The sequence below is a fragment of the Mycobacterium sp. DHQP2018-32-09 genome, from assembly GCF_058148405.1.
Genome location: NZ_JBYVYK010000049.1, coordinates 1 through 45547, shown reverse-complemented (window position 1 = coordinate 45547; position 45547 = coordinate 1). Strand labels below are relative to the sequence as shown.

Below are 45547 nucleotides of genomic sequence, written 5' to 3'. Positions count from 1 at the left end.
TCCAGGGCGGCCAGCCCGAAGGTCTCAGAGGCGATGCACCGCCAGTTGCGATGCGGCGCCCCACCCTGGACGTGGCGCGGTGCGCCGGAAGCGACGGCGGGAGCACCCGGGCACACCGGCTGGTGAGTCCCGCCCTGGCGGGCAGAGGGACGCCGCGGGTGGCCGGAAGCACCCGGACGCACCGGCGGGTGAGTCCCCGCCCTGGCGGGCAGAGGGACGCCGCGCGTGACCGGGAGCACTCGAGTGCAGCTGCCGCGCATCCCGGTTCGCGCACCGGCACGCGCGAACCGGGGGTCATGCCGCCACGGCCCCGGGCGACGCGGCGTCGACGCACCTACGCGGCGCACCCCCAAGCCCCCACGGGACAGGGCTGTGCAGTGCGCGACCCTGGCGGATCGGCCGGGAGGCGCGGCGGGCAATGGCTGCGGTTGGTGCCGGCGAATGATGCCGGGGGAGTGGGTTGGTGCCGGCGAACGATGCGGGGGTTCAGGGGTGGTTCCGTCGGGTGGTGGCGGCGAGCAGCGCGCCGGCGGGTGGTGGCGGCGAGCAGAGGCGGAGGTGAGCATGGCGCCAGCCCGCCGCGGCGCCAGCCCGCATCAGCGGAACGTCAGCGGTACGTCAGCGGAACGTCAAGACGCGCAGCGAGTTCCGCATGACCGATCCCGTAGGTCTCGCGTACCGCGACACCGTCGCGACCGACGTCGAAGACGGCGAGATCGGTGTACACGCGCGCCACACAGCCCACGCCCGTCAGCGGATACGTGCACTCCGGCACCAGTTTCGGCGTGCCGTCCTTGGAGAACAACGTCATCATCACGAACACCTGCTTGGCTCCGATCGCCAGGTCCATCGCCCCGCCCACGGCGGGAATGGCATCCGCACTGCCGGTGTGCCAATTGGCCAGGTCGCCGCCACCCGACACCTGAAACGCCCCCAACACGCACACGTCCAGATGCCCGCCGCGCATCATCGCGAACGAGTCCGCGTGGTGGAAGTACGCGGCACCCGGCAACTCCGTCACCGGCACCTTGCCCGCGTTGATCAGATCCGGGTCCACCTCGTCGCCCAACGCCGCGGGGCCCATGTTCAACATCCCGTTCTCGGTGTGCAGCACCACCCCCGAACCGGCGGGCAGATGATCGGCCACCGTGGTCGGCAATCCGATGCCCAGATTGACGAACGAACCGTGCGGGATGTCCCCGGCCACCAACGCGGCCATCGCCTCCTTGGTCAGCGGTCCACCCACACCGTCGCCACCCACACCGTTGCCACTCACACCGTCACCACCCTGTCGACGTAGATGCTGGGCGTCACCACGGCCTCCGGGTCCAGCGTGCCCGTCGGCACCACCTCCCGCACCTGTACCACGGTGGTCCGCGCCGCCGTCGCCATCACCGGCCCGAAGTTGCGAGCCGTCTTGCGGTACACCAGGTTCCCCATCTCATCGGACCGGTACGCCCCGATCAGCGCCACGTCACCGGCCAACGGATACTCCAGCACGTACGTGCGTCCGTCGATCACGCGCTCCTCCTTGCCCTCGGCCAACGGCGTGCCTACCGCGGTGGGGCAGTAGAAGCCGCCGATGCCGGCGCCCGCGGCCCGCATCCGTTCGGCGAGCGTCCCCTGCGGCACCACCTCCAGTCGGACGTCACCCGCCCAATACAGGCCGTCGAACACCCACGAGTCGGACTGCCGGGGAAACGAGCAGATCACCTTGCGCACCCGGCGCGCCGCCAGCAGCGCCGCCAACCCGGTGTCGCCATTGCCCGCGTTGTTCGACACCACCGTCAGATCGGACGCGCCCTGATCGATGAGCGCCTCGATGAGCGCCACGGGCATGCCCGCCATGCCGAACCCGCCGATCAGCACCGTGCTGCCGTCGGCGATGCCGGCGACGGCCTCCGCGGTGGTCTCACACATCGTCACCATCAGTGCGCCCCCCGGACGTTTTCCAGCACCACGGCCAACGCCTGGCCCACACCGATGCAGATGGCCGCCACGCCCCAGCGCTGCCGCTCCTCCACCAGACGGTGCGCCAGGGTGCCGACGATCCGCGCCCCCGAGGCACCCAACGGATGCCCGATGGCGATCGCACCGCCCCTGGCGTTGACGATGTCCGGGTCGACGAGACCATCGGCGCGCCAGGCGTCGACGCAGGCCAGCGCCTGCACCGCGAAGGCCTCGTTGAGTTCGACCGCGGCCACGTCGGCCCAGCCGATCCCGGCCCGCTCGAGTGCCCGGTTGGCGGCCTCCACCGGGGCGAAGCCGAATTCCGGCGGCGCACCGGCATGTCCGGCCCGACCCGCGATCCGGGCCAGCGGATCGACGCCGACGGTTGCGTCCTCCGACCCCAGCAGCACCGCCGCGGCGCCGTCGTTGAGCGGCGATGCGTTGCCCGCCGTGATCGAGCCCGTCGGGCGGAACGCCGGCCGCAACCGCGCCAGCGCCTCGACGCTGGAATCCGGCCGGACGCCCTCGTCACGCTCCAGGCCCGGCAGCGGCACCACCAGGTCGTCGTAGAAGCCCGTCTCCCACGCCTGGTGCGCAAGCCGGTGCGACCGGGCGGCGAACTCGTCCTGGCGTTCCCGCGGGATCCCGAAACGGTCGGCGAGTTGCTCGTTGCACTCGCCGAGCGACACGGTCCACTCCGCAGGCATCCGCTCGTTCACCAGCCGCCAACCCAACGTCGTCGACACCGCGGTGACGTTGCCCGCCGGGAACGCCCGTGACGGCTTGGGGAGCACCCAGGGGGCCCGCGTCATGGATTCGACGCCGCCCGCCACCACGACGTCGGCGTCGCCGACGTCGATGGCACGCGACCCGATGATCGTGGCGTCCAGCGAGGAGCCGCACAACCGGTTGACGGTGGTGGCCGGCACGCCGACGGGCAGCCCCGCGAGCAGTACGGCCATCCTCCCGACGTTGCGATTGTCCTCACCCGCCTGGTTGGCGCATCCCCACACGACGTCGTCGATCGAGTCTGTTTGCAGCGCAGGGGCCTTGGTGAGCACCGCGGACATGGCCGCGGCCGCGAGGTCGTCGGGCCGGTGTTCTGCCAACGCGCCGCCGAACCGCCCGAAGGGCGTGCGGGCGGCCGCGTAGACGAAGGAGGATCGAGCCATGCGTCGACGGTAGGTCGGAGCACTCATCACGTCCAATATCCAATCCGCATGGATTGAGATGATCTGACGATACAATCGCGCGGTGGAGATCCGGACGATGCGGCTGTTCCTCGCCGTCGCCGAGGAGCGGCACTTCGGCCGGGCCGCCGCGCGCAACCACGTCGCGCAACCGGCACTCTCGCAACAGATCATCGCGCTGGAGCACGACCTGGGCGTCAGACTGTTCGAGCGATCCACGCGTCGCGTCGAGATCACGCAGGCCGGCCAGCGCCTCGTCGAGCACGTGCGGCGGATCCTCGAGGCGACCGACCTCGCGAGGCGCGACATGCAGGCGTTCGCCGCAGGCCACGCCGGGCGGGTGTCGGTGGGCTTCGTCGGCACGTCGACCTACGACGTGCTGCCCAAGCTCGCCCACCGCGTCCATGCCGAGTTACCCGACGTGGACCTGCGACTGCGCGGCGAACTGCTGACGCCGCAACTGCTGACCGGCCTCCGCGCCGGCGACTTCGACCTCGCGCTGGTGCGGCCGCAACCGGGCGCCGAGGCGATCGCCGATCTCGAGGTCGAGCCGTTGCGCACCGAGCAGTTGTTGGCGGTGCTGCCCACGTCGCATCCCGAGGCTGCGTCGCCGGCGGTCGACCTCGCCACCCTGGCCGGGGAGGTGTTCGTCACCCACCCCTCCGGCGCCCGCTCGGCGATGCACCGCACGGTGTTGGACGCCTGCGAGCGTGCCGGATTCGCGCCTCGGATGATCGAGGTGGGGGAGACCGCCACGCTGGCGGTGTCGGTGGCGGCGGGTCTGGGTGTCGCGCTGGCGCCCGAACCCGTGCGCAGCCTTCGGGTCGACGGCGTCGTCTACCGGCCGCTCGCCGTCCCGGAGACGGTGCGGCTGCTGCTGGCGCGGCGCCGCACCGACGCCGCGCCGGCAGTGGGTGCCGTGGCCGACCTCATCAGGGCGGTCGTCGGTCAGGTCAGGCGCCCCAGGGCGTCGCGGACGTAGCGCCCGAGCTCCTCGCCGTGGGACTCCGGGGCGACGCGGTCACGGTGGACCGCCCGCTCGCGGGGTCGCACACCGCTGGGCGTCGCGGTCGCCGGGAGTCCTTGCGTGGCGAAGTAGTTAGTGCATTGTCCTAAAATCCCGCGCGGCCTATTCTTGAGGCATTCGACCGTGCGTCATGCAGGCGTTGTGCGTGATTCAGGGTGCCGGATTGCACACCAGTAACTCCAGCAACACCTGCATCGCAGCAAACCCTCATGCGCTCGAGGAAGGGATGTTGACGATGAAGATGTTCACCGCACTCGCCGCCGGCGTACTGGCCGCGGGAGGCATCGCAGTGGGCGCGGCCGCACCGGCTCAGGCCGGTTGCCAGGGTGGGTGGACGCCCTGGGGCGGGGGTACCACGTGCGACGGCCCCATCAACCAGGACGGTTCGTTCCAGCGCTGCGTCACCGCGGGCGCCCTGGGGTTCAGCGGAACCAACTGCTACATCCTCAACGCCGGTGACGCGACGGCGCCGCCGTACGTCGGACCCTGACGACGGCACGGCCGGCAGCGGCTCGATTGAGGCGCCCGAGATCGGGTAACCGGCCGGCCATGGCGAAGATCGGATACTTCCTGTCCTGCGAGCAGTACGGCCCCAAGGAACTCATCGACCAGGCCAAGCGCGCCGAAGCCGCCGGCTTCGAGGCCCTGTGGATCTCGGACCACTTCCATCCCTGGAACGACGAGCAGGGCGAAAGCGCCTTCGTGTGGAACGTGATCGGGGCGCTGTCGCAGGTGACCTCGCTGCCCGTGACGACCGCGGTCACGTGCCCCACCGTGCGCATCCACCCCGCCATCATCGCCCAGGCCGCCGCCACGTCGGCCGTCCAGCTCGACGGCAGGTTCGTGCTCGGGGTGGGCAGTGGCGAGGCGCTCAACGAACACATCCTCGGCGACCCGTGGCCGTCGGTGGGCGTGCGCCTCGACATGCTCGAGGAGTCGGTGGACCTCATCCGAAAGCTGCACGAAGGCAAGGAGATCAGCTACCACGGGGAGCACTACGAGGTGCAGGAGGCCCGGATCTACACGCTGCCGGAGCAACCCGTACCCATCTACGTCTCCGGCTTCGGCCCCCAGGCTGCCGCGCTGGCGGGACGCATCGGCGACGGCCTCTGCACCACGATGGCCGATCCCGACCTCATCGCCGCGTTCCGCGACGCCGGAGGTGCGGGCAAACCCGTCCAGGCGGGCACCAAGGTCAGCTGGGACCAGGACGCCGACCGAGGACTGGAGGCCGCACATCGACTGTGGGCCAACGAATCCCTGCCGGGCCAACTGGCGCAGACGCTGCCCCGGCCCGGCGACTTCGCCGACGCCATGACGTTGGTGCCCAAGGAGAAGGTCGCCGAATCGGTCACGTGCGGAGCGGATCCCGACGCCCACGCCGCCCAGGTGCGCCGCTACGTCGACGCCGGCGTCGACGAGATCTACGTGCAGCAGATCGGTCCGGACGTCGCCGGCTTCTTCGACGCATGGTCCAGGGAGGTCCTACCGCAGTTCCGTTCCTGACCCGGCGTACGGGTCGACGGGGGGATAGCTACCGCTGGCGCGAAGGGCCTCGGTGATGGCCTCGACGCGCCGGTTGGCGGCCCGTAGTCCCTTCACCCGTTCGGTGGCCACCTCCTCGCGTCCGCGTTCGACGACGATCACCCACGGCACGCCGAGCAGCTTGGCGAGGAACCAGAACGGCCAGCCCAGCCAGAAGGGGAGCAGCACGACGAACAGGATGACGTCGAGGACGTCGTTGACCCCGAAGATGCTCGACGGGAACCACCACGTCTTGCGCCGAACCTCCCACACCACACCCTTTGGATCCTCGACATACGTCACCGACTCCCGCCCTCCCTAGCGTGCGTTCAGGGGATTCTCGCACTGGTCCGGGCCGCGGTGCGGGAGCGGCGCCGCGCGCCGGATTCACGCCGAGTCGATGTCTTCTGGCGGGCACGGTCGCCGAGCACACTGGCGAGCGCACGGCAGGAAGGGACAGGGAGGGACATGAAGGGAGAGCTGACCATGACCTCGTCGCACGCCTCGTCGCAGACCGAGCAGACCGGCGCGCCACGACCCATGCTCGAGGACTGGACGTGGCAGTTCAGCGGCAGTTGCCGCCGACTGCCCCCCGAGGTGTTCTTTCCCGAGGACTCCGGTCGCACGGGGCTGCGGGCGCGGGAAGAACGTGCCAAGCAGGTGTGCCGCACGTGCCCCGTCCTGGCGCGCTGCCGCGATCACGCGCTGGCGGTGCGCGAGACCCACGGAGTGTGGGGTGCACTGTCCGCCCGCGAACGGGCCAAGCTGTTGACCACGCGCGGGCGGTGAGCAGCGACCGAGGCGTCGGCCCCGCTCAGGCCGACCGCGCGCTCCACTCGGCGGTCCGCTCGGGAGACGCCTGCGTCAACGCCGACCGGGTGTTCGCGGCGTCGAAGTCCTTGCCGTACACCGGTGTTCCCGGCTGCTGACGCCACGACTCCGAGATGGGGCCGGCGTCGACGGGATCGAAGCCCAGTTCGTCGACGAGGCCATGGACCACCTCTCGCCCTGCCCCGTCGGCACCGGCCACGGGCAGCGCGATGCGGTCCGGCGTGCCGGCAGGGGAACCCTTCTCCAGCAGGTGCTTCCACCAGATCCCGTTGAACACCTTGTACACGGGCGCGTCGATCTGTTCGGACACCCAGACGCTCTCGACCTGGCCGTCCTCGATGGCGGCGATCTCGCCGTCGCGCTGCTGCGGGTAATAGTTGTTGGTCTCGATCACCGGCGCGTCCGGCCTGCGCGCGGCGACGATACCGTCCGCGAGGTCCGGCACGTTCTTCTGCGGGATGCTGACGATCACCAGGTCGGCGTCGGTCGCGGCGTCGGCCGCCCAGACGGCCGTCGCGCCGGTCTCGGCGGCCAGGTCGGCGAGCGTCTCCGGTGACCGCGAGTTGGCGACCGCCACGTCGTGTCCCAGAGCGCGCAGCCGCCGCGTCAGGGTGCCGCCGATCAATCCTGCTCCGATGATGCCGATCTTCACGAAGTGCCTCCGCTGTCGGGTGTGGTCCGGTATCCGAGCACAACACGCCCCGGGCGGACCGCATTCCGGCCGGGGGACCCGGCCTCAGGCACCCGCGAGCGCGCGATCGGCCAATGCGGCCAGTGCCGGGGCCAGTTGCAGGGAGTATTCGCGCGTGATGTGGCCGGCGTCGAAGTACACCAGCGTGTTCCCGACGATGGCGGGGCAACCCTCTGCGCCGCAGAACAATTCGGTGACGTCGGCGTACCGTCCACCGCCGGCCTCGGTAGCCGCGGCCTCGGCGCGGATGCCTTGATCGAACGCCGTGCCGCGGTGCACCACACACTGCGTCGCGTCGTCGGGATGGGCGGCGAGGCAACTCGGTGCGGGCATCGGCAGGTCGACGGTCGGACCGAGGATCAACACCTGCGCCCCGGTCGCCCGCAGATCGTGCGTCAGCTCGGTGAGGCCGCGCAACCACGCCGCGTCGAACATCTCCAGCCCCGGCACCATCGTGTGCGCACCGTTGGCGTCGTACGCGCGCGCCGAGCTGATCACCACCAGCTGCGCCGGCTCGGCCCGGAGCCGCTCCAGGACGCCGTTGCGCCAGTTCGCGCACTGCAGGAACCATTCGGCGAACCCGTTGAAGTGGCTGCTGACGGGCAGGTCCACGATGGGGCAGCCCGCCTTGGCCATCATCTGCAGTCGCCAGTGCCGGTCGGCGGCTGCGCGCTGGAAACCCGGGTTGAACATCGCCGCGCGCGAATCGCCGATGACGGCGACCTTGGTGGGCGCCGCCGCGTCGCCCACCACGCACTCGGGCTGGGTGGCGTCGAACGGCAGCACGCGCAGGCAGCCGTTGGTCAGCATGCTGAGCTGCTGCGAGGTCAGGTCGTCCAGGGCGGGCGTCAGATTCGACGGCACACCGCGGATCTGCGCGGAATCGGACACCGCGCGGCGCACCTCGGCGAACACGTTTCCGACGCCGGCGTCATAGGCCGCCAGGCTCGACCCGGCGGGCGTCGTCGTCGCCGTCAACAGCATGGGCGTCACCGCGGGACCGCGGCCGGGACCCGGCCCGGCCGGCGTCGGCGCGACGAGCAGGATCACCAGCCCCACGCACACCGTCACCGCGGTGACGCCGCCGCCGAGTCCGAGGCTGCCCCGCGCCGACGTGCGCACGCGCGGCGCGAACCGCAGCGGATTCTCGACGTAGCGCAACGTGAGCATCGCCAGACCCAGTGACAGCAGCACGGCGGCCAGCTTGACCGCGAGCCCGACCGGCTGCCCCAGCACCACCGGGACGAGGACCAGCACCGGCCAGTGCCACAGGTACCAGGAGTAGGACTGCCTGCCGATCCAGCCCATGGGGGCCAGGCCGAGCACGCGTCCGCAGCCCCGGGTGGGCGTGGCACACCCGGCGGCGATGACGAACACCGCGCCGGCCGTGGGCACCAGCGCGGCGTACCCCGGGTACGGCGTCGTAGGGCCGAGGAACACGCAGGCGCCGCCGACGAGCGCGAGGCCCGTCCAGCCGAGGGCGGCGGCGACGGGCGCGGGCAGCCGGCGCCACTGGGTGGCGGTCAGCGCGATCAGACCGCCGAGGGACAGCTGCCAGGCCCTGGTGGGCAGCGAGAAGAACGCCACCGGAGGGATGAGGAACGTGAGCATCAGCGCCAACGCGAACGACACCACCGCGATCACGGCCAGGATGACCGCGAACGGCCGCACCGACGGCGCGGCCTGCGCGGCGGGTCGTCGCCTGCGGATACGCCGGAGGATCCACGCCGTCCCGATGAGGAGCAGCGGCCAGACGAGGTAGAACTGCTCCTCCACACCGAGCGACCAGTAGTGCTGGAACGGCGACGGCACCAGCAGGCCGTCCTTGGCGAAGTAGTTCACGCCCGAGCCGATGAACCAGTAGTTGCTGACGTAGAGGGCGCTGGTGATGCCGTCCATCGTCACGGGTTTGACCTGGCCCGCGGGCAGCAGCAGGGCCGAGGCCACCAGCGTGACCACGCCGACGAACGCCGACGCCGGCAGCAACCGGCGGGCCCGCGCACCGTAGAAGTCGCGCAGCCGCACGGTGCCGCGCGTGCTCGCCTCACGCCACAGCATGCCCGTGATGAGGAACCCCGAGATGACGAAGAAGACGTCGACGCCGACGAAGCCGCCCGCCAACCCGGGGACGTCGGCGTGGAACAGCACCACGGCCAGTACCGCGACGGCGCGCAGGCCCTCGATGTCGGGCCGGAAGTCCCGGTGCCGCGCGGCGCGTGCGAGCGTCGCGGATTCTCGGCTGCCCACGGGCAATTCGGTCGTGCTCATGCCGCGGTGCCGTCCCCCGAAACGTCGATACCCCCACTCACGAGCGGCACGATATCTTCTCGCGCGACAATTTGCTATCCGAACGCGGAAGTAGGTCGGGATCGACCACGGGCCCGACGCTGCCGAGCGGCTGCGCAGTGCATCTGCGTGCAGATCCAGCAATTTCCTGGCATCGGCGGCAACGCGTGGCCGCCGCCGTGGGCCGGCCCGAGATGTCTTTGCCCTGGGAAAGTCTCGGAGATGCCGACGATCCCGGCACCCATGGGTACCGGGATCGTCTCGGGTGTCTCGGCGACGAGGCGCCGCGAACGGGTTCTCCTACAGTGCGGCGTCTCCCGCGTCGAGGGCGGCGTCCAGGATGTCCAGGCCCGTGCGGGCCTCGTCATCGCTGATGTTGCAGGCCGGCACCACGTGGATGCGGTTGAAATTGGCGAACGGCAGCAGACCGTTCTGCTTGCACGCCGCGACCACGCCGTTGACCGCGGGACTGCTGGAACCGTAGGGCGCCAACGGCTCCCGGGTCTGCTTGTCCTTGACCAGCTCGACGGCCCAGAACACGCCCGCGCCGCGCACCTCGCCGACGCACGCGTGCTTCTCGGCGATCTGCGCCAGCCGCGGTCCGATGACCTCGGCGCCCACGCGGGCGGCGTTCTCGACCATGCCCTCCTCGGCCATCGCATTGATGGTCGCCACCGCGGCGGCGGTCGCCAACGGATGACCCGAATAGGTCAGGCCGCCGGGGTAGGCGCGGTGGTCGAAGGTCTTGGCGATCTCGGGGTTGATCGCGACGCCGCCGAGCGGCACGTACCCCGAGTTGACGCCCTTGGCGAACGTCATCAGGTCCGGCACGACGTCGAAGTGGTCGACGGCGAACCACTTACCGCTGCGGCCCCAGCCCGACATGGTCTCGTCGGCGATGAACACGATGCCGTATTCGTCGCACAGCTCGCGCACGCCGGCCATGTACCCGGGCGGCGGGATCATGATGCCCGCGGTGCCGGGAATCGACTCCAGCACGATCGCGGCGATGGTGGACGGTCCCTCCATCTTGATCGTCTCGCGCAGGTGATCCAGCGCCCGCTGCGACTCCTGCGCCTCGTTCTCGGCGTAGAACCGCGACCGGTACAGGAAGGGGCCGAAGAAGTGCACGACACCGGCGTTGCCGTGGTCGTTGGGCCACCGCCGCGGGTCACCGGTGAGGTTGACCGCGGTCTCCGTGCCACCGTGGTAGGAGCGGTAGCGGCTGAGCACCTTGTAGCGGCCCGTGTGCAGGCGAGCCATGCGCACCGCGTGCTCGACGGCGTCGGCGCCACCGTTGGTGAAGAACACCTTGTTCAGGTCGCCGGGCGTGCGCTCGGCGACCAGGCGGGCAGCCTCGGACCGGGCGTCGTTGGCGTGCTGCGGCGCCACCGTGCACAGCTTGGCCGCCTGCGCCTGGATGGCCGCGACCACCTTGGGGTGCTGGTGACCGATGTTGGTGTTGACCAACATCGACGAGAAGTCGAGCAACTTGTTGCCGTCACCGTCCCAGACGTAGCTGCCCTGCGACGCGGTGATGGTCATGGGGGAGATCTCGGCCTGCGCCGACCACGAGTGGAACACGTGAGCGCGGTCCAGTTCGTAGGCGCGGGCGGCCTCTTCGCGGGCGGCGTCGACCGTCAGGCCGTTGGGCAGGGTCGGGGCCTCGTTGGTGATCGTCATTGGTCCTCTTCTGGTTGACGCCGAAAGTACGGTCGTCGACGCGCCCTCTCGGGAGATACGTGCGACAACCGTACTCTCGGCGACTGGCTAGGAGTTCTCGGGGAAGCCCAGGTTGATGCCACCGTGGCTGGGATCGAGCCAGCGCTGGGTGATGGCCTTCTGGCGGGTGAAGAAGTTCACGCCGTCCATGCCGTGGGCGTGGCTGTCGCCGAACAGCGAGGCCTTCCACCCGCCGAAGCTGTAGTACGCCATGGGCACCGGGATCGGCACGTTGATGCCGACCATGCCGACGGTGACCTCGTTCTGGTAGCGCCGGGCAGCGCCGCCGTCGTTGGTGAAGATGGCGGTGCCGTTGCCGTACGGGTTCGAGTTGACCAGTTCGAGTGCCTCGTCGTAGGTCTCGACGCGCACCACCGACAGCACCGGGCCGAAGATCTCGTCGGTGTAGACGCTCATCTCGGGCGTGACGTTGTCCAGCAGGGTGGGGCCGAGCCAGAAGCCCTCCTCGCCGCCGTCGGCGGTCACGGTGCGGCCGTCGACGACCACCTTGGCGCCCGCGGCCTCGCCGGCGTCGATGTAGGACGCCACCTTGTCCCGGTGGGCCTTGGTGACCAGGGGGCCCATGTCCGAGTCCTTGGTGCCGTCGCCGATCTTGAGGCCGACGGTGCGCTCGGTGATCTTCGCGACGAGGTCGTCGGCGATGGGGCCGACCGCCACGCAGGCGGAGATCGCCATGCAGCGCTCACCGGCCGAGCCGAAGCCGGCATTGACCATGGCGTCGGCCGCGAGGTCCAGGTCGGCGTCGGGGAGGATCACCGCGTGGTTCTTGGCGCCGCCCAGAGCCTGGACGCGCTTGCCGTTGGCCGTACCGGTCGCATACACGTACTGGGCGATCGGGGTGGAGCCGACGAAGCTGATCGAGGCGACCTTCGGGTTGCTCAGCAGCTCGTCGACGGCGGTCTTGTCACCCTGCAGGACGTTGAACACGCCGTCGGGCAGGCCGGCTTCCTTCCACAGGGCCGCGGTCCACAGCGAGGCGCTGGGATCCTTCTCCGAGGGCTTGATGACCACGGTGTTGCCGGTGGCGATGGCCACGGGGAAGAACCACATGGGCACCATGGCGGGGAAGTTGAACGGGGAGATGACCCCGACGACGCCCAGCGGCTGGCGGATGGAGTACGCGTCGACGTTGGTCGAGGCGTTCTCGGTGAAGCCGCCCTTGAGCAGATGCGGGATGCCGCAGGCGAACTCGACGACCTCCTGGCCGCGGCTGACCTCGCCGAGGGCGTCGGAGAGCACCTTGCCGTGCTCGGCGGTGATGATGGCCGCCAGCTCGCCCTTGCGCTCGTTGAGCAGCTCGCGGAAGCGGAACAGGATCTGGGTGCGCTTGGCCAGCGACGTGTCGCGCCAGGCGGGGAACGCCGCGGCGGCGGCGTCGATCACGGTGCGGGCGTCCTCGACGCTGGCCAGCGCCACCTGTCCGGTGACGGCCCCGGTCGCCGGGTTGGTCACGGGCGCGGTGGCCCCGGACGAGCCCTCGAACGTCGCGTTGTTGAACCAGTGGTTGATCGTGGTCATGTAGCCGCCTCTCTTGCGGATGGTGAGGTCTGACCAGCCGCGGTGCTGGCAGTGACGTCTTCGAGTATGGATCGGCGACGTGACCCGGGACGCTGACGAACCGTCATCGTTATCGACCGATTGTTTACACTCTGTAAATGCCCCTGACCGTCGCCGACGTCGTCGCGCTGCCCGTCGTCCAGCGCGGCGCGCCGCAGGTGCTCAGCGACCACCGGTTCGGCGACGAGATCCGATGGGTGCACGTCGGCGACGTCGCCGACCTCTCGGGACTGCTGCAGGGAGGCGAACTGCTGCTCACCACCGGGGCCGCCCTGCGCGACGCCGCGCGACCGTTCCTGCAGGGGCTCGCCGACGCCGGCGCGGTGGGCGTGATCGTCGAACTCGGCGCCTCCCTGCCCGCCGTCCCCGACGGCCTCGCCGCACTGGCCGTCGAGGTGGATCTCGCGCTGGTGGTGCTGCACCGCGAGATCAAGTTCGTCGAGGTCACCGAGGCCGTCCACCGGCGCATCGTCGCCGAACAGTACGACGAGGTGGCGTTCGACCGCCGCGTACACGAGGTGTTCACCGAGCTGAGCATGAAGCGCGCCTCGGTCCGCGGGATCGTCGACGCCGCCGCCCAGATCCTCGACGAACCCGTGGTGCTGGAAGACCTGGCCCACCAGGCGCTGGCCGCGTCGGTCAGCGGCCCGCACGCCGCGGAGCTGCTCGACGACTGGGAGCGCCGCTCGCGGCTGGTCTCCGACGGCAGGGGAGAGGACTGGGTGGTCACGTCCGTCGGCCCCCGCGCCGAGGAGTGGGGCCGGCTGATCGTGCCGCGGCGCCCCGCCGACGTCGCGCGGACTCGACGGGTCCTCGAACGCGCCGCCGCGGCGCTGGCCCTGCACCGCATGATCGAACGCGACCGGACCGGGATGCGGCAGCAGGCGCAGAGCGGGCTCATCGACGACGTGGTGCGCGGCCGCATCACCGACGAGCAGGAGGCCACCGCCCGCGCCCACGCCCTCGGATTGCGAAGGGCGACGAGCTATCTGCCCGTCACCGTGCGCGTCGAGGGCGACTTCGGCGGCGCCGATCCCGTGGCCACGCAGCGACGCAACGTAGACCTGCTCGACACGGTGGCCCACACCGTGAACGCGGCCGGGCACACCGGTCTGTTCGCCACGCGCCGCGACGGCGAGGTGGCAGCCGTGCTCGCGCTGCGGCCCACGCGCGACGGGGCGGCGGCCCTCACCGCGCTCGGCGAGACGCTGCGACGGGAGGTGCGGCGCGTGCACGGCGCCGCCGCCGTGGTGGCGGTGGGTCCCCCCGGCGGCGACGTCATCGACGCCGTCGGCGGTCTCACCGAGGCCGCCCACGTCGCCGAGGTGGCGCTCGGGATGGGCCCGGACGCGTTGCAGCGCAGCTACTTTCGTGCCTCCGACATCCGGCTGCGCGGTCTGCTGTCGCTGCTGCGCGACGATCCACGGGTGCAGGGCTTCGCCGAGACCGAACTGCGCGCCCTGCTCAACGCGCCCGACGCGACCGCGCACCTGGCCACCCTGCGCGAATACCTGCGCTCGGCGGGCAACAAGGCCGCGCTGGCCGGCCGGCTGCACATCAGCCGACCCGCGCTGTACAAGCGGCTCGCCACCATCGAACGCATCCTCGGCGTCGACCTCTCCGATGCCGAGTCCATGGCGTCGCTGCACGTCGCACTCCTGGTGCTCGACGCCCGCCGCGCCGCACCGCGCCCCTCCTGACGACCCACACGTGACGGCACCCTCGAGACCCACCCCGCCACGACTCCAGCCATTCCCGGTCGGCGACGGCCACGAATGGGTAGAACCACTGTCGACGCACCGGCACACGGGAGGAACCGCATGACCACAGAGACGAGCTTCGACGAACGCACCATCGCCGTCGTCGCGCTCACGCCGGCACGCCCGGCGTCGGCCGGGGCGCCGTCGTGACGACCCCCTGGAGCCCCAGCCGGCTGGGCGACCTCGGCGGGCAGCGCATCATCGTGACCGGAGCCACCAACGGCGTCGGGCTGGGCACCGCGCGGGCGCTGACCAAGGCCGGCGCGCACGTCGTGCTCGCCGTGCGGAACACCGAGCTGGGCGCCCAGCGCGCGGCCGAGATGGGCGGCTCGACGTCGGTCGTCGAACTGGACCTCGCCAACCTCGCGTCGGTGCGCTCGTTCCCCGAGCGGCTCGACGGTGACGTCGACGTGCTCGTCAACAACGCCGGTGCCGTCAGCCCGCACCGCCGCGAGACCGTCGACGGCTTCGAGATGACCCTGGGCACCAACTTCCTGGGGCCGTTCGCGCTGACCAACCTGCTCGCCGGCCGGGTGCGCTCCACGATCGTCAACGTGGGATCCGACGCCCACAAGAAGGCCACGCTGCGCCTCGACGACCCGCACCTGCGGCACACCACGTGGAATGCGATGGGCGCTTACGCGCGCTCGAAGCTCGCCGTGATGCTGTGGGGCCTGGAACTCGACCGTCGCCTCCGGGAGGCGGGATCGCCCGTCACGCTGCAGCTGACCCACCCGGGCTGGGTGGCGTCGAACCTGTCGAACCTGTCCGACAAGCGACTGTCGACGTGGTTCCACAAGGGCGTGCAGGCGGTGGGATCGCTGCTGGCCAACGACATCGACGCCGGCGCCGCCCCCACGCTCTACTGCCTCAGCGAACCGATCCCGCCCGGCAGCTACGTCGGCATCGACGGGGCGTTCGGGCTGCGTGGCGGCCCGGTACTGGCCGGCCGCGGGGCGGTGGCGTGTGACTACGACACCGCGGCGCGGCTGGTCGCGTTCGGCGAGCGCGAGACGGGCACCACGCTGTTCGCCTAGCGCGGGCGCCGAGTGGGAATCCAGCGACGCGTATCGGCGCCACGGCGTCGTCGGATTCCCACTCGGGCCGCAGTGACGGCGAGCCGACACTGGACGCCGCGGCTGCGAGGTGCTGGAGTGACGGGCGAGAACGGTGGGATGGGCCCGTCGTCGACGAGGGGGGCCGTGCCGGTGACGCGTCGCAGACACCACGGGGCGATCACGCGAAGTGCCACGGGGCTCAGCGCCGCCGAGGCGTTCACCATCATCGCCATCGCCACGATCCTGATCACCCGCGGCTACCTGCAGCTGACCGGCTACCCCCAGATCGGCGGCGGCAACCTGCACATCGCCCACGCCCTGTGGGGTGGCGCCCTGATGATGCTCGCGCTGCTCATCGGATGGATGACCCTCGGCCTCGGGACCCGCATGCTGTGCGTCGTGCTCGGCGGCATCGGATTCGGCCTGTTCCTCGACGAGGTGGGCAAGTTCGTCACCAAGGACAACGACTACTTCTACGGTCCCTCCGCCGAGATCATGTACGTGCTCGTGGTGCTGATCCTTGTCACCGCCCGATTCGTCCGAGACTTCCGCCCGCTGGGTGCCGTCGAATGCCTCGCCTCGGCCACCGCGATCGCCGCCGACGGGATGGCCCGCGGTCTCGCCGAACGGCGCCGAGAACTGGGATACGTCCTGGTCGAGCGCGCCGTCGACCTCGGCGCCGACCGCGACGACGCCCGCCGCGTCCGGGAGCTGCTCGCCTCCGCCGACCCGGCGTCCGACCGCGTCTGGGCGTTGCAGCGGCGGGCCCGCACCCTCATCCCCGGGTTCCTGCGCAGCCCCCGCTGGATCCCCGTCGTCGGCTGGCTGCTGGTACTCGGCGCGTTCCTCGGCGTCTCACTCGGCACGCTCGGCGTGTTCTTCGGCGACGACTTCTACGACGACGACACCGTCGCCGCCAACGTCGAAGGCATCGACATGCCCGCGACCATCCAGCTGGTCACCGCCGCCCTGACACTCGGCATCGCCCTGCCCGCCATGATCGCCCGCACGCGCACCACCGGCATCTGGCCGCTGCGCTGGCTGCGCACCGCGGCCCTGACCTTCACGCTGCTCACCGCGCTCGTCGACTTCGCCACCGAGGGGTTCGGCGCGCTGATCAGCCTGTCGATCGGGCTGTTCACCCTGGCGGTGCTGTCCTACCAGATCGACGTCGCGATCCGCGCCACCCTGGACCATCCCGCCGCCGCTACACCGCCCGCACGTAACGCCGACTCATCACCCGCTGCGCCGTCGAGGTGAGCGGACCCGCCAGCCTGCTCCACCACGTGGCGTGCCGCGAAAACGCCGTCACCTCGGCGTACACGGCATCTGTCGCCGGGTCGTAGCGCACGGCGAACAGTTCCTCACCCGTCTCCGGATGGCCGGCGAGCGTGCCGTAGGCGAACCCGCGGCGGTCGGCGTCGGCCAGCAGGTACACCACCCGGCACGGTGCGCTGATCGGCCCCAGCGAGACGAGTACCTCCACGCCCACCGCGGCGACGTCGGCCGTCGCCCGCACCCGGGCGCCCGCGCCGCGCAACATGCCCCAGCGCAGCACCGCGTCGGCCGCCGCGTCGAACCGTGCCCGGCCGGATCCCACGACCGCGGACTCGTGCAGATGGTGATAGCCGGCGGGCAGTTCACCCGCCGTCGCACCGACCTCCGGGTAGGTCAACGGCAGACCGGACAGCTGGCTCAGGCGCACGGCCACCACACTGCCACCGGCGACGCCGCGACGTCCGCAGCGGACCGACCACATACGGTGACAGCGTGATCGACGACGGCTCCGGCTCGCCGGTCGGCGGCGACGGCTCTGGCTCGTTGGTCGGCGGCGCCGACTCTGGCTCGTTGGTCGGCGGCGCCGAGTCCGGTCGGTTGGTCGGCGGCGCCGACTCCGGTCGGTTGGTCGGCGGCGCCGACTCCGGCTCGTTGGTCGGCGGCGCCGACTATGGCCGCTTCGTCGACGCCGTCCGCACCCTCCAAGACCTCGCCCGCGGCGCCGCGCCGCCCGACGCAGTGGTCACCGCGGCCGCCGACCTCGTCGAACGCGCGAACCGCCTGCTGCAGCCCTACGAGGTGGACGAGCGGCGGTCACCATCGGGCAGACGGGACGACCTGCCCGGCCGCGGCAGCATCCTGTCGATCCCGCTCCACCCGACCGTCGTCGACGGCCGCGTCACCGGCACCGCCACGTTCCGGCGCTACCACCTGGGTCGCAACGGCGCCGCGCACGGCGGCGCGGTGGCCCACCTGTTCGACTCGCTACTTGGGTATACCGCCCACACGCTCGGTGCAGCCAAGCGGCAACGGACCGCCTACCTGCACGTGGACTATCGCAAGATCGCCGTGATCGGAAAGGAACTGCGAGTGGACGCCGGTATCGACGGGATCGAGGGCCGCAAGACATTCGTCTCGGGCCGGCTGCTGGACGGCGACACCGTCCTCGCCGAGGCCGAGGCGCTGTTCGTCGCGCTGCGCCAGGAGCAACCGTGACGGCGCAGCAGCGCAGCGACGACCGCCAGAAGTTCTGGGTGCGCTGGCGCGACGGCATCCGGGACCGGCCCGCCGTCAACCTCGCCTACCGCATCGCCGTGGGCGTCGTGGGCACCGCCGTGCTGGCCGTCGGCATCGTCGCCATCCCGTACCCGGGGCCGGGCTGGGCCATCGTCTTCCTGGGGCTGGCCATCCTGGCCAGCGAATTCGCCTGGGCGCAGAAAGCGCTGCACTGGGTCAAGGAACGCTATGACCGCGTCATGGCGTGGCTGAAGGAACAGGGGCTGTGGGCGCAGGTGCTCGGCGCGGTGCTGACGTGCGCGGTGGTCCTGGTGTCCGTGTGGCTGCTCGGCGCGCTGGCGTGGATGGGTGATCTCGTGGGCCTCGACTGGCCGTGGTTGCGCAGCCCGCTGGGGCTCGGGCCCGGCTGAGCCGGGGCTCAGGCCTGATCGAGCCGGGGCTCAGGGTCTGATCGAGCCGGGGCTCAGGCCTGATCGAGCCGGGGCTCAGGGTCTGATCGAGCCGGGGCTCGCCGACACCACCGAGCGGACGTCCGGCGCGGCGGCGCACCCGCCCCGATAGCATGGTCGCGGTCGTGGGACGCGCGTGCCCGCGCACGCCCGTGCCCTGACGAACGAGACGAACCCGCCAGCGAGGAGACCCGCGATGAGTGCCGCCGACCGCACCGCCCCAGCAGCCCCGATCCGGGTGGCTGCCGGGACGACGGCGGCCGCGGCCGTCCGTGCCGCCGAGCTGCCCACCAGGGGCGCGCCCGACGCCGTCGTCGTGGTCCGCGACGCCGGCGGACGGCTGCGCGACCTGTCGTGGACGCCCGACGCCGACGTCGAGGTGACCCCGGTCGCCGCCGACACCGACGAGGGTCGCAGCGTCATCCGGCACTCCTGCGCCCACGTGCTGGCCCAGGCCGTGCAGGACCTGTTCCCCGAGGCCAAGCTCGGCATCGGCCCGCCCATCACCGACGGCTTCTACTACGACTTCGCGGTGCCGCGCGCGTTCACGCCCGAGGACCTCGCCGCGCTCGAGAAGCGCATGAAGCAGATCATCAAGGACGGGCAGCTCTTCGACCGTCGCGTCTACGAGTCCGTCGAGCAGGCCCGTGAGGAACTGTCCAACGAGCCGTTCAAGCTCGAACTCGTCGACGACAAGTCCGGTGACCCCGACGTGATGGAGGTGGGCGGTGACGAACTCACCGCCTACGACAACCTCAATCCCCGCACCCGCGAACGGGTCTGGGGCGACCTCTGCCGCGGCCCGCACGTCCCGACCACCCGGTTCATCCCGGCCTTCAAGCTGACCCGCAGCTCGGCGGCCTACTGGCGCGGCGACCAGGCCAACGCCAGCATGCAGCGCGTGTACGGCACCGCGTGGGAATCGCAGGAGGCGCTCGACCGTCACCTCGAACTGATCGAGGAGGCGCTGCGCCGCGACCACCGCAGGCTCGGCGTCGAATTGGACCTGTTCAGCTTCCCCGACGAACTGGGTTCGGGCCTGCCGGTGTTCCACCCCAAGGGGGGCGTGGTGCGGCGTGAACTCGAGGACTACTCCCGGCGCAAGCACTCGCAGGCCGGCTACGAATTCGTCAACACCCCCCACATCACCAAGGAACAGCTGTACGTCACCTCGGGGCACCTGGAGTGGTACGCCGACGGCATGTTCCCCCCGATGCAGATCGACGCCGAGTACAACGACGACGGCACGGTGCGCAAGCCGGGGCAGGACTACTACCTCAAGCCCATGAACTGCCCCATGCACCACCTGATCTTCCGGTCGCGGGGGCGGTCGTACCGTGAACTGCCGTTGCGGCTCTTCGAGTTCGGTTCGGTGTACCGCTACGAGAAGTCGGGCGTGGTGCACGGCCTGACCCGGGTGCGCGGCATGACGCAGGACGACGCGCACATCTACACCACGCGCGAGCAGATGCGCGACGAGCTGGCCTCGCTGCTGCAGTTCGTGCTGGACCTGCTGAGCGACTACGGCCTCGACGACTTCTACCTCGAGCTGTCCACCAAGGACCCGGAGAAGTACGTGGGCTCCGACGAGGTGTGGGAGGAGGCCACCGCGACGCTGCGCGAGGTCGCCGAGGCGTCGGGCCTGGAGCTGGTGCCCGATCCGGGCGGCGCAGCGTTCTACGGCCCCAAGATCTCCGTCCAGGTGAAGGACGCGCTCGGACGCAACTGGCAGATGTCGACCATCCAGCTCGACTTCAACATGCCCGACCGCTTCGAACTCGAGTACACCGCTGCCGACGGCAGCAGGCAGCGGCCCGTGCTGATCCACCGCGCGCTGTTCGGTTCCATCGAACGCTTCTTCGGCGTCCTCACCGAGCACTACGCCGGCGCGTTCCCGGCCTGGCTGGCGCCCGTGCAGGTGGTGGGCATCCCGGTCGCCGACGCGCACGTGCCGTACCTGCAGGACGTGGTGGCGCGGCTGAAGGAGCGCGGCATCCGCGCCGAGGTGGACGCCAGTGATGACCGGATGGCCAAGAAGATCGTCAACCAGACGAACATGAAGGTGCCGTTCATGCTGCTGGCCGGCGACAAGGACGTCGACGCCGGTGCCGTCAGCTTCCGGTTCGCCGACCGCACCCAGATCAACGGCGTGCCGTTGGACGACGCCGTCGACGCCGTGGCGAACTGGATCGCCCGGCGCGAGAATGCCGTTCCCACCGCGGAACTGGTCGAGGTGGGCAGCAACGCGTGAGCGATCCGGGGGAGCAGAGCGCGCCGGGCGAGGGGCCCGACGCCGTGGTCGACCACGGTGTGGGCGACCAGGACCACCTGCAGCGGTTGTGGACGCCGTACCGGATGTCCTACATCGCGGGGACCATCAAGACGGGATCGGCCAAGTCGACCGAACCGTTCACCGACATCCCCACGATGTCCGACGAAGACGGTCTGGTGGTCGCCCGCGGTGAGCACGTCTACGCCGTGCTGAACCTGTACCCCTACAACCCCGGCCACCTCATGGTGGTGCCGTACCGCCGGGTCGCCGAACTCGAGAACCTCACCGTCGACGAGAGTTCGGAGCTGATGACCTTCACGCAGAAGGCCATTCGCGTGCTGAAGGGCGTCTCCCGGCCGCACGGCTTCAACGTGGGGCTCAACCTCGGGACCTCGGCGGGCGGCTCGCTGGCCGAACACCTGCACATGCACGTGGTGCCGCGCTGGGGCGGCGACGCCAACTTCATCACCGTGATCGGCGGGGCCAAGGTGATCCCGCAGTTGCTGCGCGACACCCGGGAACTGCTCGCGACGGAATGGACCGCGCAGTCGTGAGCGACTTCTACCTGATGACCAGGGCCGCGTACGCCAAGCTGAGCGGCCCCCTGGCCAGGGCGGCTTTGAAGATCGGTCTCACCCCGGACTCCATCACCATCCTCGGCACGGCCGGCACCGTGATCGCCGCGCTCACGCTGTTCCCGCGCGGACAGCTGTGGTGGGGTGCGGTGGCCGTGGCATTCTTCGTCCTGGCCGACATGCTCGACGGCGCGATGGCCCGAGAACGCGGCTACGGCACCAGGTTCGGCGGCGTACTGGACGCGACGTGTGACCGGATCGCCGACGGCGCCGTGTTCTGCGGCCTGCTGTGGTGGGCGGCGTTCGGGTTGCACAGCAGCCCGCTCGTGGTCGCCACGATGATCTGCCTCGTCACGTCACAGGTGGTCTCCTACATCAAGGCGCGCGCCGAGGCCAACGGGCTGAGCGCCGAGGGGGGCACCATCGAACGGCCCGAACGCCTGGTCATCGTCCTCGTCGGTGCGGGTGTGTCGGACCTGCCCTTCTTCCCGCTGCCGTGGCTGCTGCCGGTCGCGATGTGGCTGCTCGCCGTCGCGAGCCTGATCACGCTGGGGCAGCGCGTGCACTCCGTGCGGACGTCGCCGGGTGCGGTGGAGCCGCTGTCCTCGCAGCCCCCGTCGTCGAACACCCCACCCGGCGCGCAGGGGACGAGCGACTCGTGAGCGTGCTGCCGTCGGCGCTGGGGGAGCAGCTCGCCGATCTCGGGTACGCGGCCGGCTGGCGTGTCGTCCGGGCGATGCCGGAGTTCGCCGCGCGCAACGCGTTCGGAGCGGGCGCCTGGTATGCCGCCCGCGGCGGCGGACCCGCGCAGCTGCGCAAGAACCTGGCGCGCGTGGTGGGCGTTTCGCCCGGGGACGTGCCTGCCGAGCTGATGCACGCGTCGCTGGCGTCGTACGCGCGCTACTGGCGGGAGGCGTTCCGGCTGCCGTCGATGGACCACGTGGCGCTGGCGCACCGGCTCGCCGAGCACGCCGTCGGCGGCGAGCACGTCGAGGCCGCGCTGGCCGCCGGTCGCGGTGCCGTGCTCGCGCTGCCGCACAGCGGCAACTGGGACATGGCGGGGGTGTGGCTGACCAACACCTACGGCCGGTTCGCCACCGTGGCCGAACGGCTCAAACCCGAGTCCCTGTACCACCGTTTCGTCGCCTACCGCGAGAGCCTGGGCTTCGAGGTGCTGCCGTTGACCGGCGGCGCCCGGCCGCCGTTCGAGGTGCTGGCCGAACGGCTCCGGGCCAACGGGCTGGTGTGCCTGATGTCCGACCGCGACCTGACCCGCTCGGGCATCGAGGTCGACTTCTTCGGTGAGCCGACGCGGCTGCCGGCCGGCCCCGCGCGGTTGGCGCTGGAGACGGGGGCGGTGCTGCTGCCCACGCACACCTGGTTCGAGGGCGCGGCGTGGGGCACGCACATCGAGGCGCCGCTGGACACGTCCTCGGGTGACGTCGCGACCGTCACGCAGCACCTCGCCGACCGGTTCGCCGCCAACATCGCCGCCCATCCCGAGGACTGGCACATGCTGCAACCGCAGTGGATCGCCGACCTGTCGGCGCAGCGAAGGGCGCGGCTGGAGGGCAGCGACCCGGGCACGAATCGGGAGCCCTGACATGCGGATCGGGATGGTCTGCCCCTATTCGTTCGACGTCCCGGGCGGCGTCCAGGCGCACGTGCTGCAACTGGCCGAGGTGATGCGGGGGTACGGCCACGACGTCAGCGTGCTGGCGCCGTCGTCGCCGCACGTGACGCTGCCGGACTACGTGGTCTCCGGCGGCAAGGCCGTGCCGATCCCGTACAACGGCTCGGTGGCGCGGCTGCGGTTCGGCCCCGCCACCCACCGGATGGTCAAGAAGTGGTTGGCGGCAGGCGATTTCGACGTGCTGCACCTGCACGAGCCCAACGCGCCGAGCCTGTCGATGCTGGCGTTGCAGGCCGCGGAGGGCCCCATCGTCGCGACGTTCCACACCTCGACCACCAAGTCGCTGACGCTGTCGGTGTTCCAGGGCATCCTGCGGCCGTATCACGAGAAGATCGTCGGCCGCATCGCCGTGTCCGACCTGGCCCGCCGCTGGCAGATGGAGGCACTGGGATCCGACGCCGTCGAGATCCCCAACGGCGTCGACGTGGGCGCCTTCGCCGCGGCGCCGTTGCTCGACGGCTATCCGCGTCCCGGTCGCACCGTGCTGTTCCTGGGCCGTTACGACGAACCGCGCAAGGGCATGAGCGTCTTGCTCGCGGCCCTGCCCGCCCTGGTCGCCGCGCATCCCGACGTGGAGGTGCTGGTGGTGGGACGCGGCGACGAGGAGCAATTGCGCGAGCAGGCCGGCGAGCACGCGCACCACCTGCGGTTGCTCGGACTGGTCGACGACGAGGTGAAGGCGTCGGCGATGCGCAGCGCCGACGTCTACTGCGCGCCGAACGTCGGCGGTGAGAGCTTCGGCATCGTGCTGGTCGAGGCGATGGCCGCGGGCACCGCGGTGGTGGCCGCCGATCTCGACGCGTTCCGGCGGGTACTCCAGGACGGTTCCGCGGGGCGGCTGGTCCCGGTCGGCGACGCCGACGCGCTGGCGGCCGCGCTGGTGGAGGTGCTCGACGACGACGCGCTGCGGGCGCGTTACGTCGCCACGGCCACCGACGCCGTACAGCGCTACGACTGGTCGAAGGTGGCCAGGCAGATCTTGCAGGTGTACGAGACGGTGGCCGGGTCGGGCACGAAGGTCCGGGTCGCGGGGACCGGCCGGGAGGCGGCGCGCGGGGTCCGCCGGTGAGCCTCGTCTGGCTGCTGATCGCGGTCGCGGTCCTGGTCGTCGCCGTCCTGGTGATCGGGGGTGTGTGGGCGTTGCAGACGGCCCATCGGCTCGATCGCCTGCACGTGCGCTACGACCTGTCGTGGCAGGCTCTCGACGGCGCCCTTGCCCGCCGTGCCGTGGTGGCGCGGGCGGTCGCCGCGGACGCCTATGCGGGCAGCGCTCCCGGACGGCGGTTGAGCGCGCTAGCCGACGCCGCCGAGCAGGCGCCACGCACGGCCCGGGAGGCGGCCGAGAACGATCTGTCCGCGGAGCTGGCGTTGGTGGACCAGACGTCGCTGCCGACGGCGCTGGTGGCCGAGTTGGCCGACGCCGAGGCGCGGGTGACGTTGGCGCGGCGCTTTCACAACGACGCCGTGCGCGACACGTTGGCGTTGCGCGAGCGACCGCTGGTGCGGGCCCTGCACCTCGGCGGGACCGCGGCGATGCCGACGTACTTCGAGATCGCCGAACGGGCCACCCGCACGGTGGTCGAGCAGACGGGCCGGCGGACCTCGGCGCGCGTGGTCCTGCTCGACGCGGACGGGTGCGTGCTGTTGTTCCGCGGATCGGACCCCGCGCTGGATCCGGGCAGGGCGCCGCGGTGGTGGTTCACGATCGGGGGAGCGGTGCATCCCGGGGAGAGCCTGCCTGCGGCGGCCGTGCGGGAGCTGGCCGAGGAGACGGGCCTGCGCATCGACGTGGCCGATCTGGTGGGGCCCATCTGGCAGCGTGAGGCGCTGATCAACTTCAACGGCACGGTGACGCGCAGCGAGGAGGTGTTCTTCACCTACCGCACCGACCGCTTCGAACCGGCGACGGGCGGGCACACCGCGTTGGAGCGCAGCTACATCCTGGGGCACCGCTGGTGCGATGCGACGATCATCGCCGACCTGGTCGCCTGCGGCGAGACGGTGTACCCGGTGCAGCTGGGGGAACGGTTGGCCGAGGCCAATGCGCTGGCCGACGGGCAGGGCCCGGTCACGGCCGCCTCGGCCATTCGCTGACCAAACGTCCCCATAATTGACGCTCGTTGCGATAAATTCGTGCCGACGCTTGCCTCGGCAAGCATGTGCGACCTGGGGGACGGCGCCATCCGACGGCACCGACTGCGCTCCCGGGCCCGATCCAGGAGCCGAGTGTGACGGAGACCCTCACCCACGTCCGAGAGCCGGACTTCGAGCCCGACGAGCGCTTCATTCCCGTCGATCGCCGATGGTTCGGCATGGACCGCCGCACCGTCGCGCCAACGCTCGTCGTGCTGGCGCTGGTGTTCGTCACGGCCATCGTGCTGCCGACCGTCGACGACGTCATCGGCTACGACGACGAGGTGGTCGCCGGCGACGTCATGGGACTGGACAACGGCGTCACGTTCGTGCCGGAACCCGGCTGGGGCATCACGAGGGGCGTGCGCACCGGCAGCCCGATCGCCGGTGGCGCCTACCCGGACTCCGCCAGCGTCGCCGACGGCAGTACCGCGTTGACCGTCGTGACGGACACCTTCGGTGGCGACGCCAATGCCCTGATGGATCAGTGGGAGACGGCGTCCGGCGTGCTCGACGGCGACGTCGGCGTGGTCAGCGAGCGCACCACGATCACCACCGACGCCGGCCAGACCGGGGTGCTCGAGGAGGTGGCCGGGACCACGACCGAGGGGCTGCTGGTGACCTTCGTCGCCGACGGCGTCGGGGTGGCGGCCAAGGTGACCGCCACGGCCGACCCCACGCCGGCCGAGACCGATGCCGTCGCACGCATGATCTCCAGCATCCGGATGAACGGACCGGCAGCATGACCGCGGCCGGCAGCCTCGACGCCCTCGACCATGACCGCCGGGACGTGCTCGACACGTCCGGCTGGGGTCGCCGCTTCGTCTTCTACCAACCCCGCAACCTGGCGTTCTGGGCCTACGTCGTGCTGGTCGGCCTCGGCATCGTCGGCTTCGTCCCGATGCTGGTCGACCAGCCCGCCTCCTACTCCACCGCCATCGCCTGGGCCGTCGTGCTGTTCGTCGCCTACGGCGCACTGCTGTGGTGGTTCACCCAACGCGTCGACCGGTACGCCAAGCTGCCCGTGAAGCTGCTGGTGACAGGGTTGCTGTGGGGGGCGTTCGCCGCCACGTGGGTGATGGCCGCCCCGGCCAACGACGCCCTGAGCGATCTGTACGCCAAGTCCTTCGGCCAGACCTGGTCGCTCAACTGGGCGGCAGCGCTGTCGGCGCCGTTCACCGAGGAACTCTCTAAGGGCGTCGGCCTGCTGCTGCTCGTCGCGATGGCTCCGCGGGTCGTCCGCACGGCGTTCGACGGGTTGGTCCTGGGCGTGGCGATCGGACTGGGGTTTCAGATCAACGAGGACATCTCGTATGCGCTCCACGCCGCGGGTGCCCACTTCGGGGCCGACCCGGTCCGGTCCGAGATGTCCACCATCTTCATGCGCATGGGCCTCGGCATCGCCGCGCACGTGCTCTACAGCGCGGTGTTCTGCGCCGGCCTGATCTACGTGCTGGGCCGCCCGGCCGCACCGCGCCGCGTCGGCCGCGGGCTGCTGCTGATGGCCACCGCGATGCTGCTGCACGGCGTCTGGGACGGCCTCGGCGCGATCACCGGTGGCGACGCCGTGCTGGTGATCGGATCGTGGATCGTCGCGATCGCGATCGCGCTCGGCATCGCCGTGCTGGTGTACCGCGCCACCGTGGGCGCCGAGCGCGACGTCATGCGCGCGGTGCTGGCACCGGAGGTGGCACGCGGCGTGCTCGACGCCGCCGAACTGGACGCGGTGACCGGCACGTACCGTGCACGGCGCCGCTTCCGCAGGCACGGCAAAGGACGAACGGGGTTGGTGCTGGACGCGATCTACGACCTGGCGGGCGAGATCGCCGCGGCGCGGGGCGCGGACACCGCCCGGGTGCGGTTCGCGCGGTCGGAGGTGGCCCGCGTGCGGGAGGGCACCCCGTCGCGCTGGTAGCCCGCCGAGACGACTGCGGATTCAATTCATTTCGGTGCCCCATTACACTGAGGCCGCACCAATCTGAGGAGACAGAAGTGGAAACCGCAGCCAGCAACGGGTCGGGCCAGACCGGGACCGCGCGCGTCAAGCGCGGCATGGCCGAAATGCTCAAGGGTGGCGTCATCATGGACGTCGTCACACCCGAGCAGGCGCGCATCGCCGAGGGCGCCGGCGCGGTCGCGGTGATGGCACTCGAGCGCGTGCCCGCCGACATCCGCGCCCAGGGCGGGGTCTCGCGGATGAGCGATCCCGACATGATCGAAGGCATCATCTCGGCGGTCACCATCCCCGTGATGGCCAAGGCGCGCATCGGTCACTTCGTGGAGGCCCAGATCCTGCAGGCGCTCGGCGTCGACTACGTCGACGAGTCCGAGGTGCTGACCCCGGCCGACTACGCCAACCACATCGACAAGTGGCGCTTCACGGTGCCGTTCGTGTGCGGCGCGACCAATCTGGGCGAGGCGCTGCGCCGCATCACCGAGGGCGCGGCGATGATCAGGTCCAAGGGCGAGGCCGGTACCGGCGACGTCTCCAACGCCACCACGCACATGCGCAAGATCGGTGGTGAGATCCGCCGGCTCACGTCGCTGTCCGAGGACGAACTCTACGTCGCGGCAAAGGAATTGCAGGCGCCCTACGACCTCGTCGTCGAGGTGGCGCGGGCCGGCAAGCTGCCCGTGACGCTGTTCACGGCGGGTGGCATCGCCACCCCCGCCGACGCGGCGATGATGATGCAACTCGGTGCCGAGGGCGTGTTCGTGGGCTCGGGCATCTTCAAGTCGGGCAACCCCGCCGAACGCGCCGCGGCCATCGTCAAGGCCACGACCTTCTACGACGATCCCGACGTGCTGGCCAAGGTCTCGCGTGGGCTGGGTGAGGCGATGGTGGGCATCAACGTCGACGACATCCCGGTGCCGCACCGGCTGGCAGAGCGCGGCTGGTAAGAACCGAACGTGGCGATCGAAGAGATCCTCGACCTGGAACAGATCGAGGTCAACATCTATCGCGGCGGCGTGTTCAGCCCCGAGTCCGGCTTCCTGCAGCGCACGTTCGGCGGACACGTCGCCGGGCAGTCGCTGGTGTCGGCGGTGCGGACCGTCGACCCGCGCTTCCAGGTGCACTCGCTGCACGGCTACTTCCTGCGCGCGGGGGATGCCCGCAACCCCACCGTGTACGCCGTGGAGCGCATCCGCGACGGCGGGTCGTTCTGCACGCGCCGCGTCAGTGCCATCCAGCACGGCGAGACCATCTTCTCGATGTCGGCGTCGTTCCAGACCGACCAGAGCGGCATCGAGCACCAGGACGCCATGCCGAGCGCACCGCCACCGGACAACATCCCGGACTTCAAGTCGGCCAGCAAGGTGTTCGACGATGCCAGCTTCCGGCAGTTCGACGAGTGGGACGTGCGCATCGTGCCGCGCGACCAGGTGGCGGCGATCCCCGGCAAGGCATCCCAGCAGCAGGTGTGGTTCCGTCACCGCGACCCGCTGCCCGACGACCCCGTGCTGCACATCTGCGCCCTGGCCTATCTGTCCGACCTGACGCTGCTGGGCTCGGCCCAGGTGCATCACGCCGACGAACGCCAGCACCTGATGGTGGCCTCGCTCGATCACGCGATGTGGTTCATGCGGCCGTTCCGCGCCGACGAGTGGCTGCTCTACGACCAGTCGTCGCCGTCTGCGTGTGGTGGCCGCGCGTTGACGCAGGGCAAGCTGTTCAACCGTTACGGCGACATGGTGGCCTCGGTCATGCAGGAGGGTCTCACCCGCTACAAGCGCGACGTCGCGAAGTGACCGCGCCTCGCGTGGGTGTTCTTGCGCTGCAGGGAGATACCCGTGAGCACCTGGCGGCGCTGCGTGAGGCCGGCGCCGAGGCGGGCACCGTGCGGCGGTTGTCCGAGCTGGAGGCGGTGGACGCGTTGGTGATCCCGGGTGGGGAATCGACCACCATGAGCCACCTGCTGCGCGAACTGGAGTTGCTCGAACCGTTGCGGCAGCGGCTGCGCGACGGCATGCCCGCCTACGGCTCGTGCGCGGGGATGATCCTGCTGGCCACCGAGATCGCCGACGCCGGCGTCCCGGGCCGGGAGGCGCTGCCGCTGGGTGGTATCGACATGACGGTGCGGCGCAACGCCTTCGGCCGCCAGGTGGATTCCTTCGAGGTCGACGTCGAGTTCAGCGGCCTGGACGGACCGGCGCACGCCGTGTTCATCCGGGCGCCGTGGGTCGAGCGCGTCGGCCCGGACGTCGAGGTGCTCGCCCGCGCGGCGGGCCATCCCGTCGCGGTGCGGCAGGGCCGGGTGCTCGCGACGGCGTTCCATCCCGAGGTCACCGGCGACCGGCGGGTGCACCAGATGTTCGTCGCGTCGCTGTAGCGCCGCTCACTCCTCGTCGGCGCCCGACGCGGGCTCCATGGCCAGGCTGGTGGTCCCCGACCGCTCCTCGGCGGTGCGGGCGGCGTGCGCCGGCCGCAGCTGGACGACGCCGCGGCCCACGGCGCGCCGGATCCCGGGCGGCCCGTCCTTGCGGAAGAAGTCGCCGACGCGGCCCGCGCCGAAGCGCAGCGGAGACGCCACGATCTCGCCCATCACGACGCCGCTGCCGATCGCCAGCGCGATGGCGCTGGCCGCCAGCAGCTGGGTGAGCCCGTAGTCGAAACGCTCGTCGACGGCGAACGCGAACACCGCACGGAACACCGCAAGACCGGGCAGCAGCGGTGTGATGCCCGCGGTGACGGTCACCAGGGCGGGAGCCTGGCGCCGCACGGAGATGACGGTGGCGAACAGACCCACGGCAACGGCCGCGGCGAGCGTGGCGACCACCTGCCCGACCCCGGTGGCGCTCAGGCCGATCGACGTCGCGGCGGCGATGCCCGCGGCGGTGCCTGCCGTGACCACCGAACGCAGCGGCCCGTAGCAGGCGATGGTCATGAACACGCCCGCCAGCACGGCGCCCGCGACGGCGATCGCGATGGGCAGCGGCTGATAGGTCACCACCAGCGCCTGCCGGACGTCGACGCGCAACTCCATGGCGAAGCCGGCCGCCTTGGCGATCTGCAGCCCGCAGATGATGCCCACCACGATGCCCGCGGTGAGGAACAGGGCCGAGCCCAACCGGGCCAGCGCGGTGATCATGTACCCGGTCAGGGCGTCCTGCATGGAACCCACCAGCGTCATGCCCGAGAGCAGTACGACGATGCTGGTGGCGATCAGCGTCGTCAGCCCCTGGCCGACGAACTGATAGGTGGTCACCGCGGCGAGGGTGCCGATGGCTCCGCCCACCACGTGCTGGAAGAAGAACGGCGTGCCCACGCGGTTGAGCAGGCGCCCCACGCGGTCGATGACGGCCGAGGTCACCGCGGCCACCACGCACGTCAGCGCGCTGCCACCCAGCAGCATCGCGATGCCGAACGCGAACGCCGCCCAGCTCACCGTCGCCAGCCAGCGCGGGTAGGGATGCGGTTGGCCGGTGATCTCGTCCATGGCGGCGTGCGCCTCGTCGACCGAGACACCGCCGACCGTGATCCGTTGCACCAGCCGGTCGAGGTGGGACAGCCGCGTGTAGTCGGTCGATCGCGTCCACACCGAGCGCACGATGGTCACCGGCGGGCTCTCGTCGGTGGGCGGGGCCGACACGATGATGGTGGTGAACGTGATGTCGACGACGCAGTCGGTGAGCTGATAGGCCGCGGCCACGTCCTGGGCCGTGGCCACGACGTCGGCGGTGCCCGACCCCGACGACAGCATCACCTCGGCCAGCCGGATGACGAGGTCGAGGACCCGGCGGGTGTGCAGGTCGCCGAGTTCGTAGGAACTCCGGTGGCGTTGCCCCGCACCGGGTGCCGGGTCGCGGCGCCCGCTCATCGCGAGCCGCCACCCTCGTCGCAGGCGGGTCGATCCGCCCGAATCCCGTTCAGCCATCACGGACGACGATACTGAGTCGACGTAGTCGCGAGGCAGACGACGCCGAGTCGACGTAGTCGCGAGGCAGACGACGCCGAGTCGGCGCGGTCGCGAGGCAGACGACGCCGAGTCGGCGCGGTCGCGAGGCAGACGACGCGGGGTCAGGAGCCCAGGATCGGGAGCAACAGCCGCGACGCCGACCGCACGGTGTTCAGGCTGCTGGTTCCGACCGACGCGTGCCGGAACCCCATGATGGCCGGCGTCGTCGGATCCTGGTCGTCGCCGGCGAGTACCAAGCGGATGCGATGCCCGGCGGCGAAGCGACGGGCGTTGGGCACCAACGGGATCCGGTATTCCACGTCCTGGCCGATGGGGACGGCGCTGGCCTGCCTGCAGGGCAGGACCGGTGCACCGGGCACGCTCGCGGCGTCGTCGACCTGCCGCAGGCCGGCGCGCAGCCATCCCGCGGTGACGTCGGTGACCTCGCCGTCGGGCGCCACGTCCTGCAGGGTGGCGATCCACGCGGTGTCCGCGGCGGTCGCCGACGCGACCAGGCGCAGCTCGATCTCGCCCACGACGTCCAGGTCGGTGTCCAGCGCTGCCGACGTCCACGCCAGGGTGGCCGGTGGGTCGGCGGCGCTGGTCCTCACCCGGCCGGTGCCCGCGCCGAGCACCAGGAAGTCGCGGGCACCCGGTGTGCCCTCGTCGGCGAGCAGGGCGCCGTCGGCGCGCAGCGCCCACTGCTGGTGGGTGGCGGCGGGCGGCCAGGACGGGCTGGTGTGCCACCCGGGCGCCCCCGGCAGCGCGAACCGGACCGGGTCGCCGTCGAGGATGCCGGTGTCGCGGCCCTTGAGCCAGTGGTCGTACCACGCCAGCGCCTCGGTGTGCAGGCTCTCCCACGGCCACGTCAGGCCGTAGCGGTCCAGCAGGGCCATGCGGACGTTCGGGTTGTCCGCCAACGCCTTCCACGTGATGAACGTCGACGGCAGGTGCAGCGGCACGTTCTCCCAATCGCAGCCGAGATACACCGGAACGTCGACGTCGGCCAGCAGCGGGGTGAGGTCGCGCTCGTCCCACCACGCGTCGCGCACGGGATGGGCGACGACCACGTCGCGCCACAGGTCGTCCCAGGGATGCGGGTCGTGGGGGAGCTTGAGCAGTTGGTGCATCGTCGTCACCGCGGCCTCGCCGTTCATGGTGCCGAACTTGCGGTGCAGCGGTCCCAGGTTGAGGACCTTGCGGGCGAGTCGCAGCCCGGCGCTGCGCCAGAACTCGCCGCTGCGCCCCGCGGTGAGGCCCATCATCGACAGGAACGGGGTGACGAAGGCCGAGCTGACGAGGCCGTGGTGTGACGCGGCCTCGAACAGGTCGGACGTGACGGCGACGGGGAAGATCGCCTTGAGGTGCGGCGGCCGTTCGACGGCCGCCTCGAGCTGCGTCATCGCGAAGTAGCTGATGCCGATCATGCCGACGTTGCCGTCGCACCACGGTTGCGTGGCCGCCCACTCGACGAGGTCGTGCATGTCGCGGCGCTCCGCGGCGTCGAAGAATCCGAACTCGCCGCCGGAGCCGCCGGTGCCGCGCACGTTCGCGATGACGTGGACGTAGCCCCGCGAGACCCAGAACGCCGTGTTGCCCGCCTCGATGAAGCCCATCGGCGCGCCGAGGTCCTGGATCTGACGCGGGTAGGGCGAGGCGGCGACGAGCACCGGGAAGCGTCCCTCGGCGTCGGGACGGTGGACGTCGGCGAGCAGCGAGATGCCGTCGCGCACCGGTACGGCCACGTCGAGGTCGTGGTGCACGGCGTACTGCGGCTCGCTGAGGTTCCGGTACTCCCGGCCCGTGGTCTGGGGCCCGTTGAGGGGTGCGCTCTTCGCCATGAGTCTCACGCTACGGTGAAACTAATCTCAACGCAACGGGAAACCCCTTGTTAGGCTCGTGAGATGGCGAAGCGGTCCCACCCCGGCCCCCGCGACGAACGCGGTGTGCTGTCGGCCCGCATCCTGGCCACCGCGCGGGAGCTGTTCGCCGAGCACGGCTGGGCAGGCACCACCATCCGGGCGATCGCCAGAGGCGCCGACGTCGACCCCGCGCTCGTCTACCACTACTTCGGGTCCAAGGAAGCGCTGCTCGACGCGGCGACCGCGCCACCGCAGCGGTGGCTCGACGCGGTCGCCGCCACGTGGGCGACGCCGCACGCCGAGCTGGGCGAGGCCCTGCTGCGGTTGATGCTGTCGGCGTGGGAGGACGAGGAGATCGCACCCGTGCTGCGGGCCGTGCTCCTCACCGCGGCCCACGACGAGACCACGCGGGACAAGCTGCGCCGCATCGCGGAGGCCAACCTGATCGGCGTCTCGCGGCTGGGGTCCGACGAACCCGACCGCCTGCGGCGCAGCGGGCTCGTCTCGTCACAGCTGATGGGACTGGCCATGGTGCGCTACGTCTGGCGCGTGGAACCCGTCGCGTCGATGACCGAGGACGAACTGGTGGCGGCCGTCGCGCCGAACTTGCAGCGCTACGTCGACGGCAATGTCGACGGCGATGTCGACGGCGGTGTCGACGGCGACCTCTCGGCGTGATCCATGCCGTTCGCGCCGCGGTGAGCATGGCCCGGGCCTCGTCGGCCACCAAGTAGACTGGTCGGCCGGACGTCAATCCAGAGAGGTAAGGCACGGCATGAGCGGCCATTCCAAGTGGGCGACCACCAAGCACAAGAAGGCCGTCATCGACGCCCGGCGCGGCAAGAGCTTCGCCAAGCTGATCAAGAACATCGAGGTGGCGGCGCGCACCGGTGGCGGTGACCCGGCGGGCAACCCCACGCTGTACGACGCCATCCAGAAGGCCAAGAAGACGTCGGTCCCCAACGACAACATCGAGCGCGCCCGCAAGCGCGGTGCCGGCGAGGAAGCCGGCGGCGCCGACTGGCAGACCATCATGTACGAGGGCTACGGCCCCAACGGCGTCGCCGTGCTGGTGGAGTGCCTCACCGACAACCGCAACCGCGCCGCGGGCGAGGTCCGCGTCGCCATGACGCGCAACGGCGGCAACATGGCCGACCCCGGCTCGGTGTCGTACCTGTTCTCCCGCAAGGGTGTGGTGACGCTCGACAAGAACGAACTCACCGAGGACGACGTGCTGGCCGCGGTGCTCGAGGCCGGCGCCGAGGACGTCAACGACCTGGGTGAGAGCTTCGAGGTGATCTCCGAGCCCAGCGACCTGGTCGCCGTGCGCAGCGCGCTGCAGGAGGCGGGCATCGACTACGACTCGGCCGAGGCCAGCTTCCAGCCGTCGGTGACCGTACCCGTCGACCTGGACGGCGCCCGCAAGGTGTTCAAGCTCGTCGATGCGCTCGAAGACAGCGACGACGTGCAGAACGTCTACACCAACGTCGACATCCCCGACGACGTCGCCGCCCAGCTCGACGAGGAGTGACGCCCCCGCGGCGCGCGGTCCCGCTCAGCGGCGGGAGCCCGCCGTCGCCGTGAGGAACGTGCCGATCTCGATGGCCGTGCGCTCGGGCTGATCCAGCATCACCAGCACCTTGGCGTCGTCGATCCAGCGCAGCGTCGCCCCCGTGAGCGCGGCGAGCGACTCGGCGTGCGCGGGCGGGAACACCCGGTTGCGGGCCCACAGCACGAGCACGTCGCCGTCGAAGTCGGCGAGCCGTTCGGTGGCCCGGATCAGCTCACCGGCGTCGAACCGGGTGCGGCAGTACTTCACCAGGTCGCGACGCACGCCGACGTCGGCGATGCCGGGAGTGGTCCAGGCCTGCACGACGTCCTGCGGGATGGACCGCGCGGCCATCATGCCGAACATGAAGAACCTGTCCCGCAGCCACCGGACGCGCATCTGGCGCAGCGCCAACGCGACGGTGCCGGTGGTGCGGCCGGCGACCCACGCGGCGACTCCTGGTGGACCCTGCGGCGGGAAGTTGGCGTAGGCCTCCGACGGGCACACGATCAACCGGCTCACCCGCGTGTCGCGGCCGATGTCGGTGAGGAACAGCGGGCCGCCCCAGTCGGTGACCACCAGCGTGACGTCGCGCAGGTGCAGCGCGTCCAGCACGTCGGCGAGCAGGCGCACCATGCCCGGCATCGTCAGGTCGGCGTCCGCGCGCATCGGGATGCGATGCCCGCCCAGCGGCAGCACCGGCAGCAGGTAGCGAAAACCGTTGGGCAGCAGGGGAAGTGTGCGACTCCACTGGGCATGGTTCATCAGCAGCCCGTGCAGCAGCACCACGGGCGGACCGCCCGGGTCGCCGGCGTCGTGGTACTCGATGGTGCCTGCTTCGACGTCTACCGTTGGCACGTGGACCCCTTAGAACGATCATTCTAGAACGTGTGCTCTAGTGTGGTCCCCGGGAGGTGCGATGGCAAGGTCCACGCGGGAATCGATCCTCACGGCGGCGGCCGAGTTGATGCGCGTGCGCGGCTACGCTGCCGTCGGCATGAAGGACGTCGCGGCGGCCTCGGGCGCGCCCATCGGCTCGCTGTATCACCACTTCCCGCGCGGCAAGGTGCAGATCGCAGGGGAGGCCCTGGCCAACGCCGGCGCGGCCTACGGCCTGCTCATCCCCACGCTGATGGCGCCCCACGACGACCTGGCCGAGGCCATCACCGCCGCCTTCACCCAGGCCGCCGACGACATGGCCGCCACCGGATACGCCAACATGTGCCCCGTCGCCAGCGTCGCCGCCGAGGTGGCCGACACCGTCGAGGAACTCCGTGTCACCACCGCAGAGATCGTCACGTCATGGCTCGACGGCGGGACGGCCTACTTCGCCGCCCGTGGGCTGGCCACCGAGGAGGCGCGGCGGCTGACCATCGCGCTCGTGGGCGCACTGGAAGGGGCATTCCTGCTGGCCCGCACGCTGCGCGACGTGGAGCCGCTGCGCGTCGCCGGAGCCGTGCTGGCGCAGCGCTATCGCGGCGTCACGCTGGCGCCGACCGCCGAGTGTGGAATGGGCTAGTACGCGCTAATCGCGCCAATCGCGCTAATCGCCTCCGCGTCCGCGCACCACGGATCCGTTCGAGCCCTTCGAACCGTTCGAAGCGTTGGAGCCGTTGGACGGCACCAGATCGTCGCGCGGGTCCCCGTGGTCCTCGCGGTCCCCGCGGTCCCCGTGGTCGTCGAAGGCCCGGGCGCGCTCCTCGGCCTCGGGGCTACCGGAGAACAGGCTCGATCCCACCCGCGAGGTCTCGCCGTCGCCCGGGCGCGGGCGCGAGTGCACCGTCGGCGCCGCGTCCTCCTCGACGAACCGCTGCATGGGCAGCGCCCCGCCGGTGCGGTGCAGCCAGTCGACCAGGCCCTCGCGCACCGCGCAGCGCAGGTCGAACAGTGCCCCGGCGTTGGGGGCGCTGACGACGATCCGCACGCGCACCACGCCGCCGACGGCGTCGGTCACCTGCAGCACGCCGCGGCGGCCATCCCACTCCTCGGCGTTCGCGGCGAGCAGCCGGTCCAGCTCGGCGCGCATGGCGTGCAGCGGGGTGCGGAAGTCGACGTCGAACTCCACGGACCCCATGATCTCCGTGGCGTTGCGGGTCCAGTTCTCGAACGGGGTCGTGGTGAAGTACGTCGACGGCAGCACCAGCCTGCGCTCGTCCCACAGCCGCACCACCACGTAGGTGAGCGTGATCTCCTCGATGCGTCCCCACCAGCGGCCCTGCTCCAATTCCACGATGTCGCCGACGCGCACGGCACCCGAGAACGCGATCTGCATGCCGGCGAACACCGCGCCCAACGACGTCTGCGCGGCCAGGCCGGCGACCACCGACAGCACGCCGGCCGAGGCGAACAGCGTGGTGCCGATGTCCGAGAACGCTGGGAACGTCATCAGGATGGCCGCCACGCCGAGGACGACGACGATCGCGATGGCGAGGCGTCGCAGCACCGTCACCTGGGTGCGTACCCGACGCCAGCGCCGATCGGCGTCGGTGATCTCGTCGTCGCCGCCGGCGAAGCGCGAGATCGCGCGCCGCTCGGCCACCTGCACCAGGCTGATCATCAGCCAGGTGAGGGTGGCGATGTTGGCGATCAGCAGCGTGTGGTCGACCCACCCGCGCCACGGGTCCGCGTCGTCGGACGTCCGCTGTACCGCGAGGGATGCGGCGAAGATCATCAGCGTCGTCCGCAGCGGCAGCCTGCTGAACGTCGCCACGTCGGCCAGCACGTCACTGCGCCTGCCGATGCGACGGATCAGCCACGTGGCGGCGGCCCCCACCAGGTAGGCGATGACGATGGCACCGGCCACCCAGGCGAGGGTGACGGCGAGGTTGGTGGCGGACTCGAACTCGGTCTCGTCGGGCATCAGTGCGTGTCGGCTTCCGGTCGGGGTCGGGTCGGGTTCCTCCCCGCGACGGTAGCTGCGTCTGCCGATGCCGTCACGCCGGCGGTGCCGCCGCGACGCCGCCGAGGTCGCGCGAAACACGGCCTCTTGCAGGCACTTTGGCGACGGCGCGGGGTGTGGAACCGAGGGCTTGCGGGACGCGGTCGACGTCGCTGCCGACGCCCGCCCCACGATCCCATCCCCGTTCGACGGTGGTCTGAAACCCTCGATCCCGAACCCCGAGCCGGCAGCGGCGCCGATCGCCGAGGCGTGTCCCTACCCGGCGCGGCGCCGCGACACCGCTACGCTATCGAACAGCTGTTCGGCACAGGAGTCGTGAAGGAGTGATGGTGCGGGTGATGGGCGTGGACCCCGGCCTGACGCGCTGCGGGCTGTCGGTCATCGAGAGCGGGCGTGGGCGGCACGTCACCGCGCTCGACGTCGACGTGGTGCGCACCCCGTCCGACGAACCGCTCGCGCGGCGGCTGATGACCATCAGTGACACCGTGGAGCACTGGATGGACACCCACCTGCCCGACGTCGTCGCGATCGAGCGGGTGTTCGCCAACCAGAACGCCAACACCGCGATGGGCACGGCGCAGGCCGGCGGCGTGATCGCGCTCGCGGCGGCCAAGCGGGACATCGACGTGCACTTTCACACGCCCAGCGAGGTGAAGGCCGCCGTCACCGGCAACGGCCGTGCCGACAAGGCCCAGGTGACCACCATGGTGACCAAGATCCTTGCGCTGCAGGCCAAGCCGACACCCGCCGATGCCGCGGACGCGCTGGCGCTGGCGATCTGCCATTGCTGGCGCGCCCCCATGATCGCCCGCATGGCCGCTGCCGAGGCCATGGCCGCCGAACACCGGCGCGCGTACCAGGCCCGGCTGAAGGCCACCGCCACGGCGAAGAGCGTCCGGTGATCGCCTCGGTGAGCGGCGAGGTGCTCGACATCGCCTTGGACCACGCCGTGATCGAGGCCGCCGGCGTCGGTTACAAGGTGATGACCACGCCCGCGACGCTGGCCACGCTGCGCCGTGGCACGCCGGCGCGGCTGATCACGGCGATGATCGTGCGCGAGGACTCGATGACGCTCTACGGTTTCGCCGACGCCGAGTCGCGAGACCTGTTCACGACGCTGCTCGGGGTGTCCGGCGTCGGGCCCAAGATCGCACTCGCCACGCTCGCCGTGTACGACGCCCAAGCGCTCCGCCAGGCCCTCGGCGACGGCGACGTGACCGCCTTGACCCGGGTGCCCGGCATCGGCAAGCGCGGCGCGGAACGCATGGTGCTGGAGCTACGTGACAAGATCGGGCAGGTGAACTCGGGCGGCGTGGCGTCGGCGACCGGACACGGCATCCGCGGGCCGGTGGTCGAGGCGCTCGTCGGCCTCGGCTTCGCGGCCAAGCAGGCCGAGGACGCGACCGACTCGGTGCTGGCGGGTGACCCCGACGCCACCACGCAGAGCGCGCTGCGGGCCGCGCTGTCGATCCTGGGCAGGAAGTAGCGGCCGTCGTGAGTCGCGTGCGCGAAGAGGATTGAGATGGGTCGCTTCGAAGAGGACGAAGAGCCCGACCAGCGCGACGTGTCGGCGGCGCTGACCGTCGGCGAGGGGGACATCGACGCCAGCCTGCGGCCCCGCTCGCTGCGCGAGTTCATCGGGCAGCCACGGGTGCGTGAACAGCTGCAACTGGTGCTCGAGGGCGCCAAGAACCGCGGCGGCACACCGGACCACATCCTGCTGTCCGGGCCCCCCGGCCTCGGCAAGACGTCGCTGGCCATGATCATCGCCGCCGAGCTGAACTCGTCGCTGCGGGTCACGTCGGGGCCCGCATTGGAACGCGCCGGTGACCTCGCGGCGATGCTGAGCAACCTCGTCGAGGGTGACGTGCTGTTCATCGACGAGATCCACCGCATCGCCCGTCCCGCCGAGGAGATGCTCTACCTGGCCATGGAGGACTTCCGGGTCGACGTCGTCGTGGGCAAGGGACCGGGGGCCACCTCGATCCCGCTGGAGGTGGCGCCGTTCACCCTGGTGGGCGCGACCACGAGGTCCGGTGCGCTGACGGGTCCGCTGCGCGACCGGTTCGGCTTCACCGCGCACATGGACTTCTACGAACCGAGTGAACTCGAACGGGTGCTGGCGCGGTCGGCGGGCATCCTCGGCATCGAGTTGGGTGCCGAGGCCGGCGCGGAGATCGCGCGCCGCTCCCGCGGGACGCCGCGCATCGCCAACCGGCTGCTGCGCCGCGTCCGCGACTACGCCGAGGTGCGGGCCGACGGTGTCATCACCCGCGACATCGCCAAGCTCGCCCTCGCGGTCTACGACGTCGACGAGTTGGGCCTGGACCGCCTGGACCGGGCCGTGCTGTCCGCGCTGACGCGGAGTTTCGGCGGCGGTCCCGTGGGGGTGTCGACGCTGGCGGTCGCCGTGGGGGAGGAGGCCACCACGGTCGAGGAGGTGTGTGAGCCGTTCCTGGTGCGGGCGGGCATGATCGCGCGGACGCCACGCGGTCGCGTCGCCACCGCCCAGGCATGGCACCATCTCGGCATGACACCGCCCAGCGGTGTCACCGGGCTGGGACAGCCTGGTCTGTTCGAGTGATGCCCGACCGCCGTGGGGGTGGCGGGAACGGAGGGATGACGAAGGGGATGACGAAGGGATGAGGACGGGATGCTCGTCGCTGCTCTGATCGTCGCCGCCCTGGCTGCGGTGCTGCACGTGTACATCTGGATCTTGGAGTCGTTCCGCTGGACGGCGCCGCGCACGCGGGCGGCGTTCGGGACGACGGCCGAGGAAGCCGAGACCACCAAGCTGCTGGCCTACAACCAGGGCTTCTACAACCTCTTCTTGGCGATCGTGACGTTCGTGGGCGTGGGGTTGACGATGTCGGGCGGCACGGCCCCCGGCGTGGCCTTGGTCTTCGCGGGCGTCGGGTCCATGCTCGCCGCCGCGCTGGTCCTGGTGGTCTCGGACCGCAGCAAGAGCCGCTCGGCCGTGCTCCAGGGCGCGTTCCCCTTGGTGGCCGTGGTCCTGCTGGCCATCGGAGTGGCCGCCGGCGGCTGAGCCTGCCCGTCGGCCGCGGGTGCGACCGTGGACCGGGGCGTACCCGACGGGGCGGGGCGGACGGGGTGCGTTCCGGCGACCTGCACGCGGTCCCCGCCGGCGCGCTTGGCGGTGTACATGGCACGATCCGCCGCCTCCACCAGTCCCTTCAGCTGCTCGGTCAGCGCTGCGGGATGGTCGTCGGCGCCGGTCAGCCTGGTTGAGGCCGCCATGGCGACGCCGACGCTGGCGGTCACGCGCCAGCGGTTCTCGGCGATCTCGCGGCGCAGGCGTTCGGCCAGGCCGAGCACGTCGTTCGGCGGGGCCGTCACCCCGACGACGAACTCCTCACCGCCGATGCGTGCGACCACCGAGTCGCCTCGCCGGATGCCGCGCAGGATGTCGGCGACCTGAATCAGCGTCGCGTCCCCTGCGGCGTGACCGGCGGTGTCGTTGACGCGCTTGAACGCGTCGAGATCGATCATCATCACGCCCAACACGGTCGCCCGGTTGCCCGCCGATTCGGTGGCCAGCGCGCGCAGCGCCCGGTGGAAGCCGCGCCGGTTCGGGAGTTCGGTGAGCGGGTCGATGTCCGACTTGGTGGCCTCCAGGCCCAGGAAGTGCACCAGCACGTGCCCGCCGAAGGGCACCGCGAGCACGCCGATGGTGACCACCAGCAATTTGCTGGCCGCGCCGTACGGATCGTTCTGCACACCGATGTGGATCGCGCACACGCCGGCAGTGATGGCCGCGAGGGCGATCGTCAGCAGCAGCGCGCGGCCGGTGTGGAAGAACGCGACGTACCCGGCGAGGGCGGCGAAGGCCGTGCAGCCCGCCAGCCCGGACGACGGCGACGGCTGCGCCAGACATGCCGCGGCGATGCACGTTCCCGCGCAGGCGACGAACGCCAGCGATTGCGGGCGGGTGGGCCAGCGTGCGGCCCACAGCGCTGCCATCACACAGGTGGTCGCGGCCACGGCCAGCGACATCCACCGCTCCAGCGGCTGCTGCGGCCCACGCGGGCTGAAGAGCATCAGCAGCGGCGCGACGGCCAGCGCCAGCAGGATTGCCGCCACCATGAGGCGGGTGAAGCGCTGCACGCGCCGGCTCTGCAGATACGCCGACAACCAATCGAAGTGATCGGGTTGCCGCCACCATCGGCGAACTGACTCCACTGCCCTGTGCCCACTCTTCGACGTCCGTTGCCCCGATCGCGGGTGCGGTCGGTGCTGATGTTCGCGGCCCCGGTACGCAGAGGACCCCCCGCTGCATCGTACAAAACCCAGGACCGGTTTGCTGACGAAGTCGCAGGATCTGGCGGGTGTGACGCCCGACGGGCCGCGGGTTGGCGGGATACCGCAGCGGGTACCTCTCGGCCACAACCCAGGAGGCAGCCATGACCAACGTCGTGAACCGCAACGCCGTCAACCGAGACACCCTCAAGCGAGACACCCTCAAGCGAGACACCCTCGACCGAGACACCCTCGACACCGCCGTCGCGCCGGACGTGCAGGCCCGTGGGGGTCGGCTGACCATGCCGCGCAGCCGCGGCGCGGCGAGCGGGCTGGTGGTCCTCGCGCTCGGCGCGTGGGGGGCGGCCGCGCCCTTCGTCGCGCCGTCGCTCGGCATGTCCTACAGCCTCGGATCGGATTGGACCGTCGGCCGCGGCTGGCTGGAGGTGCTGCCCGGAGTCGTCGCGATCGTCGGCGGACTGCTCCTGCTGACCTCGCGCAACCGGATCACCGGAATGCTGGGTGGCTGGTTGGCGGCGGCCGCGGGCGCGTGGTTCGTCATCGGTCGGGCCCTGGCGGGGCCGCTGGGCCTCGGCGACGTCGGCACGCCGGTGGGGGACACCGAAGCGCAGCAGGCGTGGGTCGAGCTGGCCTACTTCTCCGGCGTGGGCGTGCTGCTGGTGCTGTTCGCGGCGATGGCGCTCGGACGCCTGTCGGTCCGGTCGGTGCGCGACGTCGAATTCGTCCAACGCCCGGTCCGGCGCCACGACGTCGCCGCCCCGGCGGCGCCTGCGACCACCGTCGCCGCCCCGGCGGCTGCCGCGCCCATCGAGGACGCGCGCACTGAGGTCATCCGTGACGAGCGCCCGCGCCGCGGCGGATGGCGTGCCGCGCTGCGCGGCCGGTCCACCGCCGATACGACGCGCTAGCCGTCGTCCGACGCCGACGGCCGGTGCCCACGACGCGCTAGCCGTCGCGCCGTGTGCTGGGTCAGGCGTCCTTGAGTACCAGGGCGAGCACGTCGAGGGCCTCCTCGAGCAGTTCGTCGCTGATGGTCAACGGCGGCAGGAAGCGCAGCACGTTGCCGTAGGTGCCGCAGGTCAGCGCGATCACGCCGGCGGCGTGCGCCCCCGCGGCCACCTTCTTGGTGAGGTCGGCGTCGGGCTCGAACGTGCCGGACTTCACCAACTCCATGGCGATCATCGCCCCGCGGCCGCGGACGTCGCCGATGCGGTCGTCGTCGGCCTGCATCCGGTGCAGGCGGCCCATCATCAACGCCTCGATCTGACGGGCGCGCTCGACCAAGCCCTCGGACTCGATGGTCTCGATGGTGGCCAGCGCCGCCGCGCACGCGACGGGGTTGCCGCCGTAGGTGCCGCCGAGTCCGCCGGAGTGCGGGGCGTCCATGATCTCGGCGCGACCGGTGACGGCGGCCAGCGGCAGCCCGTCGGCGATGCCCTTGGCCGTGACGATCAGGTCGGGGTCGATGCCCTCGTGCTCGCACGCGAACATCGCGCCGGTGCGGGCGAAGCCGGTCTGCACCTCGTCGGCGATGAACACGACGTCGTTGGCGCGGCACCACTGGAGCAGCGTGCGCAGGAAGCCCTCGGCGGGCACGATGAAGCCGCCCTCGCCCTGGATGGGTTCGATGATGATCGCCGCCAGGTTCTCGGCCCCGACCTGCTTGTCGATGACGGTCAACGCCCGGCGCGCGGCCAGTTCCCCGTCGGTGGCGATCTCCTTGCCGAACTCGGAGTCGCGGTAGGGGTAGGACAGCGGCGCGCGGTAGATCTCGGGCGCGAACGGGCCGAAGCCGTGCTTGTAGGGCATCGACTTCGCCGTGAGCGCCATCGTCAGGTTGGTGCGTCCGTGGTAGGCGTGGTCGAAGGACACGACGGCCTGCTTGCCGGTGTAGTGCCTGGCGATCTTGACGGCGTTCTCCACGGCCTCCGAGCCCGTGTTGAACAGCGCCGAGCGCTTCTCGCCCTGGACGGGCACCAGCCGGTTGAGGTGTTCGGCGACGGCCACGTAACCCTCGTAGGGCGTGACCATGAAGCACGTGTGCGTGAACTGGGCGGCCTGTTCGGCGACGGCCTCGACGACGCGCGGGGAGGCGTTGCCGATGGTCGTGACGGCGATGCCCGAGCCCAGGTCGATGAGCCGGTTGCCGTCGATGTCCTCGACGATGCCGCCGCCGGCGCGGGCCGCGAAGACCGGCATGGTGGTGCCCACGCCGCGCGCCACGGCCGATCCCTTGCGTTCCATGAGGGCAGTGGACTTGGGGCCGGGGATGGCGGTGGCCAGGTGGCGGCTCTGTTCGAGGGGGCTCATGGCTGCTCCAGTTCGAGGCGCGGGGGCGTGGGAGTGGATGTGGTTCGGGAGGGGTGACGTGCGAGGACGCGCGGTCACGCCCCAGCGCAAGCATAGGCGTGCACGTGGTTTCGTCGGCGTCGACCCCGACACGCGACGGGATCGGTGGCCGGCCCGGTATCGCGGCGCGAAATCCGTCGCCAGGTCGTCGCGTCGGGAAACGGTTCGCGAGGCCGGGCGGGTCCCGGCGCGACGGGCGGTCATCGGCGACGTGCCGTGATGGCACACTAGATGCTGATATCTGGCGTCCCGGCGCTCTCGCGTCGGCTGGTGCCCACCCCGAGACACCCACACGAAAGACACTTGCTGCGATGGATTTGGTCGTCTTCCTGCCCCTGCTCATCATCCTCGGCGCGTTCATGTTCTTCGCGTCGCGCCGCCAGAAGAAGGCGATGCAGGCCACGATCGACCTGCACGAATCGCTGGCGATCGGCGACCGCATCCACACGACCTCCGGGTTGGAGGGCACCATCACCGGCGTCACCGACGACAGTGTCGACCTGGAGATCGCGCCCGGCGTGGTGACCAGGTGGATGAAGCTCGCGGTGCGCGACAAGATCACCGACGCCGCCGACGACGTGACCGACGCGGCAGACGACGAGTTCACCGTCGACCGCACCATCGACGGCCCCGACGCCGGTGGCTTCGGTCAGGGACCCGACCAGCTCAAGAAGGACTGAGGGCCGGGCACTCAGCCCGACCCCGTACCCTTTGCGGTTGCGCAAGAACTGACCTGAGGAGATTCGAGGAACGTGGCATCGTCTTCCACGCCGGTGCACCCGTACCGCTACCTGACGCTCTTCCTGGTCCTTCTGATCGGTGCCTACCTGCTGGTGTTCCTGACCGGTGACAAGAAGGCCGACCCCAAGCTGGGCATCGATCTGCAGGGCGGGACCCGCGTCACGCTGACGGCACGCACCCCTGACGGCACCCCGCCCACGCGGGAGTCGCTGTTGCAGGCACAGCAGATCATCGGTGACCGCGTCAACGGCCTCGGCGTGTCCGGATCCGAGGTGGTGATCGACGGCGACAACCTGGTGATCACCGTGCCCGGCGACGACAGCAGCGAGGCCCGCAACCTCGGCCAGACCGCACGGCTGTACGTGCGGCCCGTCATCTACGCCATCCCGGCGCAGGGTGCCGCCCCGGCGCCGGGGGAGGGACCCGCACCCGGTGGTGCCCCGGGAGCTCCCGGTGCACCCGGCGGTGCTCCCGGCGCCCCGGGCGTGCCCGGTGCCCCCGGGCTGCCCGGCGCCCCCGGGATGCCGCCACTGATCGCACCCGCCGAACCCGGCGCGCCGATCGTCCCGCCGAACCCGAACGCGCCTGCCGGTCAGCCTGCGCCGCAAGCGCCGCCCGCCGGTGAGCCGGCCCCCCAGCCAGCCCCACAGCCAGCCCCACAGCCGAGGCCGTTCCCGCTCGAGCCCGCGCCCGAGCCCACCCCGGCACCCACCCCGGCA

Annotated in this window: 43 protein-coding genes and 2 pseudogenes; 30 read left to right on the top strand and 15 right to left on the bottom strand. The window is 71.0% G+C overall.

What is annotated here, in order from left to right:
• Positions 1-607 precede the first annotated feature (607 nt).
• From AC30CM_RS21390 to AC30CM_RS21380, 3 genes are read right to left on the bottom strand one after another with little or no spacing between them, the layout of a single operon-like run.
• Positions 608-1219 carry a 3-oxoacid CoA-transferase subunit B gene (locus AC30CM_RS21390; protein ID WP_490118920.1) on the bottom strand — a complete coding sequence of 204 codons (612 nt, stop codon included), beginning with the start codon at positions 1217-1219 and terminating at the stop codon, positions 608-610.
• 53 nt (positions 1220-1272) lie between these two features.
• On the bottom strand, positions 1273-1929 hold the full coding sequence (locus tag AC30CM_RS21385; RefSeq protein ID WP_490118916.1) for a 3-oxoacid CoA-transferase subunit A: 657 nt from the start codon (positions 1927-1929) through the stop codon (positions 1273-1275).
• Positions 1929-3122, bottom strand: coding sequence for a thiolase family protein (locus tag AC30CM_RS21380; protein WP_490118915.1), 1194 nt, complete (start codon positions 3120-3122; stop codon positions 1929-1931). Before AC30CM_RS21380 ends, AC30CM_RS21385 begins: the two co-directional genes overlap by 1 nt.
• Positions 3123-3204: 82 nt before the next feature.
• Between AC30CM_RS21380 and AC30CM_RS21375 the strand changes: the two genes are divergently transcribed.
• The 3 genes from AC30CM_RS21375 (at position 3205) to AC30CM_RS21365 (ending at position 5673) form a co-directional block, all read left to right on the top strand.
• Positions 3205-4122 (top strand): LysR family transcriptional regulator, encoded by a 918-nt coding sequence (locus AC30CM_RS21375; protein WP_490118914.1) that lies wholly within the window; start codon positions 3205-3207, stop codon positions 4120-4122.
• Positions 4123-4402: 280 nt separating this feature from the next.
• On the top strand, positions 4403-4657 hold the full coding sequence (locus AC30CM_RS21370; protein ID WP_490118913.1) for a CDGP domain-containing protein: 255 nt from the start codon (positions 4403-4405) through the stop codon (positions 4655-4657).
• Positions 4658-4716: 59 nt separating this feature from the next.
• A complete protein-coding gene (locus AC30CM_RS21365; RefSeq protein ID WP_490118912.1) occupies positions 4717-5673 on the top strand; it encodes an LLM class F420-dependent oxidoreductase in 957 nt (318 codons plus the stop codon).
• Here AC30CM_RS21365 and AC30CM_RS21360 read toward each other — a convergent pair.
• Positions 5653-5994, bottom strand: coding sequence for a hypothetical protein (locus tag AC30CM_RS21360; RefSeq protein ID WP_490118911.1), 342 nt, complete (start codon positions 5992-5994; stop codon positions 5653-5655). The genes AC30CM_RS21365 and AC30CM_RS21360 overlap by 21 nt on opposite strands.
• 165 nt (positions 5995-6159) lie before the next feature.
• Between AC30CM_RS21360 and AC30CM_RS21355 the strand changes: the two genes are divergently transcribed.
• Positions 6160-6480: a WhiB family transcriptional regulator gene (locus AC30CM_RS21355; RefSeq protein ID WP_490118910.1), complete on the top strand. Its 321-nt coding sequence runs from the start codon at positions 6160-6162 to the stop codon at positions 6478-6480.
• A gap of 25 nt (positions 6481-6505) precedes the next feature.
• Here AC30CM_RS21355 and AC30CM_RS21350 read toward each other — a convergent pair whose 3' ends face one another.
• The 4 genes from AC30CM_RS21350 to AC30CM_RS21335 form a co-directional block, all read right to left on the bottom strand.
• A complete protein-coding gene (locus tag AC30CM_RS21350; protein WP_490118909.1) occupies positions 6506-7174 on the bottom strand; it encodes an NADPH-dependent F420 reductase in 669 nt (222 codons plus the stop codon).
• An 84-nt stretch (positions 7175-7258) separates the two neighbouring features.
• Positions 7259-9481: an acyltransferase family protein gene (locus tag AC30CM_RS21345; protein WP_490118908.1), complete on the bottom strand. Its 2223-nt coding sequence runs from the start codon at positions 9479-9481 to the stop codon at positions 7259-7261.
• 318 nt (positions 9482-9799) lie between these two features.
• On the bottom strand, positions 9800-11182 hold the full coding sequence (locus AC30CM_RS21340) for an aspartate aminotransferase family protein (RefSeq protein ID WP_490118907.1): 1383 nt from the start codon (positions 11180-11182) through the stop codon (positions 9800-9802).
• 87 nt (positions 11183-11269) lie between these two features.
• Entirely contained in the window at positions 11270-12760 is a 1491-nt protein-coding gene (locus AC30CM_RS21335; protein WP_490118906.1) for a CoA-acylating methylmalonate-semialdehyde dehydrogenase, read from the bottom strand.
• 137 nt (positions 12761-12897) lie between these two features.
• Between AC30CM_RS21335 and AC30CM_RS21330 the strand changes: the two genes are divergently transcribed.
• The 3 genes from AC30CM_RS21330 (at position 12898) to AC30CM_RS21320 (ending at position 16877) form a co-directional block, all read left to right on the top strand.
• Positions 12898-14499, top strand: coding sequence for a PucR family transcriptional regulator (locus AC30CM_RS21330; protein WP_490118905.1), 1602 nt, complete (start codon positions 12898-12900; stop codon positions 14497-14499).
• 206 nt (positions 14500-14705) lie between these two features.
• The gene (locus AC30CM_RS21325; protein ID WP_490118904.1) at positions 14706-15596 is read left to right on the top strand and encodes an SDR family NAD(P)-dependent oxidoreductase; all 891 of its coding nucleotides are present in this window, start codon (positions 14706-14708) and stop codon (positions 15594-15596) included.
• A 138-nt stretch (positions 15597-15734) separates the two neighbouring features.
• Complete coding sequence (locus AC30CM_RS21320; RefSeq protein ID WP_490118919.1) at positions 15735-16877, top strand: hypothetical protein; 1143 nt, start codon at positions 15735-15737, stop codon at positions 16875-16877.
• Here AC30CM_RS21320 and AC30CM_RS21315 read toward each other — a convergent pair.
• The gene (locus AC30CM_RS21315; protein WP_490118903.1) at positions 16825-17322 is read right to left on the bottom strand and encodes a DUF1990 domain-containing protein; all 498 of its coding nucleotides are present in this window, start codon (positions 17320-17322) and stop codon (positions 16825-16827) included. The genes AC30CM_RS21320 and AC30CM_RS21315 overlap by 53 nt on opposite strands.
• Before the next feature lie 170 nt (positions 17323-17492).
• On the opposite strand from AC30CM_RS21315, the gene AC30CM_RS21310 reads away from it, so the two are divergent.
• The 13 genes from AC30CM_RS21310 (at position 17493) to pdxT (ending at position 29584) form a co-directional block, all read left to right on the top strand.
• Entirely contained in the window at positions 17493-18110 is a 618-nt protein-coding gene (locus AC30CM_RS21310; RefSeq protein ID WP_490118918.1) for a PaaI family thioesterase, read from the top strand.
• Positions 18107-18541 carry a TIGR02611 family protein gene (locus tag AC30CM_RS21305; RefSeq protein WP_490118902.1) on the top strand — a complete coding sequence of 145 codons (435 nt, stop codon included), beginning with the start codon at positions 18107-18109 and terminating at the stop codon, positions 18539-18541. Before AC30CM_RS21310 ends, AC30CM_RS21305 begins: the two co-directional genes overlap by 4 nt.
• Before the next feature lie 235 nt (positions 18542-18776).
• Positions 18777-20831, top strand: coding sequence for a threonine--tRNA ligase (thrS, locus tag AC30CM_RS21300; protein ID WP_490118901.1), 2055 nt, complete (start codon positions 18777-18779; stop codon positions 20829-20831).
• Positions 20828-21406, top strand: a complete 579-nt coding sequence (locus AC30CM_RS21295; RefSeq protein ID WP_490118900.1) for an ATP adenylyltransferase — start codon at positions 20828-20830, stop codon at positions 21404-21406. The genes thrS and AC30CM_RS21295 overlap by 4 nt, the downstream gene beginning before the upstream one ends.
• A complete protein-coding gene (pgsA, locus tag AC30CM_RS21290; protein ID WP_490118899.1) occupies positions 21403-22089 on the top strand; it encodes a phosphatidylinositol phosphate synthase in 687 nt (228 codons plus the stop codon). Before AC30CM_RS21295 ends, pgsA begins: the two co-directional genes overlap by 4 nt.
• A complete protein-coding gene (locus AC30CM_RS21285) occupies positions 22086-23030 on the top strand; it encodes a phosphatidylinositol mannoside acyltransferase (RefSeq protein WP_490118898.1) in 945 nt (314 codons plus the stop codon). The genes pgsA and AC30CM_RS21285 overlap by 4 nt, the downstream gene beginning before the upstream one ends.
• 1 nt (position 23031) lies before the next feature.
• Positions 23032-24189: a glycosyltransferase family 4 protein gene (locus tag AC30CM_RS21280; protein ID WP_490118897.1), complete on the top strand. Its 1158-nt coding sequence runs from the start codon at positions 23032-23034 to the stop codon at positions 24187-24189.
• Positions 24186-25214: an NUDIX hydrolase gene (locus AC30CM_RS21275; protein ID WP_490118896.1), complete on the top strand. Its 1029-nt coding sequence runs from the start codon at positions 24186-24188 to the stop codon at positions 25212-25214. The genes AC30CM_RS21280 and AC30CM_RS21275 overlap by 4 nt, the downstream gene beginning before the upstream one ends.
• Positions 25215-25348: 134 nt before the next feature.
• Positions 25349-25999, top strand: a complete 651-nt coding sequence (locus AC30CM_RS21270) for a hypothetical protein (RefSeq protein ID WP_490118895.1) — start codon at positions 25349-25351, stop codon at positions 25997-25999.
• Entirely contained in the window at positions 25996-27168 is a 1173-nt protein-coding gene (locus AC30CM_RS21265) for a PrsW family intramembrane metalloprotease (RefSeq protein ID WP_490118894.1), read from the top strand. Before AC30CM_RS21270 ends, AC30CM_RS21265 begins: the two co-directional genes overlap by 4 nt.
• Before the next feature lie 77 nt (positions 27169-27245).
• On the top strand, positions 27246-28154 hold the full coding sequence (gene pdxS / locus AC30CM_RS21260) for a pyridoxal 5'-phosphate synthase lyase subunit PdxS (protein WP_490118893.1): 909 nt from the start codon (positions 27246-27248) through the stop codon (positions 28152-28154).
• A gap of 9 nt (positions 28155-28163) precedes the next feature.
• Positions 28164-29003 carry an acyl-CoA thioesterase II gene (gene tesB, locus AC30CM_RS21255; protein ID WP_490118892.1) on the top strand — a complete coding sequence of 280 codons (840 nt, stop codon included), beginning with the start codon at positions 28164-28166 and terminating at the stop codon, positions 29001-29003.
• A complete protein-coding gene (pdxT, locus tag AC30CM_RS21250; protein WP_490118891.1) occupies positions 29000-29584 on the top strand; it encodes a pyridoxal 5'-phosphate synthase glutaminase subunit PdxT in 585 nt (194 codons plus the stop codon). Before tesB ends, pdxT begins: the two co-directional genes overlap by 4 nt.
• A 6-nt stretch (positions 29585-29590) precedes the next feature.
• Here the strand turns inward: pdxT and AC30CM_RS21245 are convergent, their stop codons facing one another.
• Together AC30CM_RS21245 and AC30CM_RS21240 are read right to left on the bottom strand one after the other, a co-directional pair.
• On the bottom strand, positions 29591-31129 hold the full coding sequence (locus AC30CM_RS21245) for a threonine/serine exporter family protein (RefSeq protein ID WP_490118890.1): 1539 nt from the start codon (positions 31127-31129) through the stop codon (positions 29591-29593).
• Between the two features lie 143 nt (positions 31130-31272).
• On the bottom strand, positions 31273-32991 hold the full coding sequence (locus AC30CM_RS21240; RefSeq protein WP_490118889.1) for a CocE/NonD family hydrolase: 1719 nt from the start codon (positions 32989-32991) through the stop codon (positions 31273-31275).
• Between the two features lie 63 nt (positions 32992-33054).
• Between AC30CM_RS21240 and AC30CM_RS21235 the strand changes: the two genes are divergently transcribed.
• Positions 33055-33690, top strand: coding sequence for a TetR/AcrR family transcriptional regulator (locus AC30CM_RS21235; RefSeq protein WP_490118888.1), 636 nt, complete (start codon positions 33055-33057; stop codon positions 33688-33690).
• A gap of 97 nt (positions 33691-33787) precedes the next feature.
• Positions 33788-34543, top strand: coding sequence for a YebC/PmpR family DNA-binding transcriptional regulator (locus tag AC30CM_RS21230; protein WP_490118887.1), 756 nt, complete (start codon positions 33788-33790; stop codon positions 34541-34543).
• Between the two features lie 24 nt (positions 34544-34567).
• Here AC30CM_RS21230 and AC30CM_RS21225 read toward each other — a convergent pair whose 3' ends face one another.
• On the bottom strand, positions 34568-35419 hold the full coding sequence (locus AC30CM_RS21225) for an alpha/beta fold hydrolase (RefSeq protein ID WP_490118886.1): 852 nt from the start codon (positions 35417-35419) through the stop codon (positions 34568-34570).
• 61 nt (positions 35420-35480) lie between these two features.
• Here AC30CM_RS21225 and AC30CM_RS21220 point away from each other — a divergent pair, with 61 nt between their 5' ends.
• A complete protein-coding gene (locus tag AC30CM_RS21220; protein ID WP_490118885.1) occupies positions 35481-36080 on the top strand; it encodes a TetR/AcrR family transcriptional regulator in 600 nt (199 codons plus the stop codon).
• 24 nt (positions 36081-36104) lie between these two features.
• Here AC30CM_RS21220 and AC30CM_RS21215 read toward each other — a convergent pair whose 3' ends face one another.
• A complete protein-coding gene (locus tag AC30CM_RS21215; RefSeq protein ID WP_490118884.1) occupies positions 36105-37421 on the bottom strand; it encodes a mechanosensitive ion channel family protein in 1317 nt (438 codons plus the stop codon).
• A gap of 368 nt (positions 37422-37789) precedes the next feature.
• Between AC30CM_RS21215 and ruvC the strand changes: the two genes are divergently transcribed.
• The 4 genes from ruvC (at position 37790) to AC30CM_RS21195 (ending at position 40506) form a co-directional block, all read left to right on the top strand.
• A complete protein-coding gene (gene ruvC / locus AC30CM_RS21210; RefSeq protein ID WP_490118883.1) occupies positions 37790-38362 on the top strand; it encodes a crossover junction endodeoxyribonuclease RuvC in 573 nt (190 codons plus the stop codon).
• Complete coding sequence (gene ruvA, locus AC30CM_RS21205) at positions 38359-38946, top strand: Holliday junction branch migration protein RuvA (protein WP_490118882.1); 588 nt, start codon at positions 38359-38361, stop codon at positions 38944-38946. The genes ruvC and ruvA overlap by 4 nt, the downstream gene beginning before the upstream one ends.
• Before the next feature lie 36 nt (positions 38947-38982).
• Positions 38983-40044 carry a Holliday junction branch migration DNA helicase RuvB gene (gene ruvB, locus AC30CM_RS21200; protein ID WP_490118881.1) on the top strand — a complete coding sequence of 354 codons (1062 nt, stop codon included), beginning with the start codon at positions 38983-38985 and terminating at the stop codon, positions 40042-40044.
• 69 nt (positions 40045-40113) lie between these two features.
• On the top strand, positions 40114-40506 hold the full coding sequence (locus tag AC30CM_RS21195; protein WP_490118880.1) for a DUF1304 domain-containing protein: 393 nt from the start codon (positions 40114-40116) through the stop codon (positions 40504-40506).
• 89 nt (positions 40507-40595) lie between these two features.
• On the opposite strand, the pseudogene AC30CM_RS21190 reads toward AC30CM_RS21195, so the two are convergent.
• Positions 40596-41441, bottom strand: a pseudogene (locus tag AC30CM_RS21190) (GGDEF domain-containing protein); the annotation flags it as partial.
• A gap of 578 nt (positions 41442-42019) precedes the next feature.
• Between AC30CM_RS21190 and AC30CM_RS21185 the strand changes: the two are divergent.
• Positions 42020-42646, top strand: coding sequence for a hypothetical protein (locus tag AC30CM_RS21185; RefSeq protein ID WP_490118917.1), 627 nt, complete (start codon positions 42020-42022; stop codon positions 42644-42646).
• Between the two features lie 61 nt (positions 42647-42707).
• On the opposite strand, the gene gabT is transcribed toward AC30CM_RS21185, so the two are convergent.
• The gene (gene gabT, locus AC30CM_RS21180; RefSeq protein ID WP_490118879.1) at positions 42708-44048 is read right to left on the bottom strand and encodes a 4-aminobutyrate--2-oxoglutarate transaminase; all 1341 of its coding nucleotides are present in this window, start codon (positions 44046-44048) and stop codon (positions 42708-42710) included.
• 350 nt (positions 44049-44398) lie between these two features.
• On the opposite strand from gabT, the gene yajC reads away from it, so the two are divergent.
• Positions 44399-44767, top strand: a complete 369-nt coding sequence (gene yajC / locus AC30CM_RS21175) for a preprotein translocase subunit YajC (protein ID WP_490118878.1) — start codon at positions 44399-44401, stop codon at positions 44765-44767.
• Positions 44768-44839: 72 nt separating this feature from the next.
• Positions 44840-45547, top strand: a pseudogene (locus AC30CM_RS21170) (protein translocase subunit SecD); the annotation flags it as partial.

Excerpts from the sequence above, each read along its gene's own strand:
- AC30CM_RS21220 (WP_490118885.1), top strand. The coding sequence starts at position 35,481 with ATGGCAAGGTCCACGCGGGAATCGATCCTCACGGCGGCGGCCGAGTTG.
- AC30CM_RS21370 (WP_490118913.1), top strand. The coding sequence starts at position 4,403 with ATGAAGATGTTCACCGCACTCGCCGCCGGCGTACTGGCCGCGGGAGGC.
- AC30CM_RS21265 (WP_490118894.1), top strand. The coding sequence starts at position 25,996 with ATGACCGCGGCCGGCAGCCTCGACGCCCTCGACCATGACCGCCGGGAC.
- AC30CM_RS21365 (WP_490118912.1), top strand. The coding sequence starts at position 4,717 with ATGGCGAAGATCGGATACTTCCTGTCCTGCGAGCAGTACGGCCCCAAG.
- ruvB (WP_490118881.1), top strand. The coding sequence starts at position 38,983 with ATGGGTCGCTTCGAAGAGGACGAAGAGCCCGACCAGCGCGACGTGTCG.
- AC30CM_RS21355 (WP_490118910.1), top strand. The coding sequence starts at position 6,160 with ATGAAGGGAGAGCTGACCATGACCTCGTCGCACGCCTCGTCGCAGACC.
- AC30CM_RS21390 (WP_490118920.1), bottom strand. The coding sequence starts at position 1,219 with ATGGCCGCGTTGGTGGCCGGGGACATCCCGCACGGTTCGTTCGTCAAT.
- AC30CM_RS21345 (WP_490118908.1), bottom strand. The coding sequence starts at position 9,481 with ATGAGCACGACCGAATTGCCCGTGGGCAGCCGAGAATCCGCGACGCTC.
- AC30CM_RS21380 (WP_490118915.1), bottom strand. The coding sequence starts at position 3,122 with ATGGCTCGATCCTCCTTCGTCTACGCGGCCGCCCGCACGCCCTTCGGG.
- thrS (WP_490118901.1), top strand. The coding sequence starts at position 18,777 with ATGAGTGCCGCCGACCGCACCGCCCCAGCAGCCCCGATCCGGGTGGCT.
- AC30CM_RS21185 (WP_490118917.1), top strand. The coding sequence starts at position 42,020 with ATGCCGCGCAGCCGCGGCGCGGCGAGCGGGCTGGTGGTCCTCGCGCTC.
- AC30CM_RS21280 (WP_490118897.1), top strand. The coding sequence starts at position 23,032 with ATGCGGATCGGGATGGTCTGCCCCTATTCGTTCGACGTCCCGGGCGGC.
- AC30CM_RS21385 (WP_490118916.1), bottom strand. The coding sequence starts at position 1,929 with ATGGTGACGATGTGTGAGACCACCGCGGAGGCCGTCGCCGGCATCGCC.
- AC30CM_RS21235 (WP_490118888.1), top strand. The coding sequence starts at position 33,055 with ATGGCGAAGCGGTCCCACCCCGGCCCCCGCGACGAACGCGGTGTGCTG.
- AC30CM_RS21340 (WP_490118907.1), bottom strand. The coding sequence starts at position 11,182 with ATGACGATCACCAACGAGGCCCCGACCCTGCCCAACGGCCTGACGGTC.
- AC30CM_RS21215 (WP_490118884.1), bottom strand. The coding sequence starts at position 37,421 with ATGCCCGACGAGACCGAGTTCGAGTCCGCCACCAACCTCGCCGTCACC.
- AC30CM_RS21195 (WP_490118880.1), top strand. The coding sequence starts at position 40,114 with ATGCTCGTCGCTGCTCTGATCGTCGCCGCCCTGGCTGCGGTGCTGCAC.
- AC30CM_RS21320 (WP_490118919.1), top strand. The coding sequence starts at position 15,735 with ATGGGCCCGTCGTCGACGAGGGGGGCCGTGCCGGTGACGCGTCGCAGA.
- AC30CM_RS21245 (WP_490118890.1), bottom strand. The coding sequence starts at position 31,129 with ATGGCTGAACGGGATTCGGGCGGATCGACCCGCCTGCGACGAGGGTGG.
- AC30CM_RS21330 (WP_490118905.1), top strand. The coding sequence starts at position 12,898 with ATGCCCCTGACCGTCGCCGACGTCGTCGCGCTGCCCGTCGTCCAGCGC.
- AC30CM_RS21230 (WP_490118887.1), top strand. The coding sequence starts at position 33,788 with ATGAGCGGCCATTCCAAGTGGGCGACCACCAAGCACAAGAAGGCCGTC.
- gabT (WP_490118879.1), bottom strand. The coding sequence starts at position 44,048 with ATGAGCCCCCTCGAACAGAGCCGCCACCTGGCCACCGCCATCCCCGGC.
- yajC (WP_490118878.1), top strand. The coding sequence starts at position 44,399 with ATGGATTTGGTCGTCTTCCTGCCCCTGCTCATCATCCTCGGCGCGTTC.
- AC30CM_RS21335 (WP_490118906.1), bottom strand. The coding sequence starts at position 12,760 with ATGACCACGATCAACCACTGGTTCAACAACGCGACGTTCGAGGGCTCG.
- AC30CM_RS21240 (WP_490118889.1), bottom strand. The coding sequence starts at position 32,991 with ATGGCGAAGAGCGCACCCCTCAACGGGCCCCAGACCACGGGCCGGGAG.